This window comes from Streptomyces sp. NPDC101234, assembly GCF_044767525.1.
In the GTDB taxonomy this organism is placed as follows: Bacteria; Actinomycetota; Actinomycetes; order Streptomycetales; family Streptomycetaceae; genus Streptomyces; species Streptomyces sasae.
Genome location: NZ_JBIWOA010000036.1, coordinates 55,886 through 110,734, shown reverse-complemented (window position 1 = coordinate 110,734; position 54,849 = coordinate 55,886). Strand labels below are relative to the sequence as shown.

General features: G+C 69.8%; 50 protein-coding genes and 11 pseudogenes (2 of these 61 only partly in view). 27 read left to right on the top strand and 34 right to left on the bottom strand.

The window, feature by feature from the left end:
* The 3 genes from ACIRR9_RS44225 to ACIRR9_RS44215 form a co-directional block, all read left to right on the top strand.
* On the top strand, window positions 1-1,048 hold the 3' portion of the coding sequence (locus ACIRR9_RS44225; RefSeq protein ID WP_403764488.1) for a hypothetical protein. The gene continues 68 nt to the left of window position 1, outside the view; the window shows 1,048 of its 1,116 coding nt (coding positions 69-1,116); the start codon falls outside the window, past its left edge; it ends in the stop codon at window positions 1,046-1,048.
* A 64-nt stretch (window positions 1,049-1,112) separates the two neighbouring features.
* Entirely contained in the window at window positions 1,113-1,316 is a 204-nt protein-coding gene (locus tag ACIRR9_RS44220; protein WP_403764486.1) for a hypothetical protein, read from the top strand.
* A gap of 267 nt (window positions 1,317-1,583) precedes the next feature.
* The gene (locus ACIRR9_RS44215; RefSeq protein WP_403764484.1) at window positions 1,584-1,727 is read left to right on the top strand and encodes a transposase; all 144 of its coding nucleotides are present in this window, start codon (window positions 1,584-1,586) and stop codon (window positions 1,725-1,727) included.
* A gap of 214 nt (window positions 1,728-1,941) precedes the next feature.
* Here ACIRR9_RS44215 and ACIRR9_RS44210 read toward each other — a convergent pair.
* The 4 genes and pseudogenes from ACIRR9_RS44210 to ACIRR9_RS44195 all read right to left on the bottom strand — a co-directional run.
* Window positions 1,942-2,379 (bottom strand): annotated as a pseudogene (locus ACIRR9_RS44210) (hypothetical protein); the annotation flags it as partial.
* A 120-nt stretch (window positions 2,380-2,499) separates the two neighbouring features.
* Window positions 2,500-3,186 carry an epimerase gene (locus tag ACIRR9_RS44205; RefSeq protein WP_403764483.1) on the bottom strand — a complete coding sequence of 229 codons (687 nt, stop codon included), beginning with the start codon at window positions 3,184-3,186 and terminating at the stop codon, window positions 2,500-2,502.
* An 83-nt stretch (window positions 3,187-3,269) separates the two neighbouring features.
* A complete protein-coding gene (locus ACIRR9_RS44200) occupies window positions 3,270-4,010 on the bottom strand; it encodes a DUF998 domain-containing protein (RefSeq protein WP_403764481.1) in 741 nt (246 codons plus the stop codon).
* A 62-nt stretch (window positions 4,011-4,072) separates the two neighbouring features.
* Entirely contained in the window at window positions 4,073-4,984 is a 912-nt protein-coding gene (locus ACIRR9_RS44195; RefSeq protein ID WP_403764479.1) for an SDR family oxidoreductase, read from the bottom strand.
* Between the two features lie 98 nt (window positions 4,985-5,082).
* On the opposite strand from ACIRR9_RS44195, the gene ACIRR9_RS44190 reads away from it, so the two are divergent.
* Window positions 5,083-5,763 (top strand): TetR/AcrR family transcriptional regulator, encoded by a 681-nt coding sequence (locus ACIRR9_RS44190; protein WP_403764477.1) that lies wholly within the window; start codon window positions 5,083-5,085, stop codon window positions 5,761-5,763.
* A 186-nt stretch (window positions 5,764-5,949) separates the two neighbouring features.
* Here ACIRR9_RS44190 and ACIRR9_RS44185 read toward each other — a convergent pair whose 3' ends face one another.
* Complete coding sequence (locus ACIRR9_RS44185; protein WP_403764475.1) at window positions 5,950-6,546, bottom strand: cadmium resistance transporter; 597 nt, start codon at window positions 6,544-6,546, stop codon at window positions 5,950-5,952.
* Between the two features lie 23 nt (window positions 6,547-6,569).
* Window positions 6,570-7,013: pseudogene (locus ACIRR9_RS44180) on the bottom strand (transposase); the annotation flags it as partial.
* Between the two features lie 510 nt (window positions 7,014-7,523).
* On the opposite strand from ACIRR9_RS44180, the gene ACIRR9_RS44175 reads away from it, so the two are divergent.
* The gene (locus ACIRR9_RS44175; protein ID WP_403764474.1) at window positions 7,524-8,447 is read left to right on the top strand and encodes a HEAT repeat domain-containing protein; all 924 of its coding nucleotides are present in this window, start codon (window positions 7,524-7,526) and stop codon (window positions 8,445-8,447) included.
* Between the two features lie 37 nt (window positions 8,448-8,484).
* Here ACIRR9_RS44175 and ACIRR9_RS44170 read toward each other — a convergent pair whose 3' ends face one another.
* Window positions 8,485-8,880: a hypothetical protein gene (locus ACIRR9_RS44170; protein ID WP_403764472.1), complete on the bottom strand. Its 396-nt coding sequence runs from the start codon at window positions 8,878-8,880 to the stop codon at window positions 8,485-8,487.
* A 230-nt stretch (window positions 8,881-9,110) separates the two neighbouring features.
* On the opposite strand from ACIRR9_RS44170, the gene ACIRR9_RS44165 reads away from it, so the two are divergent.
* The 3 genes and pseudogenes from ACIRR9_RS44165 (at window position 9,111) to ACIRR9_RS44155 (ending at window position 11,456) form a co-directional block, all read left to right on the top strand.
* Window positions 9,111-9,368, top strand: coding sequence for a hypothetical protein (locus ACIRR9_RS44165; protein ID WP_403764470.1), 258 nt, complete (start codon window positions 9,111-9,113; stop codon window positions 9,366-9,368).
* A 287-nt stretch (window positions 9,369-9,655) separates the two neighbouring features.
* Window positions 9,656-10,408, top strand: coding sequence for a VOC family protein (locus ACIRR9_RS44160; protein WP_403764469.1), 753 nt, complete (start codon window positions 9,656-9,658; stop codon window positions 10,406-10,408).
* 184 nt (window positions 10,409-10,592) lie between these two features.
* Window positions 10,593-11,456: pseudogene (locus ACIRR9_RS44155) on the top strand (helix-turn-helix transcriptional regulator).
* Between the two features lie 200 nt (window positions 11,457-11,656).
* Here ACIRR9_RS44155 and ACIRR9_RS44150 read toward each other — a convergent pair.
* The 4 genes and pseudogenes from ACIRR9_RS44150 to ACIRR9_RS44135 form a co-directional block, all read right to left on the bottom strand.
* A pseudogene (locus tag ACIRR9_RS44150) lies at window positions 11,657-12,441 on the bottom strand (OB-fold nucleic acid binding domain-containing protein); the annotation flags it as partial.
* A gap of 31 nt (window positions 12,442-12,472) precedes the next feature.
* Window positions 12,473-13,408: an MBL fold metallo-hydrolase gene (locus ACIRR9_RS44145; RefSeq protein ID WP_403764467.1), complete on the bottom strand. Its 936-nt coding sequence runs from the start codon at window positions 13,406-13,408 to the stop codon at window positions 12,473-12,475.
* Window positions 13,405-14,388 (bottom strand): fumarylacetoacetate hydrolase family protein, encoded by a 984-nt coding sequence (locus tag ACIRR9_RS44140; protein WP_403764465.1) that lies wholly within the window; start codon window positions 14,386-14,388, stop codon window positions 13,405-13,407. Before ACIRR9_RS44140 ends, ACIRR9_RS44145 begins: the two co-directional genes overlap by 4 nt.
* Before the next feature lie 34 nt (window positions 14,389-14,422).
* Window positions 14,423-15,847 (bottom strand): amidohydrolase family protein, encoded by a 1,425-nt coding sequence (locus tag ACIRR9_RS44135; protein WP_403764463.1) that lies wholly within the window; start codon window positions 15,845-15,847, stop codon window positions 14,423-14,425.
* 184 nt (window positions 15,848-16,031) lie between these two features.
* On the opposite strand from ACIRR9_RS44135, the gene ACIRR9_RS44130 reads away from it, so the two are divergent.
* Window positions 16,032-16,940: a LysR family transcriptional regulator gene (locus tag ACIRR9_RS44130; RefSeq protein WP_403764462.1), complete on the top strand. Its 909-nt coding sequence runs from the start codon at window positions 16,032-16,034 to the stop codon at window positions 16,938-16,940.
* On the opposite strand, the gene ACIRR9_RS44125 is transcribed toward ACIRR9_RS44130, so the two are convergent.
* Window positions 16,925-17,071: a hypothetical protein gene (locus tag ACIRR9_RS44125; protein WP_403764460.1), complete on the bottom strand. Its 147-nt coding sequence runs from the start codon at window positions 17,069-17,071 to the stop codon at window positions 16,925-16,927. The genes ACIRR9_RS44130 and ACIRR9_RS44125 overlap by 16 nt on opposite strands.
* A 74-nt stretch (window positions 17,072-17,145) precedes the next feature.
* Between ACIRR9_RS44125 and ACIRR9_RS44120 the strand changes: the two are divergent.
* Window positions 17,146-17,367 (top strand): annotated as a pseudogene (locus ACIRR9_RS44120) (hypothetical protein); the annotation flags it as partial.
* A gap of 36 nt (window positions 17,368-17,403) precedes the next feature.
* Here ACIRR9_RS44120 and ACIRR9_RS44115 read toward each other — a convergent pair.
* The 4 genes from ACIRR9_RS44115 to ACIRR9_RS44100 form a co-directional block, all read right to left on the bottom strand.
* A complete protein-coding gene (locus tag ACIRR9_RS44115) occupies window positions 17,404-18,063 on the bottom strand; it encodes a LysE family translocator (RefSeq protein ID WP_403764458.1) in 660 nt (219 codons plus the stop codon).
* Window positions 18,060-18,575 (bottom strand): Lrp/AsnC family transcriptional regulator, encoded by a 516-nt coding sequence (locus tag ACIRR9_RS44110; protein WP_403764456.1) that lies wholly within the window; start codon window positions 18,573-18,575, stop codon window positions 18,060-18,062. Before ACIRR9_RS44110 ends, ACIRR9_RS44115 begins: the two co-directional genes overlap by 4 nt.
* Window positions 18,576-18,736: 161 nt before the next feature.
* Window positions 18,737-19,864, bottom strand: coding sequence for an aminotransferase (locus tag ACIRR9_RS44105; protein WP_403764454.1), 1,128 nt, complete (start codon window positions 19,862-19,864; stop codon window positions 18,737-18,739).
* Window positions 19,861-20,772 (bottom strand): ornithine cyclodeaminase family protein, encoded by a 912-nt coding sequence (locus ACIRR9_RS44100; RefSeq protein ID WP_403764453.1) that lies wholly within the window; start codon window positions 20,770-20,772, stop codon window positions 19,861-19,863. The genes ACIRR9_RS44105 and ACIRR9_RS44100 overlap by 4 nt, the downstream gene beginning before the upstream one ends.
* Window positions 20,773-20,834: 62 nt before the next feature.
* Between ACIRR9_RS44100 and ACIRR9_RS44095 the strand changes: the two genes are divergently transcribed.
* Window positions 20,835-21,416: a helix-turn-helix domain-containing protein gene (locus ACIRR9_RS44095; protein ID WP_403764451.1), complete on the top strand. Its 582-nt coding sequence runs from the start codon at window positions 20,835-20,837 to the stop codon at window positions 21,414-21,416.
* A 27-nt stretch (window positions 21,417-21,443) separates the two neighbouring features.
* On the opposite strand, the gene ACIRR9_RS44090 is transcribed toward ACIRR9_RS44095, so the two are convergent.
* Window positions 21,444-21,665 carry a hypothetical protein gene (locus ACIRR9_RS44090; protein WP_403764449.1) on the bottom strand — a complete coding sequence of 74 codons (222 nt, stop codon included), beginning with the start codon at window positions 21,663-21,665 and terminating at the stop codon, window positions 21,444-21,446.
* Between the two features lie 492 nt (window positions 21,666-22,157).
* On the opposite strand from ACIRR9_RS44090, the gene ACIRR9_RS44085 reads away from it, so the two are divergent.
* The 3 genes from ACIRR9_RS44085 (at window position 22,158) to ACIRR9_RS44075 (ending at window position 24,678) form a co-directional block, all read left to right on the top strand.
* Entirely contained in the window at window positions 22,158-23,825 is a 1,668-nt protein-coding gene (locus ACIRR9_RS44085) for an ISL3 family transposase (protein WP_403764447.1), read from the top strand.
* Window positions 23,826-23,948: 123 nt separating this feature from the next.
* A complete protein-coding gene (locus tag ACIRR9_RS44080) occupies window positions 23,949-24,197 on the top strand; it encodes a hypothetical protein (protein ID WP_403764445.1) in 249 nt (82 codons plus the stop codon).
* Window positions 24,163-24,678, top strand: a complete 516-nt coding sequence (locus ACIRR9_RS44075) for a hypothetical protein (RefSeq protein ID WP_403764443.1) — start codon at window positions 24,163-24,165, stop codon at window positions 24,676-24,678. The genes ACIRR9_RS44080 and ACIRR9_RS44075 overlap by 35 nt, the downstream gene beginning before the upstream one ends.
* A 155-nt stretch (window positions 24,679-24,833) precedes the next feature.
* Here ACIRR9_RS44075 and ACIRR9_RS44070 read toward each other — a convergent pair whose 3' ends face one another.
* The 5 genes from ACIRR9_RS44070 to ACIRR9_RS44050 are packed head-to-tail and all read right to left on the bottom strand — an operon-like array spanning window position 24,834 to window position 31,156.
* Complete coding sequence (locus tag ACIRR9_RS44070; RefSeq protein WP_403764441.1) at window positions 24,834-25,760, bottom strand: TIGR03619 family F420-dependent LLM class oxidoreductase; 927 nt, start codon at window positions 25,758-25,760, stop codon at window positions 24,834-24,836.
* A 37-nt stretch (window positions 25,761-25,797) separates the two neighbouring features.
* The gene (locus tag ACIRR9_RS44065; protein ID WP_403764439.1) at window positions 25,798-27,495 is read right to left on the bottom strand and encodes an amidohydrolase; all 1,698 of its coding nucleotides are present in this window, start codon (window positions 27,493-27,495) and stop codon (window positions 25,798-25,800) included.
* Window positions 27,496-27,530: 35 nt separating this feature from the next.
* On the bottom strand, window positions 27,531-28,511 hold the full coding sequence (locus ACIRR9_RS44060; RefSeq protein WP_403764437.1) for an ABC transporter permease: 981 nt from the start codon (window positions 28,509-28,511) through the stop codon (window positions 27,531-27,533).
* Window positions 28,508-30,106: a sugar ABC transporter ATP-binding protein gene (locus tag ACIRR9_RS44055; protein ID WP_403764435.1), complete on the bottom strand. Its 1,599-nt coding sequence runs from the start codon at window positions 30,104-30,106 to the stop codon at window positions 28,508-28,510. Before ACIRR9_RS44055 ends, ACIRR9_RS44060 begins: the two co-directional genes overlap by 4 nt.
* 9 nt (window positions 30,107-30,115) lie before the next feature.
* Window positions 30,116-31,156, bottom strand: a complete 1,041-nt coding sequence (locus tag ACIRR9_RS44050; RefSeq protein ID WP_403764433.1) for a sugar ABC transporter substrate-binding protein — start codon at window positions 31,154-31,156, stop codon at window positions 30,116-30,118.
* Window positions 31,157-31,440: 284 nt separating this feature from the next.
* Between ACIRR9_RS44050 and ACIRR9_RS44045 the strand changes: the two genes are divergently transcribed.
* Window positions 31,441-32,424 (top strand): response regulator transcription factor, encoded by a 984-nt coding sequence (locus ACIRR9_RS44045; protein ID WP_403764431.1) that lies wholly within the window; start codon window positions 31,441-31,443, stop codon window positions 32,422-32,424.
* Window positions 32,425-32,632: 208 nt separating this feature from the next.
* Here the strand turns inward: ACIRR9_RS44045 and ACIRR9_RS44040 are convergent.
* A pseudogene (locus ACIRR9_RS44040) lies at window positions 32,633-32,809 on the bottom strand (transcriptional regulator); the annotation flags it as partial.
* Between the two features lie 32 nt (window positions 32,810-32,841).
* Here ACIRR9_RS44040 and ACIRR9_RS44035 point away from each other — a divergent pair.
* Window positions 32,842-33,120, top strand: a pseudogene (locus ACIRR9_RS44035) (ISAs1 family transposase); the annotation flags it as partial.
* On the opposite strand, the gene ACIRR9_RS44030 reads toward ACIRR9_RS44035, so the two are convergent.
* Window positions 33,015-33,866 (bottom strand): NAD(P)-dependent oxidoreductase, encoded by an 852-nt coding sequence (locus tag ACIRR9_RS44030; RefSeq protein WP_403764499.1) that lies wholly within the window; start codon window positions 33,864-33,866, stop codon window positions 33,015-33,017. The pseudogene ACIRR9_RS44035 and the gene ACIRR9_RS44030 overlap by 106 nt on opposite strands.
* Before the next feature lie 366 nt (window positions 33,867-34,232).
* Here ACIRR9_RS44030 and ACIRR9_RS44025 point away from each other — a divergent pair, with 366 nt between their 5' ends.
* From ACIRR9_RS44025 to ACIRR9_RS44015, 3 genes and pseudogenes are all read left to right on the top strand, one after another.
* Window positions 34,233-34,997, top strand: a complete 765-nt coding sequence (locus tag ACIRR9_RS44025; RefSeq protein ID WP_403764429.1) for a class I SAM-dependent methyltransferase — start codon at window positions 34,233-34,235, stop codon at window positions 34,995-34,997.
* Window positions 34,998-35,838: 841 nt separating this feature from the next.
* Window positions 35,839-36,272, top strand: a pseudogene (locus ACIRR9_RS44020) (cupin domain-containing protein).
* A gap of 203 nt (window positions 36,273-36,475) precedes the next feature.
* Window positions 36,476-36,718, top strand: a complete 243-nt coding sequence (locus tag ACIRR9_RS44015; protein ID WP_403764427.1) for a hypothetical protein — start codon at window positions 36,476-36,478, stop codon at window positions 36,716-36,718.
* Between the two features lie 100 nt (window positions 36,719-36,818).
* Here ACIRR9_RS44015 and ACIRR9_RS44010 read toward each other — a convergent pair.
* The 5 genes and pseudogenes from ACIRR9_RS44010 to ACIRR9_RS43990 all read right to left on the bottom strand — a co-directional run.
* Window positions 36,819-37,124, bottom strand: a pseudogene (locus ACIRR9_RS44010) (hypothetical protein); the annotation flags it as partial.
* A 112-nt stretch (window positions 37,125-37,236) separates the two neighbouring features.
* Complete coding sequence (locus ACIRR9_RS44005; protein WP_403764426.1) at window positions 37,237-37,992, bottom strand: GNAT family N-acetyltransferase; 756 nt, start codon at window positions 37,990-37,992, stop codon at window positions 37,237-37,239.
* Between the two features lie 273 nt (window positions 37,993-38,265).
* Window positions 38,266-40,479, bottom strand: a complete 2,214-nt coding sequence (locus ACIRR9_RS44000) for an ABC transporter permease (protein ID WP_403764424.1) — start codon at window positions 40,477-40,479, stop codon at window positions 38,266-38,268.
* A gap of 502 nt (window positions 40,480-40,981) precedes the next feature.
* Window positions 40,982-41,350: pseudogene (locus ACIRR9_RS43995) on the bottom strand (transposase family protein); the annotation flags it as partial.
* Between the two features lie 278 nt (window positions 41,351-41,628).
* Window positions 41,629-44,406: an AAA family ATPase gene (locus ACIRR9_RS43990; RefSeq protein WP_403764422.1), complete on the bottom strand. Its 2,778-nt coding sequence runs from the start codon at window positions 44,404-44,406 to the stop codon at window positions 41,629-41,631.
* Between the two features lie 217 nt (window positions 44,407-44,623).
* On the opposite strand from ACIRR9_RS43990, the pseudogene ACIRR9_RS43985 reads away from it, so the two are divergent.
* From ACIRR9_RS43985 to ACIRR9_RS43965, 5 genes and pseudogenes are all read left to right on the top strand, one after another.
* Window positions 44,624-44,746, top strand: a pseudogene (locus ACIRR9_RS43985) (FAD-binding protein); the annotation flags it as partial.
* Between the two features lie 285 nt (window positions 44,747-45,031).
* Window positions 45,032-45,784, top strand: a complete 753-nt coding sequence (locus tag ACIRR9_RS43980; RefSeq protein ID WP_403764497.1) for an FAD-binding protein — start codon at window positions 45,032-45,034, stop codon at window positions 45,782-45,784.
* A gap of 156 nt (window positions 45,785-45,940) precedes the next feature.
* On the top strand, window positions 45,941-46,684 hold the full coding sequence (locus tag ACIRR9_RS43975) for an SDR family oxidoreductase (protein WP_403764420.1): 744 nt from the start codon (window positions 45,941-45,943) through the stop codon (window positions 46,682-46,684).
* Between the two features lie 132 nt (window positions 46,685-46,816).
* A complete protein-coding gene (locus ACIRR9_RS43970; RefSeq protein WP_403764418.1) occupies window positions 46,817-47,239 on the top strand; it encodes a carboxymuconolactone decarboxylase family protein in 423 nt (140 codons plus the stop codon).
* Window positions 47,240-47,537: 298 nt separating this feature from the next.
* Entirely contained in the window at window positions 47,538-49,070 is a 1,533-nt protein-coding gene (locus ACIRR9_RS43965) for an MFS transporter (RefSeq protein ID WP_403764416.1), read from the top strand.
* Window positions 49,071-49,184: 114 nt separating this feature from the next.
* On the opposite strand, the gene ACIRR9_RS43960 is transcribed toward ACIRR9_RS43965, so the two are convergent.
* Together ACIRR9_RS43960 and ACIRR9_RS43955 are read right to left on the bottom strand one after the other, a co-directional pair.
* A complete protein-coding gene (locus tag ACIRR9_RS43960; RefSeq protein WP_403764414.1) occupies window positions 49,185-49,814 on the bottom strand; it encodes a SpoIIE family protein phosphatase in 630 nt (209 codons plus the stop codon).
* Window positions 49,815-49,873: 59 nt separating this feature from the next.
* A complete protein-coding gene (locus ACIRR9_RS43955) occupies window positions 49,874-50,302 on the bottom strand; it encodes a hypothetical protein (protein WP_403764412.1) in 429 nt (142 codons plus the stop codon).
* 423 nt (window positions 50,303-50,725) lie between these two features.
* Between ACIRR9_RS43955 and ACIRR9_RS43950 the strand changes: the two genes are divergently transcribed.
* The gene (locus ACIRR9_RS43950; RefSeq protein ID WP_403764410.1) at window positions 50,726-50,983 is read left to right on the top strand and encodes a hypothetical protein; all 258 of its coding nucleotides are present in this window, start codon (window positions 50,726-50,728) and stop codon (window positions 50,981-50,983) included.
* A 140-nt stretch (window positions 50,984-51,123) separates the two neighbouring features.
* Window positions 51,124-51,357 carry a hypothetical protein gene (locus ACIRR9_RS43945; protein WP_403764409.1) on the top strand — a complete coding sequence of 78 codons (234 nt, stop codon included), beginning with the start codon at window positions 51,124-51,126 and terminating at the stop codon, window positions 51,355-51,357.
* A 16-nt stretch (window positions 51,358-51,373) separates the two neighbouring features.
* Here ACIRR9_RS43945 and ACIRR9_RS43940 read toward each other — a convergent pair whose 3' ends face one another.
* The 3 genes from ACIRR9_RS43940 to ACIRR9_RS43930 form a co-directional block, all read right to left on the bottom strand.
* Window positions 51,374-51,808: a VOC family protein gene (locus ACIRR9_RS43940; RefSeq protein ID WP_403764495.1), complete on the bottom strand. Its 435-nt coding sequence runs from the start codon at window positions 51,806-51,808 to the stop codon at window positions 51,374-51,376.
* Window positions 51,809-52,231: 423 nt separating this feature from the next.
* On the bottom strand, window positions 52,232-53,236 hold the full coding sequence (gene ilvC / locus ACIRR9_RS43935; RefSeq protein WP_403764407.1) for a ketol-acid reductoisomerase: 1,005 nt from the start codon (window positions 53,234-53,236) through the stop codon (window positions 52,232-52,234).
* A 176-nt stretch (window positions 53,237-53,412) separates the two neighbouring features.
* The gene (locus ACIRR9_RS43930) at window positions 53,413-53,832 is read right to left on the bottom strand and encodes a hypothetical protein (protein ID WP_403764405.1); all 420 of its coding nucleotides are present in this window, start codon (window positions 53,830-53,832) and stop codon (window positions 53,413-53,415) included.
* 237 nt (window positions 53,833-54,069) lie between these two features.
* Between ACIRR9_RS43930 and ACIRR9_RS43925 the strand changes: the two genes are divergently transcribed.
* Window positions 54,070-54,849: the 5' portion of a phenazine antibiotic biosynthesis protein gene (locus ACIRR9_RS43925; protein WP_403764403.1), read on the top strand. Its footprint extends 321 nt past the window's final position; the window shows 780 of its 1,101 coding nt (coding positions 1-780); it begins with the start codon at window positions 54,070-54,072; its stop codon lies beyond the right edge, outside the window.

The window sequence follows — 54,849 nt, the reverse complement described above, 5'->3', positions numbered from 1 at the left end:
CGTGCTGTCTGCCTGGGATGCGGGGCCCCGCCCGGTCTTCCCGGGCGGGATGGTCCGCACCCCGGACCCGCGCCACCCCGGTGCCGCGAACCCCGCCGAGCTGGCCGACGCGCACTCGCGCCTGGACCGGTTCGCCTCCGTCGTGGAGCGGGCCTACGTGGACGGCGGCGGGGCGAAGCGGTGGGGCATCAAGGGGATTCTGAAGATCTTCACGGCACCGGAGTTCTACTTCCGCCCCGCGCTCCCCGCGCAGTCCTACGCCTACAGCGAGCCGCAGGCGCAGGTGATCATGTCGGAGCTGGAGCGCATGTTCCGGCACCAGGTCTTCGCGGACTGGGTATTCGTCTGCGGCACCGTGGTCCACTTCAAACAGCTGTCGACCGGGCCCGTCTACTTCAACACCGCGGTGGTCGTCTTCGGCGGACCGGAGGGCAGGACCTTCCGGTTGGAGAAACAGGACGCGTCGGGGATCGACGGGGTGCCAACGGCCCTCACGCCCGGCCAGCACCGGGCGATGAAGCCACGGATCAACGGCTACGGCGATCGGCGGAATCACATCATCGAGGCCCATGGGATGGAACTGGGTCTGGAGATCTGCCTGGAGCACCACGGCACCTACCAGGTGCTGCGAAAAGTCATTCAGGACCGGAGCAAGTTCGAGCCGGGGAAGCCCCCCGGCGTGCCACTCCACATCCTGACCGCGGGCGGCATGCCGTCGAACAATGACTCGATAGGCGCCCTGACGAACGGTTACCTGCTGCGCGTGGACGGGGTCGCGGGGCCGCCCTCTTCCCTGCTGAAGGTGATCCGGTGGCGCAGCGGTCAGGTTGGGGGCGCGACGCCGTCGACCGAGGGGGCCACCGCGGAGACGCAAGCGGTCCAGCCCGGCCAGGGACTGTCGATAGCGATAGCGCCTGGGCTCCACGTGCCCGCACCGCCGGTGAAGACGGCTGCGGATCCGCTCCCGGCCCAGCCCTGGGGCGTGTCCGTGCCCGTGCAGCAGATCAACGTCTATCCGACGCGGGACATCGTCAGTGGACAGAACTAGGCTCCGGTCCGCCCTCGCCCCCTCGGGCGGGCGGACGACGGTGCGGCCCGGCACGCTGGGCCCGATGGTCGACACGATGCTGGACGCGGTCGGCGGTTTGCCGCTGGTGATCGAGGACGCGGAGGCGGCCCCCGGCGAAGCGCTGCGGATCACCGGACGGTGCACCCTGCTTGCGGGCAACCCCATGAAGTCCACCATCGACAAGGCCCTGGGAGACCTTGGCCTCCCCCACGCGCTTCTGAATCTTCAGCGCGCCCGGCCGCTGTAACTGGCTGTTCTCTATCCGTCCCTGTGGTCGGTGGGATTCGAACAAGAGCCTGGTTCGGGTGAGTTGGCCGGTACGGGTGCATGGAAGAAGGGCCTCTTGGTAGCTCGCGGATGTCGAGTCCAGCGAGAAGCAAGAGGCCCTGTTGTCGAAGTGTCGCGTGGTCGCGGTTGCCGAGTCCAGTCCGGCCACTCGTGGGTGTGACTGTCTCGCCCACGGGTTCGGGAACGCGGCCGACCGGCCGGCCGGCGGCCTCGGTACGACTCGGACATGAGTGATGCGGAGTGGGCCCTGGTGCGGGATCTGCTGCCGGTTCCGGGGTGGCTGGCGGGCCGGGGCGGGCGGCCGGAGGGTTACTGCCACCGGCAGATGATCGACGCGGTGCGGTATCTCGTTGACAACGGCATCAAGTAGCGGGCGATGCCCTGCGACTTCCCGCCGTGGCCTCGGGTGTATGCCTTCTTCGCCCGCTGGCGGGATGCGGGCCTGGTGGCCGACCGGCACGACCGGCTGCGTGGTGCCGTCCGTGAGGCGGAGGGCCGGGGAGAGGAGGCGAGTGCGGCGGTCGTGGACTCGCAGTCGGTGAAGGCGGACGCCACCGTTTCCTTCGCTTCACGGGGTTACAACACTTCTCCTCGACCAGCCAGCCCCGTTCCACCAGCCGTTTCAGCCGGGCCCTCGCGCCCTCGACGCGGGAGACGGACGCGCTGTCCCAGCCCAGCACCACCGCTGCCCTCCGGGCACCCAGCCCATCGCCTCCCGCCTCCAGGACGGCGGCCATCAACGCCTGGTAATCCACCGACAGGTCCTCGACACCGACCGCGTTCTCCCGGTGCGGCACCGCACGTCGCGGCCCGACCGGCTTCCTCCGCGACACTCCGACAGTCACCACCACGGGCGCTTCCTCCTCGGCCAACGCCTCCAGATACTGCTCCAGACCGATCACCCGGCGCCTGAGCACCTCTTCCGCATCCGCCAAGTCCGTCCGCACCCGCGCCAGTTCGGCTTCGAGCTCCTCCACCCGCACCACCGCGGCCTTCCGCCGCGCTTCCAGGACCGCCCGCATCGACGGCATCCGCCACCCCCACACCATCCCGACCGGCAACGAGTCGAGACTTCCGCGGCAGCTGCAACCCATGCCTGACCAGCGGAATCCACACATGAGGTTCGGAAAGAGAACGACCTCTTAGCCATGCTTCCCTGCCAGCGTCGCCACGGTGACGATGTCGCGGTTCTCCAGGGCATGGCGGGAGTAGCCGTGGCGGGCAAGGTGCAGTGCCACCTTGCCGAGCTGCGCGGTGCTGGTCATGAGGACGGGCGAGAGCCGTAGCAGGCGCAGCATCGGGGCGATCGGGGCGGCGAGAGCGTTGCCCCACCGATAGCCGGGCGTTTTGGACCGTCGGCCGTGGGAGGGCTGGACGAAGCCGGGACGCAGCGCGTACCCGTTGGGGAAGATGGCGATGACCGCGTTCTCGGTGCGGCCTTTGACCCGGGCCCAGTGGCTGCGTCCGTGTTCGGTGCTGTCGGTGCCGCCGCCGGAGACGTAGACGAACGTCAGGGCGGGGTTGAGGACGGCGAGGGTGTCCGCGGCGGCCTTCGTGTAGTCGTAGGTGATGCGTTCGTAGTCCTGCGGGCTCAGGCCGACGGAGGAGACACCGAGACCCCAGAAGCAGGCGTCCGCCCCGCTCAACTCCTCGGTGATCGCGGTGAAGTCGAAGAAGTCGCTGTGCAGGACCTGACGCAGCTTCGGGTGGCTCCGGCTCAACGGCGTCCGCGCGACGGCGACGACCTCGGTGACGTCCTCGGCCCGCAGGCTCTCCTGGAGGAAGCCGTCGCCGATAAGGCCGCTCCCGCCGAAGACCACTACCTTCATGCCGTGATGCTCCTTTCCTATCGGTATACCCGCTCCGTGCCCGTCCGGCCCGCGTGTTCCGGTCAGTGCTTCGGCGGGGACGATCACATTCGTTTGGCGGCGGGTGAGTCTGCGGATGAGGCGTCGGCACTGCGGTCAGCCCGACGGCGGATCGGGGTGAGCACGGCGATGCCGACGGTGAGTTCGGCGGCCATGATCGTGTAGACCGACATGCGTTCGGCGACTGCGCCACCCGTGATGACGCCGGAGGCGGCGACGATCGCCGCCCGGGCGAACATGATCACCACACTGGCCGTCCCGGCGGCGCCCAGGGCGACGAGAGCGGCACCGAGGCGCCGGTGTGCCTGGCGGCGCAGGCCGACGCCTGCGGCGATCGCGGTGAGGTTGCCTCCGAAGATCGCGAGCGCGGCGCCGGAGGTGTGCAGGGCGATGGTGCCGTCGGCGACCGCTTCGGGGGAGCCGGGAAAGGTGCCGACCAGCAGGAGGCCGACGCCGGTGACGATGCCGAGGATGCAGGCCCGGCGGCCGTATCCCTGTGGCAGGAGCGGGGCCAGGAGGGCCGCGGCGAGGACGAACAGGACACCGTGGGTGATGAAGGCGATGTTCATGACGGCGTGCTGCGGCAAGCAGACGGGGTGCCCGGCGAGGTCGCCGCAGCCGGGTACGCCAAGGTCGCTGATCGCGTTGAAGCCGTAGCGGTAGGCGGGGTGGCGCCAGGCTGCCGCGCTCACCCCTTCAGCGGTGACGTACAGGAGTGGGTTGAGTATGAGCAGGAGGTTGCCAGCGAGAGCTCTCGGGCGGTGCGCGCTGTTCTGAGCGAGCATGACGTCCTGTCGACCGGGTTGTTGGCTGACGGGGCGCGGCGGGCCGGCCGGGCCGGTGAGGTTCAGAGTTCGGCGGGCACGGAGACGCCGGTGAGCTTTTCGGCTTTGGCCCACAGCCGGGCCGCGACCTGCTGGTCGGCCGCTGTACGCGGCAGCTTCGCCAGGACGGGCGGGCCGACCATGGACCAGCGCGGACCGTAGTAGGCGGCCTGCTTCGCCGCCAGGCCGGTGGCGGCGCGCAGCAGCGGCTGCGCGCCGCCGGTGGCGTCCTGTGAGGGCACCAGGCGGCCGAGGATCTGCAGGAGCAGCGGCGGGCGGCCTCCCATGGTCGGACCGTTGGCGGCGATGTTGGTACGGGCGCTGCCCGGGTGCGCGCCGGTGGACAGCAGCGGCCACCCGTTCTGCACGGCCAGGTCGGCCAGATGCTGGCTCATCAGCAGGTCGGCGAGCTTGGACTGCGCGTACGCCGGGATGGGTTTGTAGTTGTCGGTCGCGTTCAGGTCGTGGAAGCGGATGGCGCCGCGGGCGGCCTGGCCACTGCTCATCGTCGCCACGCGCGGAGCGGGGGCCTTGAGCAGCAGGGGAAGCAGGCGGACGGTGAGGGCGAAGGGACCCAGGAAGTTGCTGCCGAACTGCAGTTCGAAGCCGTCCTTGGTCTCGTGGCGCACCGGGGGCATCATCACGCCGGCGTTGTTCAGCAGCAGGTCCAGCGGCCTGCCTTCGGCGATCAGGCCGTCGGCGAAGGCGCGGACGGAGTCCAGGTCGGCCAGGTCGAGGTTGCGTACCTCGGTCCGGGCGCCGGGGTGGGCGGCGAGGATGTCGCGCTGGGCCTGCTCGCCCTTGGCGACGGTGCGCACGGCGAGGATCACCGTGGCTCCCGCTACGGCGAGGGCGGTGGCGGCGGCCTTGCCGGTGCCGCTGTTCGCGCCGGTGACGACGGCGAGCTTTCCGCGCTGGTCAGGGACCTGGTACATGACGGACTCCATTACGTACTGCCGGTATCTTGTATCCACTGCACCGTAACGTACCGCCGGTCACTAAGCAAAGTACCGACGGTCTGTAACATGTGGTTATGGCTTTTCAGCGGGCACGTACCGACGAGCAGCGCGCCCAGCGGCGCCAGCAGATCCTTGAGGCCGCCGCCGGGATGCTGACCGAGATGCCCGTCGCGCAGCTGAGCCTGAACGAGCTGAGCCGACGCGTCGGACTGGCCAAGGCGAACGTGCTGCGCTACTTCGAGTCGCGCGAGGCCGTCCTGCTCGTCCTGCTGGACGTCGAGGTGAAGGACTGGATCGCCGCGCTCGAGCACACCGCGCCGCCCGGCGAGGGCACGCCGCGTGAGCGCGGGGACCGCCTCGCCGAACTCCTGGCCACCTCGATGGCCGAGCGGCCCGTGCTGTGCGACCTGCTCAGCGCACAGGCCGCGGTGCTGGAACACAACATCTCCACCGAGGTCGCCATCGGCCACAAGCTCGCCGCACGGCAGTCGGTCGAGGCACTGGTTCGGCTCGTGGCGCGACACCTTCCCGAGGTCGGCCTGGAGGGCTCGGTGGCCCTGGTGGAGACCACCTTGCTGATGGCGATGACGGCCTGGCCCTGCAGCTGCCCCTCGGAAGCCGTGCAGGCGGCCTACGCCTCCGACCCGGCGCTGGCCGGCATGCGCATCGACTTCATCGACCTGGTACGCCGCACCGCAGCGGTTACAGCCTCCGGCCTCCTCGCCCGCCAGGAGACGCCAACCACCGCAGCCTGAACCTGCCCGGCCGCTACGGCTTCACCGCCTCCACCCCGGCCGCCGGCACCCTGCGCCCGCTGTGCAACCCGGACCCGCCGGAACTGGACGAGGACGACGGCGGCGAGCCGGTCCGAGACGGGCGCCGTCGTGGACATGGACAGGGGGTGGCACACAGTTCGGACCACCCCTCTCCGCTGTCCTGGTCTACAGACCGAAGGCACCGCCCTCGATGAGGATGAGCAGGCCGATGCCGATGAGGACGACAGGCAGCAGGATGTGGCCCCAGCGGCTGAGGGCCTCGGCGATGACGGGCCTGGTGGCGAAGTGCCGGCCGGCCGCGATCCACAGGGCGAGCAGGATCAGGAAGACGGCCGCGTACACGCTCATGCCGCCCATCCCGGCGGTGGCGAACACGGGGACGTAGACACCGATGTTGTCGCCACCGTTCGCGAAGGTGACCGCGGCGACCTCCAACGGCTTCGGCCCTCCCTCGGCTTTCTCCCGCTCCTCCTCGGAGTCGTTCCGGTGCCGCCACGCCTGGACGGCGACCTTGATACCGAGGGCGAACGGCAGCAGGCCGAGGTAGGGGATCGCCTTCTCGGGCAGGAACGTCGCGCCGAACGCCGCGGCCACGGCGACCGCGAGGATGGCGGCGAAGCCGAGGTACTGGCCGGTGGCGATACGCCGGGTGGAGCCCCGGTGTCCGGCGCCGTGGGCGAAGAACAGGGCCAGGACCAGGATGTCGTCGATGTTGGTGACGGCGAACAGGCCCGCTGCCTGGCCGATGACGCCCGGGTTCATCGCCGCACCGCCCCAGGGTCGGAGTGCCCGCGGGCGCGAACGGCCCGGCGGATGCGGGCGTTGACGCTCTCGATCGCGTTGGTGCTGCAGATGACCTTGCGGATCTCGACGTCGAAGGAGCGGAAGGGCACGAACTCGGCCCAGGCGTCCGACCACAGCTTCACGATCGCCGGATACTTGCCTCCCCAGGACTCCTGGAACTCCAGGAACCGCTCCATCGCCGCGTCCTCGCTGGATGCGGTGCAGACGGGCTTGAGGGCCCCCGCGACCTTGTCCCAGTCCTGGCGGGCGGCATATCGAAAGCTGTTCCACAGGAGGTGAACCACACACGTCTGGACAATCGTGCGAGGCCAGACGGTCTCCACGGCCTCGGGAAGACCCTTCAGACCATCGCAGACCAGCATGAGCACGTCGTCCAGACCGCGGTTCTTCAGCTCGGTGAACACGTGCAGCCAGTACGCAGATCCTGCATATTCCTATGACTCTTACCAGCAAACGCCATGTATGCGGCGAATGCACAGGATTGACGGACCGTCGGCCCGCGAGACCGTACGCGCGACGGCCTCACCAGGGGCGACCGGTGCCACCATGCAATCTCCGGTACGCCGCCTGTCACCCGAAAATGAGTGACAGGCCCACACCATCCGGACCACGCCGATTCCGTGTCGGCTGAAACGGATGTCACCGATGAACGGTGGGAAGGCTGCTGCCGTTGCGACGTGTGCCTGTGTCATCGCAGTGAGTCCGTCTGAAGGTCGAGTGCTGCGCTGATGCGCTCGGTGTCGCCGGTGGCGAGCAGGTCGAGCATAGCGCCGCTGACAGAACCCTGAATCTCCCACCCAGTACTTGCCGATGGGGCAGATATGCTCACCGGAATCCCCACTTCCTGGTTCGATCTGCGACGGATGCCACCGAGCGTCTGCCGTGCCCCACCGACAATGCTCGGTGGGGTGTGAAGAAGTCATGAGGAGGACGGGGTGGAGAACCAGGAGCTGGCAGGCGAAGTCATCACGCTGCTTGACCAACTCGCGCTTGGCCTTGCAGATCCGCACGGTGATCTCGATGTCCTGGAAGACATAGAAGAGCAGCTCATCGCTGCACAACAGGCAGCCCTGGTTCCGCGCCTGAAAGCGTACCTGGATGCGGCCGCGGAATCGGGGAACTGGTATGCCCGGTCCGTGCTGGCCAATGTCCTGGCATCGACTGACGGCCGCAGCTCTCTCGCCGTCCTACTGCGCGCCCACTCCCGTGATCTGGGCGACGACCAGGACCGACTGGCGACGAGGCTCTACGTATTCGCACAAGAGGACCCGGCCGCCGCGCGCCGTGTCCTCTTGCCGTGGGCTGAAGACTCTGACCAGGAGCTGCGCCGGGCGGCTATCCGGCTACTCGGCTACGTACCAGAAGCCGCCGATCTCACCCTGTTGGCCAAGGAAGCTCAAGACCGGGACGAGCGGGTCCGGACTGCCGCTGTAGGCACACTCGGGAGTCACCACGCGAAGCCTGAGGCCGTCAGCCTTCTGGTGAGCCTGCTCTCCGACCCCTCCCCGCAAGTGCGGGTCTCCGTCCTGAGCTCTCTCGGATTCCTCCAGCAGTCGTCGGCTCTCCCGGCGATCTGCCGGCTCGCGGACGACAGCAGCTCCCGCGTCCGTGCCTGGGTTGCCATAGCCCTGGGACGCTTCCAAGCCGCGCAGTCCGGCAGTCCCGCCACCGCTGCCGCACTCGACCGACTCCAAGCCGACCCGGACCCCATGTCCGCGAAAGAGCGACAGCTGCCCGCCCGGGTACCGGACCTCGCAGCTGATCATCACACACCCAAGCAGTCATGTTGCCCACGGCCACCGACTGGGCACCGAAAAGCATCCCCGGCCATTTTCAAGGCTCTGTCCGCAGTTCCGTGATGATCGCGATCGTTGCGGCAGTCGAACGCCTCCGGAGTCAGCGCCTGATCCTGGGCCGGCCGCTCTCCAACGCAGTCCGTGCCGCCTCCATGAAAGCGTGGCGGTATTCGCGCTTGGCGGAACTCTGTTCAGACGGAACAGTGTTGCGCATGAGGGTGTGCAGCACCGTGGTGTAGTCATGGGCGGCCTGGGCTGTCTCATGAATACAGGCCAACTCGACGAACTTCTTCGCCAGCCACAGGTCGTGGAGCTTTTCGTCTGCAGGGTCTTCAGAAGTCTGGAGGCCAAGTTCTCGGCGATCTAGTATCAACTCGACGCGTTGCGCGGCAGCGAGGAATCCCAAGATGGCTTCTTTGCGCTCTGCGCGTTCTGCGTCTGTGCGTTGCCGTCGGTCACGTTGGACTTCGAGGCGTGTCGCCAGGTACTGCCCCACGAGTGCTCCCACCGTCCCGAGGAGAACGCCGATCAGGGCAAGAACTGTGCCTCCAGTAACTCCATCCACGTCCTACAGTCTGGTGGATCACCGCTGTGCCACGGGCGGGGTCCTGAAAGACCAGCCTCAACTTGAGCCTCGAGTCTTGGCTGGGTGAGGATGCGGGTCCGCAGGAGCTCGAATGAGGCCCGATCACAAATGGCCAGTTTGAGGGTTTTAATCCTATTTACGTGAGCTTCGACGACGCCGGAACTCCACGGCAGGGTGAGTCCGGCGGTGACGGCGTTGAGGTCCTGGCGGAGGAAGCTGGCGAAGTCCTTCATGGGCTTGGGTGCGTCCTGATCGGCCTGGCGGATCCATTCCAGCAGGAGGCATCCGCGCTGGGGCAAGCGATGATCGAAGCAATCAGCGGCCTGTTCGGCGTCCATCCCAGCACCGCATACGCCCAGGTTCCAATTCACCCAGAACGGCTGGACGGACTATCTTGAGGCCCTCCAGATCACTGAATAGGGTTGCCAGCAGGAACCGTGTAGCTGGTGACACGTTCGCTACTGACACCGGACTTCCTAGACTCTGTTTTCACTGGTCAAGCACATCTGGTGAGCCAAGGTGGCCCTCCGAGTACTAGTTACCAGGGGGCCTGGCAAGGCGGCCCACAGGCTCTCGACCCCTGATGGAATTGATACCAGCGAAAGGGTGCAAGGCGGAAAGCCGCACGAATCCCGGTCGCGGTATTTGAATCCGTCTTCCGCAGAATCATTGAGGAGTGTTCGCGATGTATCACGTTGCTGTCTACTTCGATGTCAAGCCCGGTCACGTCGACGAGTTCATCGCGGCCTCACACCTGGACGGGCGCGAATCCAACGCCAACGAGCCGGGCACGCTGCGGTTCGAGCTGATCGCCGACGAGAACATCCCGAACCGGTTCTACCTCAACGAGGGCTACGAAAGCCTCGAGGCGTTCAACACTCACGCCGCTGGCCCGTACTTCCAGCAGTTCTTCGAGACCATCGTCCCCCTCGTCGAGGGCGGCGAGCCGACCTGGCTGATCCGCGGAAACCGCGTCGAGGACCCGGCGCAGGCGCCGACCGTCGTCGGCGACAACGCACTGGCCTTCCGCTACGCCGACCACGTCGCGCTGCGGGTCAGCGACTACGACGAGTCGATCGCCTTCTACACCGAGAAGCTCGGCTTCGAGCTGGTCAAGGAGTGGACGCTCGGCGACGCGGCGCCCGGCATACGGTTCGCCTACGTCCGACTGGGCGAGTTCGAGATCGAGCTGATCGGAGACGGGCAGCCCAGCCCGGCCGCAGAGCAGAAGGACATCGGCGACCACCTCGGACGCAGCGGATACATCCACCTGTGCCTGCGCGTGGCCGACCTGGACAAGAGCGTCGAGGAACTGCGCAGCCGCGGGGTCACCATCTTCGCCGAACCGTTCGTGGTCGACCCGATCGGCCAGCGACTGGCGATGATCAAAGACAACAGCGGCAACGTCATCGAGCTGGCCCAAGCCGTCGCCGCCTGAGCCATCCGGCTCGTCCGTCTCGGACGCGGTCACGCCGTCCGAGACGGACGAGCCTCCCCGGCACACTTCCAGCACACCCGTCCACCGCCCCCGTCAGGGGGCCATTTCAAGCCCTGACCTGGCAGGTACTCCCAGGGCCACCCTGGAACCGCCGGACCGGTGTCGGCGGCGCCACACTGGGACCATGGACCGCAGCAAGGAGATCGCTGACTTCCTCCGCACCCGCCGCGCCGCGATCAGCCCGGACCAGGCCGGGCTTCCCTCCGACGGGCGCGTCCGCCGCGTCCCGGGCCTGCGCCGCGACGAAGTCGCACGCCTGGCGGGGGTCAGCACCGAGTACTACACCCGCCTGGAACAAGGACGCGCCGGCAACCCCTCCACCGAGGTCATCGAGGCCCTGGCCCGGACTCTCCAGCTCGACCCGTCCGAACGCGAGCACCTCACCGACCTGCTGCTGCCCGACCCGCACGCAGCACGCCGCACCCCCACCCGGCCCCAGCGGGTCCGGCCCGGTCTGCACCTGACGCTGGAGACGCTGAGCCACGTGCCGGCGTTCATCCTCGGAAGGCGCACCGACGTGCTGGCCGCCAACCACCTCGCCCGGGCCGTGCTCACCGACTTCGAAGCCCTGCCGGCCACCCGGCGCAACCTCGCCCGCTACTACCTCCTGGACCCGCAGGCCCGCGAACGCGTCGGCGACTGGGACAAGATCGCCTCAGAGACGGTGGCCATCCTGCGGCTGGAGGCCGGCCGCTACCCGGGCGACCGCCAGCTCGCCGACCTCGTCGGAGAACTCACCCTGCTCTGCCCCGAGTTCACGACCTGATGGAACGACCACACGGTCCTGCGCCGCACCCATGGCGCCAAGCACTACTTCCACCCGGTCGTCGGCGATCTCCACTTCTCCTACGAGTCGTTCCAGGTTCCCGGCGACACCGAGCAGACGCTGTGCGTCTACAACGTGGAACCCGGCTCCGGCACCGCCCAGGCACTCCAGCTCCTGAGCAACTGGACTGCACCCGAGATCACCGACCCGCCTACCCGCTGACGGCTCCGACCCGCCGGCCCCGGCCACCCGCGGCGGCCATCGCCGGAGCCAGGAGGCTGGTCAGCTCTGCGACGGCACGACGCCTCGATCGCGGACTTTCTGGCCATAGACGTCGCTGTCGTTTCTCGCCTCCACAGCCGCGCCCGAACCCCGTACGCCCACCCCGCGGGCAAGCGTTGGCGTGTCTCGTGAGACATGAATCAGCCTGGAGAACCGGGGCTGGTGTGGCCGAGTTTGATGAGGTCGGTGGCGCGGTGGCCGACGGGCTGTAGGTCAGCCCAGGGGTGGAGGGTCGCGCGGTTTCGTGGGTGATGGTGCGGTGTGGTTCGGTACGCGGTGCTGCGGGGACGTGAGCGTCGGCTCCGAGGAGGCGTTGGACGGCTTCGGGGCGGTGGTCGCGTCGGGTGGTGGCGAGGTGCTCGAGGTCCCAGGCCATCTGTCCGGTGACGGTGCTGCGTTGGCCGCGGCGTTGGATGTGGCCGCGGACGAGGAGCAGGCCGCTGTGGAAGACGGTGTGGGCGCAGGCGTCCTGGAAGTCTTCGAAGAAGGCCAGGTCGACCAGGCCGGTGCCGTCTTCGAGAGTGACGAAGATGATCCTTTTTCCGCTGGCTATGGGGGGTGTCTGGGTGGAGGCGCGGACGCCGGCGACCAGGACCTGCTGACCGGGGCGCAGGCGCGGGAGGTGGGCGGCATCGGTGGCGCCGAACTCGTGCAGCAGCTGATGGTGGTCCATGAGATGGCGGCTGATGTCGGCGCCGAGGATGTTCAGTTCGGCGTTGAGGGCTTCCCGGCTGGTCATCTCGGGCAGCCCGGACGGGGCAGCGGTGTGATCGTCGGAGAGGGCGATGGGGAGTTGTCCGTCACCGAGGGGGCGGCCGCGGTACTGGCGGTGCAGCTCGGTGATCTGTAGCAGCAGGTCGCGGCGGGTGAGGTTGCCGCGGAGGCTGTCGAGGACGCCGGCCTGGGCGAGGCTGTGCATGCGGGGGCTTCGTCTCTGACGCCCGTGCCCAGGCCGGTCAGACCTTGGAGGGCAGGGGTCCGTTGTTGTAGGCGACCGCGTCGGCGAAGGCTGCCTCCAGGTCCATGCGCTTGCCGGTGAGATCGGCGTAGGCGCGGTGGAGGTTGAGGGCGATGCGTTCCGCGTCGGGCAGGTGGGTGAAGGCGCCGAGGTCGCAGGCGCGGGCCGCCTGCAGCGGGGTACGGCCTTCGCGCAGACCGGCACGTGCCGTCTCCAGGACGAGCCGGTAGTAGGCGCGGTGCTGGTCGAGGACAGCGGGCAGGGCGGACGCGTCGATGACAGGGCCGTGGCCGGGCACCACGTGCTCCGGTTCGAAGGAGGCGATCCAGTCCAGCGAGCGCAGTGCGCCGTCCAGGGAGCCCATGAACACCAGCGGGGTGATGTGGTGGAAGAGCAAGTCGCCGGCGAACAGCACACGCTGGGTGGGGAGATGGGCGATCAGGTCGCCCGCGGTGTGTGCCGCGTGGCCCACGTGGCGCAGCTCGATGCGGTGGCTGTCGTCGTGCAGGATCAGCGCCGTGGTGGTCGTGAGGTCTGGGAGCCTGCGGGTGACGGTGCCCCAGTCGGGTACGGGCTGCCAGATGGGCGGGCAGCCGTCGATGACGTGATCGTTGAGGATGCCGTCACGGGTGGCCTCGTGGGAGACGATCACCGTGGAGGCGGGCAGCAGGCAGTTGCCGTGGGTGTGGTCGCCGTGCTGGTGGGTGTTGACGGCGTAGCGGATCGGCTTGCCGGGCGCGGTCTGTTCGATGGCGGCGAGCAGGGCGCGGGTGCGTTGTTCACTGGCGCAGGTGTCGACGAGGACGACGTGGTCGTCCCTGACGATGAACCCGGAGTTGTTGATCCACCAGGAGCCGTCGGGCTGCACCCAGGCGAACACACCCGGGACGAGGGGCTGAACGCTGCCGGGGGCGTTGGTGTGCGGTGTGGTCATCGGTATCCGGTCCGGGGTGCTCGGTGGTCGGGGTGGGAGGCGGCCCGCAGGTCGCCGGCGGGGCGGGCGGCCTGCTCGGTCACGCGGATGCTCTGGGTGCCGAGGTGTTCAACGGTGAGGGTGACGGTGTCGCCGGGGGCGAGCGGCGGGTGGGCGTCGAGCCCTTGGCGGCCCCAGAGTTCGGCGAGGCAGCCGCCGCCGCAGGTGCCTGACCCGAGGATGTCGCCGGTGCGGACCTCGGTGCCGCGTGAGACGTGCGCGATCATCTGGGCGTAGCTGAAGGCCATGTTGCTCCACCGGTCCTCGCCGACGACGCGGCCGTTGACTGCTGCGGTCATCCGCAGGTCGAAGGCGTTGCCCGCACGGTAGGGGGCGAGTTCGTCGGGGGTGACGAAGATTGGGCCGAGGGTGGTGGCGCTGTCCTTGCCCTTGGCCGGGCCCAGGCGTACGTGCATCTCGGTGAACTGCAGGTCGCGTGCGGACCAGTCGTTCATGAGGACGTATCCGGCGATGTGCGACTCGGCCTCGTCGACGCTCACGTCGCGTCCGCCGCGTCCGACGACGGCTGCGGCCTCCAGCTCGAAGTCGAAGCGGGTGCAGCCCGGCGGTATGCGTACGTCGTCGTGCGGGCCCTGGATCGCGTAGGGGTTGGTGAAGTAGAAGGCCGGAGCCTCGTACCACTGTGCGGGCGGGCGGTCGTCGTCCCCGCCGAGGCGGGCGACGCCCTCGACGTGCTGTTCGAAGGTCATGAAGTCCCGCACGGTCGGCGGTTCCGGGATCGGAGCGCGAAGCCGCAGCTGTCCGTACGGGAGCGGGACATGAGGCGTACGGATGGCCTGCTCGGCGGCGTCGCGCAGGTGCTGAGGGTCGTCGATCAGGTCGATCAGCCGCACGCCCGGTGGCAGCGGGTGGACGAGGTCGTCGGCATCGAGCACACCGACGCGGTCGCCGTCGGGAGCGGCGTAGGTGACGAAACGCACGAGGGGTTCTCCGGAGCGGGGGTCGGTGATGGTGCTAGGGGGCCTGGTGCAGTTCGGCCGAGGCCGCGATGATGGCGCCCCAGCCCTGCGGCGGCGTTCCCGGCAGGGGCCTGCCGGAGGCGGCGATGCGGCTAAGGACGCGCTCGGCGCAGGCGTTGGCCTGCGTGAGCAGACCGGGCAGGTCGGCGCCGGTGAGGTGGCCGTCGCGTTTGGCGAAGCGGCCGGCGACCAGGACGTGACGGACGTCGTCGGGGGTGGTCTGGAAGACGAGGGTCCCGGCCGGGTCCAGGTGTGGGTGCTGGGAGAGACCCGGGCCGCCGGTGACGATGACGTCGGCCTGCTTGCCGGGGGTGAGGCTGCCGATGCGGTCCGCCATCCCGACCGCGTCGGCCGCGTTGACGGTGGACCAGCGCAGCGCGTCGTGGGCGGTGATCGAGACGGTGGTGGGGTCACCGCCGCCGAGGTTGAGTGCCTCGGTGTCGGCCCAGCGCTGGAAGGCCAGTCCCATGCGGGTCTGGGTGAACAGGTCGCCGGTGTTGAGGGAGACGATGTCGCAGGACAGGGTCGGCTCGATGCCGTGACGACGGGCCGCTGCGAACGCGGGCCGTCCCATGCCCATGTTGAGTTCGGTCTCCACCGAGATCGACAGCTTGGCGCCGCGGTCGGCCATCAGCTGCCATTCGTGATCGGTGAGGGTGTTGCAGTGCACGTGGACCTGGTCCGGGCCGAGCAGCCCCGCGGCGGCGAGTTCGCCCACCCCGGTGGGCAGGGACCATACACAGCCGGTGTGCATGACGATCAGCGCGTCGCGCTCCCGAGCGGCCATGATCTCGGCGCGGGTGGTGTCGAAGGGCAGCGTGCCGTACTCGGTGAGCGCGGCCCCCAGGGTCACCAGCGCGTCGCGGCTGGAGAAGTGGGTGTCGGCGACGCGCGCGAAGTCCGAGACACGGGCCGCGTGGTCGGCGAAGTGCGGCGGCTTGGCGGGGTTGGACTCGAAGAAGCCGTAGCCGAAGACCGCGCGGATGCCGCTCTCGCGCAGGCCGGCGATCGCCGCGTCCGCGTGCTCCGGGGTGTTGTTGCAGTGCGAGAAGTCCAGGATCGTGGTGACGCCCGAGTTCAGCGCGTCCAGGGCGCCCAGCCGGTTGCCCAGGCGTACGTCGTCGGGCTCGAAGGCGGGCGAGACACCTAGCCGGACGCCGAAGAGGTAGTCGATCAGGGTCCAGTCGGCACACAGTGCCCGCAGGGGCGTCTGCCAGGTGTGGCGGTGGGTGTCGATCATGCCGGGCGCCACGACGTGCCCGGTCACGTCCACGATCTCTGCCTCGTCGACGGCCAGTTCCGGCGCGACCGCGACGATCACCCCGTCCTCGATCAGTACGTCGCCTCGCGTCAGGGTCCCCAGTCGCGGGTCCATGGTGAGAACGGTGCCGCCGCGCAGCAGAATGCGGTCCTGAGCCATGCCGATGACTCCCTTGTCATCCGAACGTCGTGTGAACCACGGGGGCCGTGCCTCCCGTGGCCTCACCTCACCAGAGAGCCCGGCGGGGATCATCAGCCAAAACGGCTCTGAACCGGTCGTGGCCGACGGGTTGACGCAGGCCGCCGCGATCACGTAGACGGAACGGGATGCATGGAGGTACGCGATGGACATCCGGGCCCTGCGCTATGCGGTGACCCTGGCCGAGGAACTGCACTTCGGCCGGGCGGCCCAGCGCCACTACATCAGCCCCCAGCCCTTCGGCCGCCACATCCAGCGCCTGGAGCACGACCTGGGTGCCAAGCTCTTCGACCGCACCAGCCGCCGCGTCACCCTCACCCCTGACGGAGAACGGCTCATCGCCCAGGCCCGCACCCTGCTGACCGCCCTGGACTCACTCACCGACCGGCACGCGGACGGCCCGTCCGACCCCCATCACCTCACGCTCGGTGTCCTGGGCTTCGGCCTGGCCGAACGCGGCACGGATCTCGTCCAGGCCGTGCACGATCTCGATCCCGGCATCGCGTTCTCCTACGCCGAACTCGACCTCGCCGACCAGTACGACGCGATCCGCGGCCACCAGGTCGACGTCGGCATCGTCCAGTATGTCGGCCCCGTCGACGGCCTCGTCTTCGAACAGGCGCTGACCATGCCACGGGTCGCCGTCGTCCCCGCCCGCTCCGCGCTCGCCGAAGCGGACCACCTGACCGAGGCCGACGTCGTCGGCAGCACCTGGCTGCCCACCGCCTTCCCCAACTCCGCCACCGCGGCCTGGTCAGGGCCCGCCGCCGACGGAGCACACCACCGCGACGCCCTGCGCAGCCCGGCCGCCATCCCCGCGGCCGTCGCGACAACCGGCAGACTCGCACTGCACGCGGATGCCGCCGGACGCTTCTACCCGCATCCCGGCGTCCGCTTCGTCCCGCTCGACGGGCCACCCGTACAGATCGCACTCGCCACCCGCGCCACCGACGACCGGCCCGCCGTCACCGCCGTCCGGCAGGCCGCCCGCTACCTGCGCGCACAACCCGACCGCTGCCTCACGCGCCAGGACCTGGATCAGCCGGTGGTGTAGCCGGTTTCGAGGAGCCGGTGCAGGGACAGCAGGTCGCCGGCCGCCACGGGGTGCTGTCGGCCCAGGCCGGGAACAGAGAAGCGACGGACAGACTCGGGCGCCCCGCCCGGCTGGGGCCCACCCCTGCGCATGACTGTGATCATGGCGATGAGCACTGATCCATCTCGCCGACGGCGACGGGTCGGACACGGCGGGTCCGATCCTCATGTCCTCGACCGCGAAGTTCGTTCTCATGCCGGCCGTGGCCTTCCTGCCGGCCCAGCCACTGGACCTCGGGGCGTCGGCGCTGCTGGTCGCCGTGCCCTTCCAGGCCCTGCCCATGGCATCGTCGTCGTACAGCATGACCCGACACCTCGGCGGGGACGCACCGATGATGGCCGACAGCACCGCGGCACAGACCCTCATGAGCATCGCCGCCGTACCGCTCGTCACGGCCTTCGTCCCCACGCGACCACCGGGACCCTCAGAGGGTGAACCGGGGCAGGTTGTGGTCCGGACAGATGGTTGGTGCGACAGCCCGGGCGGCGAGTGTGGCGGCGAGGGCGATGAACAGGACGGCGGACAGGCCGGTGACCACGCTCTGGCTGCGAATGCTCAGGCGGCGGCCGGAGCGTGCGACGGCGAGCGCGAAGACAGCTTCCAGCACGGAGGCGACGAGGAACCAGGTGACGGTGAACAGGGCCAGCCCGGTCCAGCCGGCCAGATGCCGGGCCTGCATCATCGTGGGCGTGCCGGTGGCGAGCCAGAAGGTCCAGGTGAGCGGGTTGGCCAGGTTGGCGGTGACCCCCTTCCAGAACGCCCATGATTCGTTCAGGGCGGGGACGGCGTGTCCGTGCCAGAGGCGGCGTGCGTCGCGAACGGCGACGGCGGCCAGGTAGAGGAAGAAGAGCGCTCCGATCAGGCCGACCCAGAAGGACGCCTGGGCGATGGCCGTGATGATCCAGGCGAAGGCCAGGGCCGGTATGAGCAGGATCAGGTCGGCTGTGGCGGAGCCGAGGATGATGCGGAAGGCGGCGGTGAATCCTTGGGTCGCGGCGGCCTGGAGGATGGTGGCGAAGATCGGGCCGACGGACAGGGCCGCGCCGGCGCCGAGCAGGACGCCGAGCCAGAGCACCTGGATCATGAGGGGTTTTCCTTGCTCGCGGGTGGTTGGGGGCTGATGAGGTGCGCGCTGGCGGTGGGTTCCTTGATGGTCTCCAGGGCGATGGACGTCACCGTTCGGGTGACGCCGGGGAGGGCCCGGATGCGTGCCAGCAGGCGGCGAAGGGACTGCGGTGAGGCGGTGCGGATCTTGAGGACGTAGCTGTCCTCGCCGTCGACGTCGTGGCATTCGAGGATCTGCGGCTCGTCGCGGACGAACGTCTCAAGGGGTTCCTGTTCGGTCTCGTCGGCGTAGGTGCCCACGCGCATGTACGCGACGAGGTCCTGTTGCAGGGCGCGAGGATCGATGAGCGTGGTGTAGCCGCGGATGATGCCCTCGCGCTCCATTCGCCTGATCCGGGACAGGACCGAGGGGCCGGTCAGCCCGACCGTCTTACCGATGGCGGCATGGGTCGCCCGCCCGTCCGCCTGAAGGATCTTGAGGATCCGGAGGTCGACGTCATCCAGCCCTGAAGGATCGTCTTCGTTTGACACTTTCCACCCCAGCTAACGAAATTTAGACAATGATGCTACGTATTCAACGATTCGTTGCCAATGTGGAGTCTCGGCAGTGTGGTCGAGTCCACCCCAGAGTCCCGCTCGATCAGGGCGCGCAGCTGGCGGTGACGGGGCGGGACAACCCTCTTGCCGGTGAGTCAGTCCTGGGCGAGGCGGTCGAGGAACTGGCCGGCAAGTTCCAGGCCTGTGCGGAGGGTCTCGGTGTCGTCGGCGAAGCCGATGCGGACGGTGTGCTCGATGTCGAAGGCGGCGCCGGGGGTGAACATGACGCCGGTCTCCTGAAGGAGGCGGGTGCAGAACTCGTAGGAACCGAGCGGGGCGCCGTAGCGCAGGAGCGCGGTGGTGCTGGAGGCCGGTTTGACGTAGGTGATGTCGTCGCGGCCGGTGACCCACTCGTCGAGGATGGCGAGGTTGGTGCGGGTGATCCGGTGGGAGCGGGCGAGGACGGCGTTCTTGTTCTCCAGGGCGACGCAGGCCAGGAGGTCGTCGACGCGTCCGACGCTGATGGTGGTGTAGTCCCGGTGGGTGGCCACGTCGGCGAGGAGGGGGGTGGGGCCCACGATCCAGCCCAGGCGCAGTCCGGCCAGGGAGTAGGGCTTGGACATGCTGCCGGTGGAGATGCCGCGCTCGTACAGATCGGCGATCGAGGCGGTGAAGCCGTCGCCGTCCTGGTCGACGCCGCGGTAGACCTCGTCGCACAGCACCCACGCCCCGGCCCGTTCGGCGATCTCGGCGATGCGGGCCAGTCCGGCTTCACCGATGAGGGCGCCGGTGGGGTTGTTGGGGTTGTTGACGGCGATGAGCTTGGTGTCGGCCGAGACCACGCGGTCGAGTTCGTCGAGGTCGGGCAGCCATCCGTGCTCCTCGCGCAGCGGCAGCCGGGTGACGCGGGCGCCGTAGCTGTCGGGGATGGAGTAGTGCTGCTGGTAGGTGGGGACGACGGCCACGATGTGGTCGGCGGGTTCGACGAGAGTGGCGTGCACGAGGGCGTTCGCGCCGATCGCGCCGTGGGTGATCAGGACGTTGTCCGGGCCCTGGCGGTCGTAGAGGCCGGCGACGAGGCCGCGCAGGCGGGGGCTGCCGGGGATGGGGCCGTAGGTGAGTGGGGTGGCGTCGAGTTCGGCGAGGATCTCCTCCCGCCGTCCGGACATCTCCAGCAGCTCGCCGACGGTCAGGGAGCGGACGCAGGTCTCGGCGAGGTTGTAGCGGCAGGTCTCCTCGTAGTCGTTCATCCACTGCTCGACGGCGAACGGGCGGATCTTCACCAGGGCTGTCCCTTCGTCATGACGTTGTCGTTGTGCAGGGCGGCCCAGGCGACGGCCGCGTCCTCGATGCCGAGCCCCACGGACCGGAAGTACACCGGCCGCTCGCCGCTCGGGCCCTGGGCGTGGCCCGCCACGAGGCCGGACAGGTCGCCGCGCACGGCGGCGGGGTCCCAGCCGTCGGCGGCGGCGCGGGTCAGGTCGGCGGCGACCTGCAGGGTGGTGAGCGCGTCGACGTAGACGTCGAGGGCCTTGACGGCGGCGGGCGGGATCTCGCGGGCGCCGGGGGCGTTGGTCGAGATCGAGGTGACGACCGTGCCGGCGGGCAGGGTGGCGGGGTCGACCACATCGTCGGCGGCCGAGGTGCACAGCATCACCATGTCCGCGCCCGTCAGCGCGTCCTCAAGGGTCGCCGCGGCCCGGACGCCGTCGCCGGCCTCGTCGATGCCCTTCGGGGAGAAGGCGCGGACGGTCATGCCGGGGCGCAGGCGGCGCAGGTAGCGGGCGTGCGCGCGGCCGACTCGCCCGTACCCGATGACGGCCGCGGTGCGGGCGCCGGGCGGCAGGAGCAGGTCGGCGGCGAGCACGGTGGTGGCCGCGGTGCGCTCGACGGTCAGCTCGGAGGCGTCCAGAAGCGCGAGCGGCTGCCCGGTGGACAGGCTCACGAGCATCGTCCACGCCGTGACCACGGCGGCACCGGCAGGGGCGGGCAGGTACGGGGAGACCTTGACCGAGTACACGTCGGCATGGGGCAGGACAGCCGGGTAGTGGATGACGTCACCGCCGCCGGGCAGGTCGACCGTGAACCGGCCCGGAGTCGGTGCCGTGCGGAGGGAAGGGGCCCCGAAGGCGTCGCGGAGAGCAGCGAGAACGGCCTGCTCGGAGACGCGGGGAGAGCTGATCACACGCATGGTGAGCAATATATTGCCCACTCGGTCGGGTGGCAACTTTTTTGCGCACTATAATTCTCACCATGAGTCGTGAGAGCGCCCCAGACGTAGACGGCCAGGCCACGCAAGAATTCGTCACCCGCATCGGCACACGCATCCGCGCGCTGCGCAAACAGCGAGGCTGGGGCGTCCAGCAGCTCGCCGACGCCGCCAAACTCAGCCGGCGCATGCTCACCGACATCGAACTCGGCCAGGCCAACCCCAGCCTCGCCACCGTCGACCGCGTCGCCCGCGCCCTCGACACCGACTTCGCCGCCCTCGCCCTGCCCGAGAACGACGCTCCCGGCACGCAAGCCGAAGGCACGCTCGTCTGGGAGGCCCCGGACGGCAGCACCGCCCTCCTGCTGGCCGCCACCGAGAACCCGCGCGCTGAACTATGGCGCTGGACCCTCACCCCCGGCGGCCGTTACGACGCCGAACCCGACCGGCCCGGAGCACAGGAGATCCACCACGTCCTCGCCGGCCGCCTCACCCTCGTACTGGAAACCGGACCGCAGGTGGTGGAGCCGGGACAGAGCGCCACCATCCCCAGCGACCAGCAGTACGCCTACATCAACGAGCACACCCAACCGACGGTCTTCATGCGGGTCGTCAGCGGCGCCTGACACTGTGAACCTGCATGCGGTTACAGCTCAACACGCAGAACTTGACAGGGAACAGACCCGGTCGGTGTACAGCTTGGTGGTCAGCTGCAGCCCGCAGCCTCCGAGCAGCAGTCCGCACCAGAAGGTGTCGTGCTCGTGACGGCGGCGGAAGGCGTCCAGCTCGATCGCCTCCAGCGGCAGCATCAGCGGCTCCTCCGAGTCCGCGCCGCCCAGGACCGCCGTCTGGATCTGCCGTCTCTCACCTCGCACGAAACCCCGCGTCCCAACTCATCGCGCCATCTCCAGTGCTGGCCTCACAGACGATCGACGTGCTTAGGAGAGCATCTGATCTGCGTTCAGGATGTTGTGGGCGTGTTATCCGTTTCAATTCGCCAGGTTGGCGTGGATTCTCCGGTGAGTTCGCGGCTCATTTTGTTAGCCATCGCCCAGTGGATCATTGCCCGTGAACCGATCAAGTACACCGCGAGAACCCATCTCGCCCACAACGGCTGTGCGCCCCACCGTTCCCGCAGCTCAAACCCCACTGTGTCACCCTAGACGAGCGTCCGAGCCTCGGCGGCAGAGATGGCAGCGACGGCGTGATCAACGGTCCCCAGCACGGTTCCTCACACCGGTTCGAGCGGGTCAGCAGCACCATTGATGGTCAGCGCCCCGGTGGGGAATCGTGACCACGGGGGTGGGGAATTACCGGCTCTGTCGAAGATCTTGTGACGGAGCCGCTCTGAACTGGGCATCAACTGGGTGTGCGGTTCAGGGGATTTGGGGCGGTTGCTGCCGCATTTAGCCGGTGTGGTTCTGGAGTCGGTGGAGCGGGCCGCTGGGGTGGTCACGTTTCGTACGTCGTGCCGGGCGCTGCCGGCGCGGTGTCCGGGGTGCGGTATGCCGTCCTGGCGGGTGCACGGCCGGTACACGCGGAAGCTGCGGGATGCGCCGGTCGGGCTGACACCGGTAGTGATCGAGTTCGTGGTGCGGCGGTTCAAGTGCAGTAACTCCCGCTGTGCCGCTGTGACCTTCGCCGAGCAGGTGGAGGGCCTGACCCGGCCGCACGCCCGATACACCCCGGTATTACGGCAGATGATGTCGTCGATCGCGCTCGTGCTGGCGGGGCGTCCCGGGGCCAGGCTGGCCGGGCTGCTGGGGATACCGGTGGCCAAAGACGTGCTCCTGGGCCTGCTCCATACCGTTCCGGATCCGCCGTCCGGCCTGGTCAGGGTACTGGGCGTTGATGATTTCGCCCTCCGCAAGGGCGACTCCTACGCGACCCTCCTGGTGGACCTGGAAGCCCGCCGCCCGCTGGACGTCTTGCCCGGCCGGGACGCCGAACCCCTGGCCTCCTGGCTCGCCGGTCACCCCGAGATCGAGGTGATCTGCCGCGACCGGGCCGGCGCCTACGCCGAAGGTGCCCGCACCGGGGCCCCGCAGGCCCTCCAGGTCGCTGACGGCTGGCATCTGTGGCGCAACCTCGCCGAAGCCGTGGAGAAGACCGTCGGCGCCCACCACTCCTGCATCCACGCCGCGCTCACCCCGACCCCCGACATCCAGGAGCCGACCCCGACGACCCTGATGACGGCGGAGTCGTTGGAGCCGGAGCCTGACTTCGTCCCACCCGATGGCACGCTCGACGTCCTGGGCCACCCCCGGCGGCTGGTGGCCCGCACCACCGAACGCTACGAGGCCGTCCAGCAGCGCCTCGCCGAGGGGAAGTCCCTGGCCGCGATCCGGCGCGAACTGCGGCTGGACCACTCCACCGTCCGCCGGTTCGCCCGCGCTCAAAGCCTGGAGGAACTGCTGGTCAAGGCCACCAACCGGGCCTCGAAACTCGACCCCCACAAGCCGTATCTCCATCAACGCTGGCGCGAGGGCTGCCACGACGTCCCGCGTCTCCACCGTGAGATCCGAGAACAGGGATTCATCGGCGACGTCCAGAGCATCCGCCGGCACTTCCGCCCGCTCAAGAAGCCGCACAGCCCGCTGCCGAAGTCACCATCCGCACCCCTGCCCCCGGTCAGGACCCTTCCCAAGCCGCGGCGCGTGGTCCGCTGGATCATGACCGCCCCCGACCGGCTCCCAGAGGCCGACGTTGCAGAGCTCAAGGAGATCCGCACCGGCTGTCCGCACCTGGACCTCACCGTCCGGCACGTCCGCGACTTCGCCGAGATGATGCGAGACCGGAACGCCGAGGCCCTCCCCGCCTGGATGGACCGGGTCAAGGCCGACGACCTGCCCGCCCTGCACTCGCTGGTCAACGGCTTCCATCGCGACCTCGACGCCGTCACCGCCGCCTTCGCCACTTCCTGGAGCTCGGGCCAGGTCGAAGGTCACGTCACGAGAGCCAAGCTCCTCAAGCGCATGGGCTTCGGCCGCGCGAATCTACCGCTTCTCCGCAAACGCATCCTTCACAGCCGATGACCGCGCAGTCGTCACAAGATCTTCGACAGAGCCGAATTACCTGACGCTGATCACGCAGATCGTGGGGAATTAATTACGCGAACGTCCACAACGCTGGCTCACGCTGCCGACAGTCGACTCGTCGTGGATGTAGACGACCCCGCCACTTGGCCCCGGCCGTTGGCGGATCTCATCTACACGATCGTCGACGAAGTCGAACTGGACGAGCCGGATCTGTACGTCGACCTGGAGTTGGAGGGCAGGGAAGCGCAGGTCCTCGACCTGCTCCGTGACCACCTTCTGCGGGCGCAGCACTGCACCAGGCTGCTCGACCACGAGGCCGACGCGATTCGTGCTCTTGGCCTGCGCCCCCCTGGACGTCGCTCTCGTTGACGACCGCCTGGACCAGGCTCAGGAACGGGGCTATCTGACCGGTGCTGAGCGGGAGGTACTGCGCTCCCAGAGCGTGGTCGGCCCGGAGAGGCGGAAAAGAGGCAACCGAGAGGGGCAGGTCTGCCTGACACTCTCCGCCGAGGCCACCTCCCTCGACATCATCGGGGCGTGGCGGCTGCTGTCCTTCTGGGGTGGCGAGGCGATCTACCGGCAGCACCGCGACGATCACGCCGGCGTGGCCCAGAGACTGCGTTCCCTGGGCCGGCCCGCATTGGTCACCGCCTACGTGGACCTCGCCAGTCCCGGCAGACACCTCGTCATCAAATCGGTGGTGCACACCTTCGTCGGCAAGGCCATCGGCTATGCCCCGGCCAACGCCGACGTCCTCTACCGCAACGCGATCCCGCCGCAACACATCGAATCCATCGCCTTCCCCGGCGATCGTGCCCACGACCGGCTTCCGGGACTCCCCACCACGTGATCGATCGCTCCGCTTGCCCCGGTGAGACGACACGGTTGGACGTCCAGCTCCCGTCCTCTGGGTCAGACGGGGGCAGCGTGACACAGCAGCTTCTACGCGGCGAAGCCGATGTTGGTGACGTACTCGTACTGGCCCACGGGATGCTGCACCGGCGCCTACACGCGCCGCATCACCTCGCGGCAGAACGTCCCGACGCCGTCCGGGTAGTCGATGAACTGGTTCGGCTTGATGCAGAACGTGGTGAAGCCCTGTTCCAGCTGTTGCGGTATCGAGGCAAGGGCGGCACCGAGGTCGGCCGGTGAGTGGTCATCGGGGAAGACCGGCTCGGTGCCGCCGATCATCTCCAGGTCGGTGACATCCCGCCCGGCCGCGGCCATCGCCTCTTTCAGTGTGTGCAGGTCTTCTTGGGTCGGGCGGCCGAGCGGGTGGAAACCGTGGCCGTGCTCGACGAGGCGGCGCAGGACGGGACCGTGCAGTTGCTGGCCGCCGAACCACAGTCGCGGGCCCTCGGGGCGGTATGCCTTCGGCTCGAAGTACACGTCACGGAACGGGTAGTACTCGCTGTCGTGGGAGATCGGCGACGGGCCCCACGCCTTGGCCCAGACGCGAAGGTGCTCGTCGAGGAGCCGCCCGCGCCGGCCGAAGGGCACGCCCAGCGCGTCGTACTCGTCCCTGCTCCAGCTGACCGTGGGCTGGACGACCAGCCGCCCCTCGCTGATCAGGTCGAGTGTCCCGAGTTCCCGGGCGAGCAGCAGCGGGTGCCGCAGCGGCGCGAGAACGGCTGCGGCCGCAAGGCGCAGCCGTGAGGTGACCGAGGCGATGGCTGCGAGCAGGAGGAGGGAGTGGGGCCAGGGGGTGTACGGGTCCTGGTTGCCGGGGAGCGCGTATTCACGGGGGTTGGTCATGACCCCGGCGGCGGCCGCGTCGGGGCCCAGAACGATGTGTTCGCTGATCATGACCGCGTCGAACCCGGCGTCTTCGGCCTCACGGGCCCAGCGCACGACCTTCGGCAGGTCGGCCCGGCCGCCGGTCAGTGTCCAGTTCTCGCTCAGGACGAGCAGCATGCGCGGAGGGGGTGCCATCTCGGGACTCCTTGGTGGCGGATCGGTGGTGGCGGGGTCAGCGTTCGTGAACCACCCGACCGTCGAAGACGGTGAGGTCCACCTGTACGTCGGTGCTGTCGTGCGGGTCGAGATCGAGCAGCGGGCGGTCCAGGACGCACAGGTCCGCCGCCTTGCCGGGCGCGATGGTGCCCTTCCAGTCGTCGGCGAAGTCCTGCCATGCCGGAGTAGTGGTGTAGGCGCGCAGGGCCTCGGCGAGCGTGACGCACTGCTCGGGGCCGCTCGGCCTGCCGCTGGCCTTGGATTCGCGCAGCAGCATCGCGGCGACGCCCTGGCGCCAGTCGGGCTCGGTGATCGGCGCGTCGGAGCTCGCGCACACGTGGACGCCGGCTTCGATCGCGGACCGCACGGGCCACTGGTAGGCGGAGCGCTCCGGGCCGACGACCTCGTCCATCAGGTCGGAGATGGTCCACTTGATGGACGGGTTCATGTTGACGCCGTAGCCGTGTGCGGCCAGCTTCGCCAGACTACCGGCGCCGATGAAGTCGCCGTGGATGACGTAGTGGCGGGCGTCGGGGCGAGGAGCGGCCGTGTTCGCGGCGACGAAGGCGTCGACGACCGTGTCGATGGCCCGGTCGCCGGTGACGTGGACGCCCAGCTGGAAACCGGCCTGGTGCGCGAGGGTGATCATTTCGCGCAGTTCCTCGACCTGGAGGGCGGGAGTGTCGCCGTGCACGCACAGGGAGCCGTGGCCGCCTTCTCGGTACGGTGTGCTCATCCAGGCCGTGCGGTTGGGCGGAACGCCGTCCGCGAAGATCTTCACGCCGATGGCGTTCAGCCGGCGCGGGTCCCCCGAGACCGGGCGGCGCAGTTCCTCCAGGCCCTTGCGGACGTCGTCGGCAGAGCCGCCCAGGGGGGCGGGCAGCAGCAGCACGCTGACCCGGGCGTGGAGTTCACCGGTGGCCTCAAGGTCGGCATAGGCGGTCCAGTTGTCGCCGCTCAGACCGCCGAAGAGGGAGTCGGCGCCGCCGGGGCCGAGGCCGGGTTCGGTGTAGCTGGTGATGCCGCGTGTGTGCAGTTCGCGGACCACACCCTGGATGGCCTGGCGGCGCTGGGCGATGGTCGGGGTGGGGAGCGAGGCCTGCACGAGCCGCTGGGCCGCCTCGCGCAGGATGCCTGTCGGTGTTCCGTCGGCGTCGCGGTCGATGACACCTCCGTGGCGGTGTGTGCTGTCCGCGTCGATGCCGCAGCGGCGCAGGGCCTCGCTGTTGGCCCACACCATGTGCGAGGAGAAGTCCGTCAGGCAGACAGGGTGGTAGGGAGCGGCCGTGTCCAGGTCATGGCGGTGCGGGAAGCGGCGCGGGTTGGCCAGGCACTCGGCGAGGTAGCCGGGGTCCCAGCCCAGGCCGACGATCCACTCGTCGGGGCGCACCGCGCGGGCTGCCCGCTGCACCGCGGCGGCGATGTCGGCGATCGAGCCGACGGCGGGGTGGCCGACGTCGATGGCGAAGGGCGGCTTCGTCATCCCGTACGCGGCGCCGTGCAGGTGGGAGTCGTTGAGACCGGGCAGGACGGTCCGGCCGCCGAGTTCGACGATCCGGGTGCCGGGACCGGCCAGGGCGCGCATGTCGGCGTCGCTGCCCGTGGCGACGATGTCCCGACCGCGTACGGCCACGCCTTCGGTGACCGTGAAGTCATGATCGACAGTGAGGACCTGACCGCCGGTCAGGACAAGGGTGGGGGCTGATCGGGGCACGGTGGCCTCTTCCGGTTAGAGGAAACGGGGACGGGTCAGCGCGCCGCGCGCGGTACGAGATAGGCCAGGGCCGCACCTGCCACCAGGGCGCTGCCCTGGGCCATCTGCTGCCAGAACGTGGGTACGTCCAGCAGCGTCAGGCCGTTCTGCAGGCAGCCCAGGAACAGCACGCCGAGCAGGACGCCGACGATCGAGCCGGAGCCACCGGTCAGTGCGACTCCGCCGACCAGGACGGCGGTCAGTACCGCCAGTTCGAATCCGACGCCCGAGGTCCCGGCGACCACACTGTCCAGCACCGATGCCTTGATCGCCCCGGCCAGGGCCGCCGCGACACCGGTGACCACGAACAGCGCGAAGGGTGTACGGCGGACATCGATGCCCGAAAGGTGGGCGGCCTCCCGGTTGACGCCGATGGCGAAGACATGCCGCCCGGCCGGAGTGAGCGCGAGGAACAGGGAACCCGCCACCAGAACGAGTGCGGCGATGACGACCGGCGCGGCCACACCCGCGATCCGGGCCCCGCCCAGCCAGGCGAAGCCGGTGCCGAAACCGCTCAGCGGCAGCGGGAAGAGCTGCTGGGCCAGCCCTCGTACGGCGGTCAGCATGCCGAGCGTGACGATGAAGGCCGACAGCCCGAAGTAACAGCACAGGACTCCGTTGACTGCGCCCACGGCCGCGCCTGCGACGAGCGCTCCCAGGACGGCGACGGCTGGAGACTGCTCCTGCCCGGCGAGCCACCCCGCGACCAGCCCGCCGAGGGCGAGGGTGGAGCCGACGGACAGGTCGAGGTAGCCGCTGATGACCAGCAGCGCCGACGGCACCGCCACGATGGCCAGGGTGGCGGCGTCGGTGGCGATGCCGCGCAGGTTCGCGGGGGCGAGGAAGCTGCCCGTGGACAGCTGGAAGGCCAGCACCATCACGGCGAGCACGGCGATCAGTGGTTGGCGCCGCAGGGCGGTCAGCCCGCCCGAGGTGAGGAGGCGGGGGCGGGTGAGGACGGAGTCGGCGGTGGTCATGCTGCTCCTTCGGCGGGCTCGGTGACGGCAAAGGCGTCGCTGCCGGTGCCGGAGGGCGAAGCGGCGGCCGCGTCGGCGTCGGTCCCGGCGCTCGGGCCGGCGTGGTGGACGGCAGACAGCAGGGCCTGTTCGGTGAGGTCTGTGCCGGAGAGTTCGCCCACGACGCGGCCGGCGGCGACGACCAGAGCGCGGTCGGCGAGAGCGACGACCTCTTCGGGGTCGCTGGAGGCGAACAGCACGGCGGTACCGCGGTCGGCAGCGAGGGACGACACCACCTGGTAGATCTCCTGGCGGGCGCCGACGTCGACGCCCTGGGTCGGTTCGTCCAGCAGGAGGACGTCCACGTTCCGGACGCCGTTGATCCACCGGCCAAGGACGAGTTTTTGCTGGTTGCCGCCGGAGAACGCCGCGGCGGGCAGCCGGGGTCGGGCAGGGCGCAGTGCAACCGTGTCGGCCAGCGCGGCGAACACGCGGCGTTCTGCGGCCAGTGCCCGTACCCCGGACCGGGCCAGGGATCGTACGGAAGGCAGCAGTGTGTTGTCCTGGGCGCCGAGCAATGGGAACAGCCCCTGGCGGCGCCGGTCGGCCGGAACGAGCGCAATGCCCGCGCCGAGCGCTTCGGCGGGCCGGGCCGGGGCCACGGCACGGTTACCGACCCGGATCGTTCCGCCGGCGGCCCGGCGACTGCCGTACAGGGTCTCCAGGATCCGCGTACGGCCGGAGCCGATCAGCCCGAACAGACCGACGCGTTCCCCCTCGCCGACCGTGAGGGTCACCGGCCCGAAGCCGGGGCCGTGCAGTGCGTCGACGGTGAGCCGGGGCGAACCGGGGGCCCGTACGGACGGGGGCTGCCGTTTGGGGCGCTCCTCGGCGGGCCGCCCGGCGATCGCTTCGACCAGCTCGCGCCGGGTCTGGCCCGCCATCGCCGAGTGGTGGGTGACCCGTCCGTCCCGCAGCACGGTCACCGCGTCCGCGAGCCGTTCGACCTCCGACAGCAGATGGGTGACGTACACGATGGCCAGCCCCTGCGCGCGCAGGTCCTCGACGCGCTCGGCCAGTGCGTCGCTTTCGGCGGCGGACAGGGCGGCGGTGGGCTCGTCCAGTACGAGGACGGACGCACTGCGGCTGAGCGCCTTCGCGATCTCCACCAGTTGCCGCTGTCCCATGGGCAGTTCTCCCACCCGGTCGCGCGGGGAGCAGGCGGCCGCGACCCGTTTGAGCAGCCCGGCGGCGACCTCCTCCTGGGCGCGCCGGTCGATACGGCCGTAGCGGGTCCACTCCTGGCCGAGGAAGATGTTCTCCGTCACGGTGAGCGCGCCGACCACGCTCAGCGTCTGAAAGATGATCGCCACGCCCGCGTCGATCGACGCGCGCGGGGTGAGCCGGGTGTAGGACGTCCCGCCTACCTCGATCGTGCCCGCGTCCGGTGCGAAGGCCCCGCCCAGACACTTGATGAGAGTGGACTTGCCCGCGCCGTTGTGCCCGAGCAGGGCGTGGACCTGGCCCATCGGCACGGTCAGGTCCACGCCGTCCAGGGCCCGCACCCCGCCGAAGGACTTGCTCAGCCGGCTGATGCGCAGGTTCACCGGTGTCATGGCGGGCCCCTAGCGGTTCTGGGCGAGCAGGTCGTCGATCGTCGCGGTGTCACCGCGGCCGACCAGGGAGATCGGCACCTGGACGCTGGGGTTCGCCTTGCCCGCGGCGACCGCGCGCGGCACTTCGACGACAGCGTTCGCGATGTCGTTCGGCGCCAGGGCGGCCGAGGCCCGGTAGAAGGTGCCCTGTTTGATGGCGAGCAGCGAGGGGGCGGCGCCGTCCTGCCCGCCGACGAAGGTCTGGGGGTCGTCGTTCTTGCGGCCCGCCTGCTGGAGCGCCTTGAATCCGCCGTACGCGGCGGCGTCCGTCACGCCGAGGAGGATGTTGAGGTCGGGGTGCTTGGCGAGGATCGCGTGGGCCTTGGCGAGCCCGGAGTCGGGGTCGATGGCCTGTTCCTGGGCCACCACGTCCACCCCGGGCGCGGCCTTGGTGAACGCGTCGATCATGCCCTTGGTGCGTTCGCGGCCCAGCTCGATGGTGCTGTCGGTGAGGAAGGCGATCTTGCCCTTCCCGTCGAGTGTTTCCTCGGCCCACTTGGCGGCGGCCTCGCCCAGCTGGGTGCCGCCTTTGCGGAAACTGAACTGGATGTCGGCGCTCTGGTGCTCCAGTGAGCCGCCGTACGTCACCCAGATCAGCCCGGCGTCCAGTGCCGACTTGGCGATCGGTTCGGCGGCCTCGAAGACCATCGGGAACGACACGATCGCGGGCACCTTGCGGGCGGTCCAGGTGTTGAGGTTGGTGGCCTGTGTGTCGGCGCTGGCCGCGTCGCTGGTCGTCAGCAGGGATATGCCGTGCTTCTTCGCCGCGGCGGTGGAGAGCTTGACCAGTGTCGTGTAGAGCGGGATCTGGGTGAACGGGTAGTCCAGGCCGATCTTCGCCAGGCGGATTCTTGTCGAGGCCGAGCCGGGAGACTTGGCCGAGGCGGACGTGCTCGGCGGCGCCGAGCAGCCGGCGGCGGCGAACGCGGTGGCCGCGATGGCGGCACCGGAGTAGGCGAGGAACTGTCTGCGCGAGGCCGAGGGAACGGGGACGGATCGGCGTGTGGTCATGGCGGGGCTCTCCGAGCGACGGGCCCGCTCACAACGGGCGTCCGGCAGTGCCCAACAGGAAAGCCCCGGGCGTCCCGCTCCACCATCCGTACAAATACCGACTCGGCGAAGCGCACGGATCCACGGCACCACGAACTGGTGAACGTCTTGCCCCGCACGGCCCGTGTCCCTATCGTGGACCCCCACGCATCATTAGGATCCAAACGACCTTCGTGGTCCCGAGCCGCTCTCCGGAGGCTCGTATACTCAGCCACCACCAGATCGCGGCGGCCACCCGGATCGGCATGCTCACCCGCGAGCGCGACACAGCAGCCGCCTGCGACCAGGCGCTGCGCGAACTCGCCCGTGCGCTGCCCCTCGACGCGGCGACGCTGCTCACCATCGACCCGCTGACCAAGACCCACGTCCAGGTCGCCGGCATCGGCTACACCGCTGAGATCTCCCATGCGCTGGCCGCCGAATTCGTCACGACACCGTGGTACCGCAACGTCGTAGAACAGGAACTGCCGCCGTCCATCTCCGAGGACACCGAGGACCCGGAGGAACTCGGCCCCCGTTTCCGCCAGGGCTGGTTCTACGCCGAGCGGGTCCGACCGGCCGGCTTCCGCGACGGAATCACCGGAGCGCTGCGGCACCACGACCGCCTCGTCGGCCTGGTCCATCTGAGCACACAGAGCGCCGACGCCTACGACGTGCAGGCGCGTCGGCTGCTGGCCTCCGTCATCCCGGCCCTCGCGGCACTCGCCGACCCGGTGACGCGCGCCGGTGACGCGCACCGCCTGCCTGAACGGGGCGCGGCAAGCCTCGTGACCGCCGACGGAACGATCGACCTGCCCGGCCGCGACCACGTCCGGGCACTGCAGGACACTGAATTCCACAGCCTGCTCCGCATCTTCGCCACCACTGGCGGCCACCGGCTGCGGCTGCTGTGGCCGGTCGACGGCACCTGGTATCGCGTCACCCTCCACCGACACCGTCCGGATGCGGGACTCACGGCGGACGCGGTACTGGTGCACGAGACACCCACCGAAATGCCGTACAGGCTCAGCGCCCGAGAGCTGGAAGTACTCACCCGGGCAGCGACCGGACAGACCAATCAGGCCATAGCGCAGGCGCTGTTTCTTTCTCCGCGGACCGTGCACAGCCACATCGAGCATCTGCTGCGCAAGACCGGCGCCGCCTCCCGCTCCGAAGCCACCGCCCTCGCGGTCCGTGACGGCCTGCTCCGCCCGGCCCCGGACAACCTCGCCTTCTTCGTCGAACGGTGAGCCGACGCAGCCACGGCAGCGTAAACACACACGACCGGCCAAAGCCAGAACCCGGTCGTCACGGTCACCTGGCTTCCACACGGCCCGGCGGGAGCGGTGTCTGAACTGCCCCGCCCGCACCACGATCGGATCGGTCTCTCCCCCACAGCCCGAGGACCGCATGACGACGGCGTCCACCCCGTAGAGGGCGGGCCCGGCAATGCGGCTCCTACGCGGCGAAGCCGATGTCGGTGACGTACTCGTACTGGCCCCACTGGGAGCCGAGGTCGGGCAGGACATCTGCGGTCCAGGCGTCGTCCAGGCTTTGGTGGTCACCGACCCCCCAGGACGCGACGATCTTGTCCCAGCGGCGCACGTTCAGCGTCCGAAACTCCACCACGCGCTGACCAGACAGCCGTCCACCTCCTCGCCGCCGTCCTGCACGAGGGCCAGGCCGTCATCTCCCAGCGGCAGATCGCCGCGAAAAGTAACGAAATCTCAGCCTTCGCTCCGCTGTTGGAACGGCTTGACCTGCGCGGATATGTCATCACCGCCGACGCGATGCACACCCAGACCAGCCATGCCGCACACGTCAGCGTCCGGGGCGGGCACTACATCCTGGTCGTCAAGGGCAACCAGACAACGCTCCGCCGACAGCTGAGACATCTGCCCTGGCGTGAGGTCCCACTGCAGCACCGCACCCGCGAACAGGGCCGCGGCCGACGCGAGATCCGCCGACTCAAGGTCTGCACCGTCCAGCCCGGTCTCCTCTTCCCACACGCCGTGCAGGCCATCCAGGTCAAGCGCCGCCGCACCAGCCGCCGACAAACAGGACCACCATCAAGACGGCCTACGCGGTCACCAGCCTCGCCCCCGATCAGACCACCCCGGAACGAATCGCCGAACTGATCCGTGGACACTGGCAGGTCGAGGCACTGCACCACGTGAGTGAACGCGCCCCGGGACACGTTGACTCGCAGGGCGCCGTCCTTGACGCGGGACAGCAGTGCGGCATCGAAGAGCCCGCGGGTCGCCGCGGTCAGCCGAGTGCACAGCACGATCACGTCGGCGTCCGCGACGAGCCGGGGCAGCAGCGACACGGAGCGCACCGGCCCTTGGGGCGTGTCCCTGTCCGCGCGCCCGACGCGGGTGACGGCGCAGCCGAAGGGCGTCAGGAGCTCCTCCAGGGCGGAGCCGACGGCACCGTGACCGACGATGAGCACGGACCGTGCGTGCAGGGTGGAGAAGGACCGCGGGTCCCAGTCCTCCCGATCCTGGGCACGGAGCGACTCCGGTATGCCACGCAGGCTGGCGAGGATCAGCGTCAGGGCCGGCTCGGCCGTGCCGGCAGCCGGCACCCCCTTCGCGTTGCACAAGGTCACCTCACGGGGCAGCCGGTCCAGTGCCGCCCGCAGTTCGTCGGTTCCTGCGCTGAGCGCCTGCACCGCCTGAAGCCGGGGCATCCGGGCCAGCGGCCGGGCGATGACGCCGATGTCCCTGGTCAGCGGGGGCACATAGAACTCGTCCTCCGCGGGGTCCGTGGGAAAGGCCGAACGGCCGTCCCAGCGGGCGTAGTCGAGTCCCGGGGGCAGATCGGCGAGGCGACCGAACTGTGCGGGCAGCCATATCTGGGGGATCGCCCGGTCATGACGACGTACTCCGCTCTCACGACGTTGTCCGGGGCTCCGGTCCGGTCCCGGAACGTCCCGAAAGGTCGCGGACGGAGTCGGACCATTGGCTGCGCAACGTGTGCTTCTGTGACAACGGTCCGCGCTGCGGTCGCCTGTCCTCGCTGTCACACACTCTGCCCATACGTTGTCATGTCGGGCATGCACACTATCCTCAGCGGACCGTCGGGCCTCCGACGGGACTCCGACGCCTACGCGGTCACCGCGGAGTTCTACGACATCCTGCAGGCCGACGCGGACGAAGCCCGGGTCCGCCAGCTCTACGCGCGCCAGATCGCCGGCGCCCGCACCGGCGTGCTGGACGTCGGGGCCGGTACCGGGCGGGTGACGATGCTGGCCCTCGCCGACTCCTGGGCCGACGTGCACGCCGTCGAACCGGCCCGGGCTATGCGCACGTCGCTGCTGACCCGGCTCGCCGCCCTGCCCTCCGAGCAGCGGGGCCGGGTCACCGTGCACCCGCGCCCCCTGGACGAGACCGCGCTGGACGCGGTCGCGGACGTGGCCGTCTGCCACAACGTGGTGGGCTGTCTGCCACCGGGCGTACGCGAGAAGTTGTGGCCCGCGCTCGGCAGGGCCCTCACCCCCGGCGGCTCGCTGTTCGTGCAGCTGCCGCCGGCCCGGCTCCCGGCCCGCACCGTCGTGCGCCTGCTGGCGGACAAGCGGGTCGGCGAGCACGTCTACGGCGGGCGCATGACGATGTCGGCCGCCGGCAACCGCATCCGGACCCGCGCCGACTACTGGGTCAGGGACGCCGAGGACGTGCTGCGGGAACACACCGAGACGTTCTGGATGTGGCCCGCGACGCGCGCCCGGCTGACCGGCGAACTGGCAGCGCACGGGTTCGCCCCGCTCCCGGGGTACGAGGAGTCGGAGCTGCTGGCCGTGACGCTGCGCGGCCGCCGGTGAGACGCCGCACCGCAAGAGCCCCTCGGGTGCCGCACTGCCGCAACCGGGCCCGTCGCCCGGTCATCCGCACGGTTCGCTGTGTGTGCCACACCAACTGGGACGGGATGCAACGTGTCGCGTGTGAAGACGTTCGTGATCGCGTCGGGGGCGGCATGGCCGTCGGCAAGGCCGCGGAGGAACTGTGCGCGCAGGGTCACGACGGGCCCCTCGGGCCCGCGCACACTCTTCCTGCCGCCCCGGGCGCGCAGGCCGACCGCCCCGGGCGCGCAGGCCGTGCCGGGCCTCGACCGCGGTTCGGCCCGCTCCGGTACCGAGCGCGCGGGTGGCCACATGTCCACCGACCGCAGCAGCGCCTCACCGATCCCGGCCGGTGGGCCGGGCGCGGCCAGCCGGTCCAGCGCGAGGCCGCCCACGACGTGGCTCAACCAGGTCCGCGGCGTCCGGATGCGCGCACGCTCACCGTCGGAGAGCCCGTACCACCGCCGGTACGCCTCGTCGGTAAGGCACTGGGCCGTCACCCGGCTGCCCGGCATCCACTGCGCGACCTCCAGCAAGTGCCTCCGCTCGTGGAGCAGTTCCGCAAGCGGCAGGGCACCGCCGATGTGCTCCATACCGACTCCCCATCCCGCACGGCAGCGTCGCACGGACCGTTACCCGCTGCACCCACCGCACCGGGAAGCGGGAGAGACGCTGACATCTTCGCAACGAAACACACCGTCGGACCGAACTTCGGCATCCCGACCCACTCAGCGGCAATGCAGTGTGACGGGTGAACGGGCTGCCCCTGAGGGCCGCTTGCCCCCGGGCCGCTGTTCACCCTCATGTTCCGAAGGGCAACATCATGCGTACTTCAGCACGCGCCGCGGTCGTCGGAGCCTGCCTCACAGGGCTCTCGCTCGCCTCGACGACCGCCCAGGCCACCCCCGGCGGCCCCGGCGTCAGCGGTCGGGTCCTGGCCCAGCGGACCGTCGGCGACACCGACTACGTCCTCCGCGAGATCACCATCCCGCCCGGCCAGGCGACCGGGTGGCAGTACCACGACGGCACCCTGTACGCCTCGTCAGGCAGGGAGCGCTGAGCCACTTCGACGCCTCCTGCGCCTCCGACGGCGTGTACAAGAAGGGCAGCTTCCTGAAGGAGCCGTCGGGCGCGGACCACGTGCACATCGGCGAGAACCGGGGAGCCACGGACTTCGTCCTGGAAGTCCTCTACGTCCTGCCGCACGGCACCCCCTTCTCCCAGGACGCGCCGCCCCCGGGCTGCGAACTGCCGTGACGTGGCGGCCGTACGGCGGCTGTCACAGCTCCCGCCACTACCCGGTCAATGCGGTACCGAAGGCTCGTGGCGGTCCGTGCCCGATTCCCGCGGCGACGAAGGAGGAGCATGGCAGGGACATTCATCAGTCGCGCCCGGGCGACCGCCGGTCCCCCGGAGCCCGTCCACCGGACTTCCGACGCGGGCCGAGGAGATACACGAGGATGACGCGAGACGCCGAACTCCGGACCGATCCCGCCGCCGTCACCGTCTCGCTCGCCGCGGAGGCCGCCGTCCTGGAGGGACGGCTCGGGGTGCTCCGGGAGGCGATCGACGAGGTGGACGCCCGGATCCACGCGGTGTCCGAGAAGATCAGACGGCTGCCCGCAGCCGGCGACCACGAGGCGCCGCCGGCGGACGAAGGGAGCGCCACGGGGTTCGCTCCGTCCCGGGCCCGCCGTCCCTGATGGCCCGGTCAACGGAGTGTTCTGCGTGGGACCGCCCACTCTGTTCTCGGCCGACGGGGCCGCTGCACATGATGTTCGCCGGCATCCCCCGGTGCCGCGCCGCGCCGTTGCGCTTGACCTCCTCCAGCGCGGTGAGCCGGCGCGGATGGATGGTTCCGGGGTTCTGTCCGACCAGGAAGATCACGTCGGCGTGGTGGAGGTCGTCGAGACTCACCGTGCCGTTGCCGGAGCCCAGCGTCTCGTTGAGGGCGAAGCTGCTGGACTCGTGGCACATGGTGCTGCAGGCAGGTTGTTGGCGCCGAAGGCGCGGCCGAAGAACTGCAGGACGAAGGCGCCGCTCGTTTGCCCGGCCGGAGGTGTAGCAGACGACCTCGTCGGGGGAAGCGAGCGCGCCAACCCAACCGGCCCTCCCGGCAGGCGAAGCCCCGGCGCGATCCGCCGGCCGGACAAACGAGCGGCGGCTTCGGCGTCCAGGCCGGAGGGGCAGCGCGTACTCCGCGTCCGGGCCGGGCTGCGGCTCAGGCGGGGAAGGCGAACAGCCGGTACTCGGATGTCGTCGTGAAGCCGAAACGTCGGTACAACGGTTCGCCCGCAGGGCTGGCCACCAGCGCGGCGCAGCGCATCCCGCGCTCCCGCCCCACCTGGAGCGCGGCGGCCGTCAGGGCCGCACCGACGCCCCGCCGGCGATGTGCTTCGGTCACGTGGACGAGGAAGATCCCGGCCACCCCGTGGGCGGTGATCACCACGGTCGTCCCGACCACTCGGCCGTCCAGCACGGCGGCCAGCCGGATGATGTCTGCGTTGTCCTCGCGCCGCGACTCGATGCGCACCAACTCGGCCTCCAGCCCGGGCTCGACACCCATCGACGCCCGGTACGTCCGCACCAACTCGGCCAGCCGTTCACCGTCCCGGACCGGCTCCACCCGCAAACCGGTGCGAGCGGTGTGCGGGACTGTGCCCGGGTCGGCCGGTTCATCGAGCGGAAGCACCATCACGGGGAGGGCCGTGAGCTCTCGTCCACCGCGGCACCGCAGGACGTCGGCGGTGTCCTCGGGGCTGTCGGGTCCGACCCACCACCACCAGGGAACGTTCGCGAACTCCTTGCGGACGGCCGTCACGTCCGCCCCGCCCGCGGACACCGATCGCACACGTACGACGCCGTTGAACTGCGGGGTGGCAAGCCCGCTGCGGAACTGGTCGACGGTGTTTCCCGCTCGGCTCTGTGTGTCCCATCCCATGAGGTACTGACGGAAGTTGGCGAACACCGATGCCATGGCGCCGAGTTCCCGCGAAGCCTCAGTGCTTCGTGTCCCGTTGTTCGACGTGCTGATCGGGCTTGCCGGATCCATCATTGCCACTGTCTTCCTCATCTCGTGGTTCTGCACATCACAGTGTGCGTTGTGTTTGCGGCCGGCGTTCTGCGGCCATGACTGTCCTCCGGAGCGAGGATCATCGCCGTCTTCTGGAGTCCGGGGGCGGCTGGCGTTCGGGCTCCTGAAGGCACCCTCCGGCCGGTCGCCTTACACGTGGCGCGGCCGGGGAGCGATTCACTCGTGACGTAGTCCCTGCGGTCGCGTCGAACGCCACAATGCCGGCAGCGTCAACAGGGTGACACCGAGGGAAACGGCCGCCCCCATGCCGGCTATGGCCAGCAGGGTGCTCCAGTTGTGCGTCACATGCCTTCCGGTGAGATCGAGCAGCGAGCTGCCGAGGGCCGTCCCGATCGACTCCGCCACGAGCAACCCAAGTCCGACGGGAAGTACGGACTGCAAGAGGACGGATGCGGCGAGCGTACGACGGGGCGTGCCGAACGCGACGAGTACGGACAGGACTCGTGCGCGCTCGCGGACCTGTTCGAGCGCACCGAGCAGCATGCTCGCTGCGATCAGTACCAGCACGGCGGCTACCCCGGCCAGCAGAGCCCGCCTGACTCCGTCGAGGGCAGGGTCGCCCTGGGAGTTTCCCGGAAAGTCGACGCTGAAGGCCGGGTCCAGCCGTGCTGCTGCGGTACGGATGTGATCCTGCACGTCTTTGAACCCGGTCGCATAGGTGAGGCTGACCGTGCTGACGGCGTGTGCGATGGCGGTGTGCCCGGCCGCCCGGGGAGTGGCCAGCAGGGTCCGATCAGAGGAAACCGCTGCCGGATAGGCGAGGGTCGCACGGACGGTTGCGGTGATGTGCGGCACTGTCCAGCGGGGACCGTACATGTCCATCCGCAGTTTCATGCCGGTCGCCCATGTGGTCATGTCGTGCATGGTGTCTGTGCCCGGAGGAGCGGTGAGAAAGGCGTCCCCGTCCGAACAGGAAGGCAACTGTGCCAGCAGGCGCAAATGAGCGCAGTCGGCGATGAGGACGGACTGAGGGAACCCATCGTTCAGGGGGCTCACCGACAACTCCTTGAACTCAATTGCCCGTTGGACGCCAGGAGTCGTGGCGAGCACCGGGGCGTACTGCGCCCCTCGCGCCCCGCCGTCGTCGAGGCGGGCGATAGCGACGCGTGTGGAGGCGGAGGGGCCGTGTACCCCTCGGGCGGTGCTGTCCGCCGGGTTCTGGGAGAGTCCGGTGAGGAGGGTCTGGAGCGCCACGGCCCCTGCCACGGCAACCGCGATCCCGTTGACCGAGCGGGTGGCGGCCTCGCCGTTCAACTGCAGGCCCCGCAGGGCTAGTTGCCAAGGCAGCGGGCCGAAGCCGCCGAGCAGTCGGGTGAGGCGTTCCACGGCCCAGGGCAGCACCGCGGTGACTCCGACGAGGAGCGAGAGCATGCCTATGAGCACCAGCACGACACCGGAGGTGCCGTTCATGTCGGCAGGGCTGCGCACGGAGATCCGCAGCAAAATCAGTCCGAGCAGGGGAAGTGCAATACGCCACCACAGGCGTCGCGAGGTGCTGCCGGACTTCCGGACGACTCCAAGGGGCTCTATGGCCACCTTGTGCATCGACAGTTGTGTGATGCCGAGGGAGAGCGTGAGTACGGCGACGACCACGAGCGCCGCCAGCAGGGGCTGTGGCGTGAGATCTTCAGTGAAGGCACCGAGCCCCTGGATGTCCACCATTCCTGCGAACTGACGTCCCGTCAAAAACAGGACCACACCTAGGGCGATGCCTGCCAGTGTGCTGAGCGCGACCTCGCCTGCTGCGATGGTGGCGGTCATCCCGCGGTTCGCACCGACCAGGCGCAGGGCGGCCAACCGCCGGTCCCGTCGCTCACCACCGAACCGTACGGCCGCGGCGATGAAGGCACCGACGGGGAGGAGCAGTACGACGATTCCCGTGATGCTGAGGAGGACGAGTTCGGGGGGAAGGGGCTTCTTCGCGTAGGCCTTACCGAAGTGGTCGAGCCGTCGCGTTTGCCCTGCATCGGTCGCCATGTGGTTCGCGACCAGATAGAAGACATGCTCGCCCGGGTCAAGCAGACCTGCATCGCCGATCTCACCCGCGATGGGATGGGCGAGGCGCTCGCGCAGCAGTCCGTTTCCCGGCGCGTTCAGCAGTTTGCGCAGCGCCGGAGACACGACCATCTCCCCGGGGCGTGGGTAGCGCTGGACTCCGGGCGGCAGCGGCGCCGCAGACCCCTCCGGCTGCACCATGCGCCCTCGGATCTTCTCGCCCCGGAACACGGTGTCGATGTCCCTGATAAGAACAGTGTGATCCGAGGGCATGATGGCGCGGTCGCTGAGGTTGACATCGATGCGGTGGTGGATTCGCTGATCCCGGTGGTGTCTAACGGTCGGCACCGAAGCGGCGAACAGCAACAGGGCCACACCCAGCCCCACTCCGACAGCTGTGAAAGACGTGCGGATCGCGCTGTCCCGCCCGCCGAAGAGTGCGAGTCGAGCGCCGAGAGCGAACGCGCGGAGACCTCCGAGGCGCCGACGTGCAGGTGGGCTCACAATGTTCCTCTCGTACGCACTGGGGGCAGGGTGCCGTCTCGCGGCGCAGGGATGGGCAGCGGCAGGGCGCGAGCGCCATCTGCGATGCCCAGGTCGACTATACGCAGTGCGTATAGTCGAGTACACGTTACCAACCCATCGTCGTGCAGCGTGTCACACTCTGACTGATGGGGCGGGCGACTCCTGTCCGACGACGTCTCATCGCGTCAGCAATTCCACTGCTCCGTAAGACTGCTGGCCTGCCCTGCGCTCAGCCACGGGTCCCGCACCACCAACTGCGCAAAGGAGTTCGGTGTCGTCAAGGTGAACACGTTGAGTTCAAGGGTGTCACCGACAACGCGTTCTGGGGCCAGTGATTCCTTTTCCAACCTCGGTTTGAGCCGGTGAGGTGGAGGGTGAGGACGGCTTGGACGAGGCTGGTGATGCGGGTGGTCGAGCACCGGAGCTTGCGCAGCAGCCACCAGGTCTTGGGTGTGGCGACGGCAGGTTCGACCAGGGCTCGGATCTTGGCCTGCGAGCGGTTCACGGCCTGCTGGCCCTCGGACAGGTCCTCCCACCGGCCTCGGTAGGGCACGCGGGCAGCGGGCCCAGCGCCCTGGTAGCCCTTTTCCGCCCAGCAGTCGATGTCTCCTGAGGTGAGGGCGTCGAGGATGCCGTGTTCGCGTGCCGCGCAGATGTCATGGACTGCTCCGGGCAGGACGGGTGAGGCCCGCAAGAGACGTCCGGCCGGGTCGGCGAGGATCACTCACTCCCCGTCTCGTGCACACGCGTGGACCGGGGCAGTTGTTCCTTGTACGCCGTCATGATCGGGACCGGATCGGCAGCTGGGACCAGCGGCCGCCCGTGCCGTCCTTCCCCCTCGCCCATCACGAGGCGGGGCGAGGCAGACCTCGTTCCTCGCCCGCGCGAGGCACTGACCGACCTGGTGCGGCTGGACCGGGTGCACCGGATCCAGGCACTGTATGCCGTCACCCACAGGTATGCGCTCCCCGCGGCTTCGTGACGACTGTCGGTTCTGACTCACCGTGCCCGTACGCTGTCGAGGACGTCCGGCAGGGCTCGGCGGGAGCTGATGCCGAGCTTCACGTAGACCTTCCGCAGGTGCCATTCCACGGTATGGGGGCTGATGAACAGCTCCGCGCCGATCCGCGCGTTCGTCATGCCGTCGGCGGCGAGGGCTGCGACCTGCGACTCCTGCGGGGTGAGAGCGTTCGCCGGTGCGGTCTCCCGCGCGGCCACCTGCTCGCCGGTGGCGATCAGCTCACGGCGGGCCCGTTCGGCGAACGCGTGAGCCGGCATCGCGTCGAACATGTCGTGGGCCGTGCGGAGATGCTCGCGGGCCTGCGCGCGGCGCTGTGCGCGCCGCAGCCACTCGCCGTACAGCAGGTGGGTGCGTGCCACCTCCACGACAACCCCGCCGCGGCCGAATTCCTCGATCGCCGTGCGGTACAGGCGGTCGGCCACCTCACCGTCGGCCAACAGCGCCTCACTGCGTGCGCTCGCACCCCGCGCCCATCCGGAGTCGGCGGCGCGGGTGAGTTCGGTAAGGCGGGCCAACGAGGCGCGGGCCTGGTCAAGTTCACCGCAACGCGTCGCGGCCTCCACATGTTCGACCAGCGACAGACCAGTGAAGTTGAACCCGTCGTGCTCGATACCGGTGCGCGCGGCCTCGATCGCCTCTTCGTAGCGGGCCAGTCCGTTGAAGAGCACGCCCTGGATGTAGCCCATGGCACCGAGCAGGGATACTTCGCCCCGCTGCACGGCGAGTTCTCTGGCTTCTTCGATGATGCCCGCGGCGACATCCGCCTCACCCCGCCACGCGGCCAGGACCAGCGTGGCGTATTTGTGCGGGGCGTGGCCGGTCGCGGTGGCGATCGCGTCGGCCTCGTCGATCATCCGGTCGGCCTCGGCGAAGTCGCCGTAGTGGATGTGCACCCCGCCCGCGTAGATCAGAGCCGGCGGCAGGCTGCCGAGTGCTCCGATGTCGCGGGCCAGACGTACCGCGCGAGTCGAGAGTGTGTCCCAGGCATGCAGGTCCCAGGCCCAGTGGATGGACGACTCAAGCGCGACCGGGGCCAGCAGCAGCCACCGTACGGTCGCCTCCCGCGTGCGGAGCTCTTCGTGCTCGAGCAGGTCGAGTGCCTCGCGCAGAACCGGGACGGCCGTCTCGCCGTCCGCGAGCAGGGCCGCCACACCGTCCAAGAGAGCGTCCGCGGCCTTGGAGCCCGAGGAGGGCGCCCCGGACGCGCGGGCCGCGATCGCCGCGGCGCGGGCGCCTGTCGGACCATGGACCCGGCCGGCGAAGATGGTCGCGCTGATCGCCTCCAGGTACGTCTCCCGCGCCAGGGGAGATCCGGCCGCGGTGAACTGTGCGGCCGCGTTCAGGAGCAGTGGTGCCGCCTCGTCGCTGCGGCTGCGGGCGAACAGGATTCTGGCCCGCAGACGTGCCAGGCGGGCCCGGTCCAGGACGCTGAGGGGATACAGGTCGGCCACCGCGGCCAGTTCCGTGGCCCGTTCGGGCGCGGCGGCCGAGAAGTGCGCCTCGGCCGCCGCAAGGGCCCGGCGCCCTCGTGGCCAGGGATCGGGCGTCACCTCCACCGCGCGTTCGAGCAGAACCGCCTCGGCCGCGATGCCCCCGCGCTGCCGGGCGCGGTCGGCGGCCTGCTCCAGTCCTGCGGCGACCTCCTCGTCCGGCCCGTCGGCCGCCTGCGCGGCGTGCCAGGCGCGCCGGTCGGGGTCCACGAGGGGGTCCGTGGCCTCGGCCAGGGCCCGGTGCACCGCACGTCGATCCTCCGGCTCGGCTCCGTGGTAGACCGCCGAACGGACCAGCGGGTGCCGGAACCGTACGGGCTCGCCGAACTCGATCAGGCCGGCTGCCTTGGCCGGTGCGGCGTCCGGAGTGATGCCGAGGGAAGCGGCCGCGCGGATCAATAGGCGTACGTCGCCGACCGGTTCCGCCGCAGCGATCAGCAGCAGGGTGCGGGTCGCGGCCGGCAGCGCACCGAGCCGCCCGGCGAAATCACGCTCGACGCGGCCGGCCACCGGCCCTTGGACGACCGGGGCACTCGACGCGTCGACGCCATAGGCCAGTTCGGCGGCGCTGCGGCCGCGGGAGAATTCCAGCAGCGCCAGCGGGTTGCCGTGTGTCTCGGCCACGAACCGGTCCCGGACCCGCTCCTCCAACCGTCCCCCCACAGCCCCCTCCAGGAGCTCCCCGGCCGAAGCGGCGTCAAGTCCCCTGAGCTGCAGCGCCGGCAGGCCCGCGAGCGCAGACTGCCCCTCGGGGTCGCGGACCGCGAACACCATGGCGACCGGCTCCGCAAGCAGTCGCCGGGCCACGAACTCAAGTGTCTGCCTCGACACTTGATCCAGCCATTGGGCGTCGTCGACCAGCACCAGCACCGGCCGGGTCTCCGAGGCGCGGGTGAGCAGGGTCAGCACGGCGAGGCCGACCAGGAAACGGTCGGGCGGATCGCCGACCGCCGTCCCGAACGCCACGCGCAGGGCGTCACGTTGTGGTTGCGGCAGTTCTTCGACACCGTCCAGGAACGGCGCGCACACCTGGTGCAGGCTCGCGTAGGGGAGCTCCATGTCGGCCTCAACACCGCGCGCCCAGGTCACCTGCACCCGGGACGCCTGCGCAGCCATGCACTCCAGCAGCACCGACTTGCCGATGCCCGCCTCGCCCCGGACGACCAAGACGCGGGAACCGCCGTCCCGAAGGCCGGCCAGCAGGTTGTCGAGCGCCGCGCACTCACGCTGCCGGCCGACCAGAGCGGGAGGCGGGCTGGCGATCATGCGACTCGGCTCCTCGGCGGGATCCGGGGGGAACAGAGCTCCCACAGCGGGGTTCGGAAGAATCCTTTTCACGATACCCGCGGCCCCTCCCCCGCGGTGCGGACAGGCGGTGTGACTACTTCCACGCCCGGAAACACGCTGAGGTTGTCACAAATGCGGGACCTGTCCGGTCGATCCCAACCAATGATCCTGTCCGTTCGCTGTCGCAGGAGGACCCATGTCTTCGCTCGGACACCAGCTCACTACGTCCGTCCTCGTGGTGGGAAGCGGTGCGTCGGGCCTCCGAGCGGCCATCGAAGTCGCCGAGGCAGGTGTCGCGGTCGTCGTGGTCACCCAACGGGCCCGCGAAGGCGCCCCGGCCAGCGCGGCGTGGGACCATGCCGAGTGGCCCCCGCCCCTGCCCGCCCTGGCGACACCGGGGAGCGGCACTCGGCTGACACGTCGCGGCAGAGCCGCTTACCGGCCGCCTCGCCCAGCGAGCGGATCGCCTCACGCGCCGCCGCGCAGCCCATCGAAAGCGTCGAACCCCGCGGCAGGCGCCCCGGCCGCACCGACAGCATGTCCACCACACGGCTCACTGGCCCGAACCGTCACCGGGCCCTGCGTGTGCGCGGGCGGCAATCTGGTGCAGTTCCACCCCTTCGGGCTGATCGAGCCGGACCACGCCGCCGGCATGCCGCTCAGCGACGGCGCACGTCACGCGGGCGGCGTGCTGCTCAACAACCTCGGCGAGCGGTTCATGACGCGCTACGACCCCGAGCGGATGGAGCTCTCGGCCCAGGAAACCGTCGCACGTGCGTCCTACACCGAGATCCAGGAAGGCCGCGGCTCCCGGTCCGGCGGCGTCTGGCTGGACCTGTCCCACCTCCCCGGTGACACGGTCTTGGCACGGCTGCCGCACTCACCCGCCGCGACCCGCGCCGCGGAAGCCGACGTGCTCCGCCTGATGGCCGCCGACGGCGACCACCACGCCCGCGCTCTGCAGCGCGCGGTACGGCGCCTGATCACGAACCACGCCGGCGTGGTCCGGGACAAGGCCGGACCCGTCGCGGGATTGACCGCACTCGACGAGATCGAGGCCCGGACGGCGGACACCGGCGTCCACATCGACATCGGCGGCTTCTCGGACCTGGCGCACGCCTACGACCTCAGATCCGCCGTACTCGCCGCCCGGGCGACCCTCCAGTGTGCTCGGGTGCGGCTCTGCCCCCAGGGCTGCCACCACCGGTCCGGCCGCCCCGGCGCCGCGCCCGCCCTGCAAGACGCCATGGTGTGGTCCGCGACGACCGGCGTGCGCCGCACATCCCTGTGGCCCGCCCCGACCGGAATCACCGTGCCGTGGCGCGACGCGTCCGACGATGCCGGACCCACCGTGTGAGGGCGATCGACAGCGGCGCGAAAACTTTGTGCACCGCCCTGTCACAGATGCCGGAGCCGCGTGGTCAGCAAGGTACGAGCCATCGCGGCCGGTGCCGTGGACGAGGTCGCCGCAGACCCACCGGGCACGGAGCGATATCAGTGAAAGGGAAAGTCCATGAAGGTCGTAGTGATCGGCGGAACCGGACTCATCGGTTCCAAGGTCGTCTCCAAGCTCAACGAACACGGTCATGAGGCGGTGGCAGCCTCCCCGAACACCGGAGTCAACGCGCTCACCGGCGAAGGCCTGGCCGACGTCCTGAAGGGCGCCTCCGTCGTCGTCGACGTCTCCAACTCCCCCTCCTTCGACGACGACGCGGTGATGGAGTTCTTCCGCGCCTCCACCACTAACCTGCTCGCCGCGGAGGCTGCCGCCGGCGTCACACACCACGTGGCTCTGTCCGTCGTGGGCACCGACCGCCTCCAGCAGTCCGGCTACTTCCAGGCCAAGCAGGTCCAGGAGGACATGATCCGGGACTCCGGAGTGCCGTACTCGATCGTCCACGCCACGCAGTTCTTCGAGTTCGCCAAGACCCTCGCGGACTCGGCGACCAGCGGTGACACGGTGTCCGTCGCCCCCATCAAGATCCAGCCCATCTTCTCGGGCGACGTGGCCGCGGCCGTCGGCCGCACGGCGGCCGGCACTCCGGTCAACGGAATCGTCGAGGTCGCCGGCCCCGACACCTTCACCCTGGAGGACTTCATCCGCAAGGGGCTCGCGGCTCACAACGACCCCCGCACGGTCGTGACGGACCCGAAGGGTCTCTACTGGGGCGCCGCCCTCAAGGAGTCCGACCTGCTGCCCGGCCCCGAGGCACAGCTCGGCGAGACGCACTTCGCCGACTGGAGCAGCAAGCAGTAACGGCGAGCACGGAGCCCACGGCCCCGAAATCGCAGCAACGTCACGACAGTTCATCTCCCATCACGCGACTCTCAGGATCCCTACAGGGACGCGCGCATCAACTACTTCGGCAACGCTCTCGCGGGCAAGGTCATGAAGCACCTCAACTCGGCCGGGGCCGCTGTGCACTCGGAGCTTCCAGTCGCCACCCAGGAACTGGTGAAGATCCGGGCCGGCCAGATCAATGGCTCCGGGTTCTGCACCGACATGCACACCAAGGACGCCGTAGCCGCGGGTGAGGACCAGCAGCGGCTGCACCTCGTCGCCGCCTGGCGCGAAGCCACCGTCTTCACCGACGCCGAGCGCGCGGCGCTGGAGGTCACCGAGCAGGGCACCCGCATCGCCGACGCGGCGGGCGGGGTGTCGGACGAGGCCTGGGCCAACGCCGCGAAGCACTACGACGAGGACCGGCTCGCCGCGCTGATCTCGTTGATCGCGGTCATCAACGCCTACAACCGCATCAACGTCATCAACCAGCAGCCCGCCGGCGGCTACCAGCCGGGCATGTTCGGCTGACCCGCCCGCTCCGGCCCGCCGGACGCCCACCGTCCGTCTCCCGCTCGCCCCGGCCCATCGAGCGGGAGACGGGCCCTCGGACACCCTGCGTCCACACGACGCCACGCCGCGAACCGCAGCACCCCGGGTCCCACGCGAAGGCCCACCTGCGAACCACCGCACCCCGGGCATACGCGACGCGCCACCCACCGCCCCCACCCAGCGCACCCGTGCGTGGACGAGAAGACCGACCCGCCGTACCCGCTGCCCGGCACGAACGCACCGGCCGCCTCCTGGCCCACTGTCCCAAGGAGACGACATGCACCCCTCCCCCACCCCGAGCGACCCGGCCTTCCTGCGCATCGCCAGCGCCCGTGGCCGATGGACCCTTCTGGCCACCGTCCTCGGCTCCAGCGTGGTGCTGCTCGGCTCGACCGTCACCAACGTCGCGCTGCCGCACATCGGCGACGACTTCGACGCCGACCTCGCCGCACTCCAGTGGACCGTGAACGCCTACATGCTGACCCTGGCGGGACTCATCCTGCTGGGCGGATCCCTGGGCGACCGCTTCGGCCGACGCCGGATCTTCGTCCTGGGCATCATCTGGTTCGCTGCGGCGTCCTTGCTGTGCGGACTGGCTCCCGACACGACCACGCTCATCGCCGCCCGCGCGCTCCAGGGCGTCGGCGGAGCGCTGCTCACCCCCGGCTCACTGGCGATCATCGAAGCCTCCTTCCACCCGGACGACCGGCCGCGCGCCATCGGTCTGTGGTCCGGGTTCGGCGGCATCGGGGCGGCACTCGGGCCGTTTCTCGGCGGATGGCTCGTCGACGGCCCCGGCTGGCGCTGGACCTTCCTGCTGACGATCCCCCCGGCGCTGCTGTGCGTGCCCCTGGCAATGCGCCACGTCCCGGAGTCCGTCGGCAGGCCTCAGCAGCCCACCGTCCCGGCCGGTACCCACACCCCGTCCCGGCGGGGCTTCGACCTCGCCGGTGCGGCGCTGGGCGCGCTGACGCTCGCTCTGGCCACCTACGCGCTGACCGAAGCCCGTTCCGGCGGGCCTGTCGCCCTTGCCGCGGCCGCGGGCAGTATCGCGGCCGGGGGTGCGTTCCTGCTGGTGGAGCGGCGCAGCAGCGACCCGATGATGCCCCTGTCGATCTTCTCGTCGCGGCCGTTCACGGCCATCAACCTGATCACCCTGTGCGTCTACGCCGGGCTGGGCGGGTTCTTCTTCCTGACCGCCCTGCAACTGCAGATCGTCGCCGGCTACTCGGCACTGGCGGCGGGCGCCGCCATGTTGCCGAGCACGGTGCTGATGCTGCTGTTCTCCGCCCGCTCCGGGACGCTCGCCCAACGCCTGGGACCGCGCATCCCGCTCACCGTCGGCCCTGTGGTGTGCGGGGCGGGCATGCTGATGACGGCGCGGGTGGGCACGCACGCCTCCTACTTCGCCGACGTTCTGCCCGCGCTGCTAGTGATGGGGACGGGCATGGTCATCATGGTCGCTCCGCTGAGCGTGACGCTGCTGGCCTCGGTCGAGGCCGCCGACGCGGGCCTGGCCAGCGGAATCAACAACGCGGCCGCACGCGCCGCCGGGCTGGTCTCCGTGGCCGCACTGCCGCTGCTGGTCGGCATGAGCCCGGACGCCTACCGCTCCCCCGACTCCTTCGACACGGCGTTCAAGCGGGCCATGCCCCTGTGCGCGGGCCTGCTGGCCATCGGCGCGGCGATGGCCTTCGCCCTGCTACGCGAAACGGCCGACACCTCTGGCGCACGGCACGGCCGGGCTCACGGCTGGCTGATGGAGCCGCCGCTGGTGTCGCGCTTCGCCCATCACCGGGCTCTCGACTAGGTCGAGCGCCGAGATCCCCCGGCCCGGGCGCATTTGCCAGCCGGTTCCCGCCCCTTCCCCGGCGGGGACCGGCTTCGTCCGTAGGCCGGGCCGGTCCTGCGGGTCGGCAGAACATCAAACCCCACCCCCTCCGTCGCCGGACAGATGAAGCACCGCCACATCGTCCCGTAGCCCACCGAACGGGGCGGCCGGCAGCGATACGCCGCCCACCGAGGCGTCGACGAACGTCTGCGCCTCCAGATGCACGAGCCGGCCGGCCTCAGCAGGCCCTCCTCCCCCGAGCCGTCCGCCGGCCGTACGATCTTCGTAGAGTCCGTCGGTGAACAGCATGATGCCGTCCCCGTCCGGCATTGCCATCTCGTTCTCGCGCCAGTCCCCTTGCCCGGGGAAGAGTCCCAGCGGGAGACCTGGCGGCGGTTCCACCCGACGGACCTCTCCCCTGTGCCGGTGCAGAAAGCCCGGACGGCCGTGGTGACCGTCCGCAGGGTGCGGCGGTGGGGCGACAGGACCAGGGACATTACGGTCGCGTAGGTCCTCCTCGGCTCGTTCCTCGGTCAGGGTGCGTTCGAGCAGCTGGAGTTGTTCCAGCTGGCTCTGCCCGCACAGCACGGCCGTGCGCCATGCCAGGCGCAGGTGGACACCGAGGGCGGCCGCGGCGGCACCGTGCCCGGACACATCGCCCATGACCACGTGGGCACTGCCGTCGTCGCCGCGCACCACATCGCAGAAGTCACCGCCCAGCAAAGTGTGCGCGCGACCCGGCGCGTAGTGGAAGGCGGTCGTGAAGCCGTCTGCCTGCAGCGTCAGGTCGGGCAGGCCCCGTTCAGCAGGGCGTTGTCCCGCGCGATCTCCTCGCCCGCCACGGTGCGCCCCGCGACGGCACGTTGCAGCGCCACCCAGATCTTCCGGCAGAACTCGTCGGGAGCGTTGCGGCAGTGATCCGCCCGGCCCTGCACCGAGCTGGCGACAGAGCGGAAGGCGTGGGACGCATACGTGCCCTCAGGAACGAGCACGGCCGCGTCGGGGGCGTGGCGGCGTACCCGGGTGACGACGTCGGCCAAGGTCCGTCCGGCCGGTGTGCTGCCCACCAGAACGCACAGCGGGCCGTGGGTGCCGGAAGTGCGGCATCCTTCCTCGACGCTCGTGTGCCAAATCAGCGCATCGGCCGGCCGGTCCGGACGCAGCCGCCGGACGTGGACCGCGTCCTGTTCGTCCTGGGACAGCAGAACCACGCGGAGGTCGCGGCAGAAGGAGAAGTCCCCACGGGGACGGGCCTCGCGAGCCCGATGTCCTCCACAGCGATCGACGGCCGGAACGTCCGGCCGCGGAATGGGGATGCTCATGCATGGTCTTTCGTGCGGCGAGAGGCGATGGCGGCTTTACGCACGAGTGTCGGCGGCTCGCAGTACGCGCACCCTTTTCTCCTGCCTGGCCCGATCTGTTCGCTCATGAGACAGGGCACACACGTATCTGTGACACCAAGATCTCCACCCACGAGCCGTGCCAAGGCAGTTGAGGGGGGGTAGCTGCAACATGCCGATTCGCTGTCACGAACCGGGGCGCTGTCCAGTCAATGAAGAAAGGGCGGAACTCCTCGCGGAGCCCCACCCGCTTTCGCCGCCGTCGCCGCCCGCAGAGAACGGAGATGAGACCTCATGTTCAGCACGCCCAGAGACTCCCGCACCTGGTTGGTCGGGCTGCCGTGCCGGTCGGACGACTCCCGGATCGTCTGGCTGTACTACGTGGTCGGCGAGGCGCCGGACAGCGCCGAAGCCCTGTGCGCCGCGGTGCGGCGGGCCAACAGCGCCTCCGAGCGGGACGCCCGCGGCCAGGTGCCCGTGGAACCCGACAGCGCCAAGGTGCGGCGAATACGACAGCACATCCTGGGTGACTTCGCCCTGGAAGCCTGCTGAACCCAGGACGTGTCAGCCGCGGCCCCGCCCCGGGCCACCCGCCCCACTGTGGGTACGACACCTCCGGCTGTCACAAGCGCGCCCCCTGTCCGGTCAGTACGGGGATTGGTGTCCGACACGATCCGAGGAGGACCGGGAAGATGTCCCAAGGCGTTGATGTTCAGGCGGACCCCGCCACCGTCGCGGCGTCGCTCACGGCCGAGGCGACGGCTCTCGAGGGGCGGCTGCGCCAGCTCCGTGAGGCCGTTCACGTCGTGAACACACGTATCGCGTCGATCGCCGAGTCCCTCCAGACCCTGCGCGGCACCGCGACGGCACACGGCGGAGGTGAGCGTCGCTCCGGATCCCCGGAGGACGCCCTCCCTCGCGGTTGAACACTGCACGAGCCTCTCAGTCCCGCGCCGGCACCTCCTGAAGCACCCATTCGTTGCCGTCCGGGTCGCTGAACTCGGCGTAGGAGTGATAGTCACGACGCTGCGGGTCGGGTCCCTCGACCCGCTTCTCATCGGTGCTGCGGTGGAACACACCGCTCGTGTCATGGAAGATTCCGCCGGTCACCACGCCTCTCGCGTCGAGTTCCCGGCAGACCTGCTCGATGTCGGAGACGACGAGGTGCAGGCCCCGCACCGAGCCTGGGGCGGCGGTGGTGACTCCGGTCCCGAACAGGATCGAGCACGCCGATCCCGGGGGCGTCATGTGCACCACGCGATAGGAGGCGTCGATGGCATGGTCGGCATCCAGTCGGAACCCGACGGCCTCGTAGAACGACTTCGCCCGGTCGACGTCCGAGACGGGCACTACCAGGACGGCCAGCTTGAGCTGCATGACGTCGGCGCTCTCGCCGGCGGGCAGCTTGCCCGCCTCGGCTGACGCGCCCTCGCCCACAGGGCGGGTGTCGGCCTGCGCGGCGTCCTCCACCTCCTCGATCTCCACCCGGTACCGGTAGATCCCGGCCCGCAGACCGTGGGCCACGACGGTCCAGCCCTCCACCACGCGCCACATCGCGTCGGTGCCGTGCAGGTACGTCCCGTCCGGCGCGGCGGCAGCCTGCAGTTCGGCATCCAGTGCCGGCTGCCGTTCGTGCGGCACGTGGAGTTCCAGGAGGAAGCGGCGCGGCGACCGCGTGCCGTGCGCGGCTTCCGCCGCGGGCAGTGGTACGGCGGCTATCTCGCGGAGCCCGCCGAGCAGGGTGACATGCAGTGTCGTCATGAGACCGTCACCGGTTCCCGTCCGTTCCGGCCCGCACGATCACGAGCGCTCCTCGTCGTTGACCCAACTCATCAGCCTGCGCAGCTCCTTGCCGGTGGTCTCCAGCAGCAGTTCGGAGTCCTGCCGCTTGTACTCGGCGTACTTCTTCAGACCGCCGTGGTACTCGGCCATCCAGTTCCCGGCGAACGAGCCGTCCTGGATCTCGGCGAGAACCTTCTTCATCTCGGCCTTGGTGGCGTCGGTGATGATTCGCGGGCCGGTGACGTAGTCGCCCCACTCGGCGGTCTCGGAGACCGACCAGCGCATCTTCTCCAGGCCGCCCTCGTACATGAGGTCGACGATCAGCTTCAGCTCGTGCAGGCACTCGAAGTAGGCGATCTCCGGCTGGTAGCCCGCCTCGGTCAGCGTCTCGAAGCCCGCCTTGACCAGGGCTGACACGCCACCGGCGAGCACGGCCTGCTCACCGAACAGGTCGGTCTCGGTCTCCTCGGTGAAGGTCGTCCTGATGACACCCGCACGGGTGCCGCCGATGCCCTTGGCGTACGACAGGGCCAGCGGGAAGGCGCTTCCTGTGGCGTCCTGCTCGACCGCCACCAGACACGGAACGCCGCGGCCCTCCTCATACTGGCGACGCACCAGGTGGCCCGGGCCCTTGGGGGCGACCATGCACACGTCCACGTTCGCCGGCGGCTTGATGAAGCCGAAGCGGATGTTGAAACCATGCCCGAAGAACAGCGCGTCGCCGTCCTTCAGGTTCGGGGCGATGTGCTGCTCGTAGATCTGGCCCTGGAGCGGGTCCGGGACGAGGATCATGATCACGTCGGCCTCGGCGGCGGCTTCCGTCACCGTCACCACACGCAGGCCCTGCTCCTCGGCCTTCGCCCAGGACTTGGAACCCTCGTGCAGCCCCACGCGCACGTCCACACCCGAGTCACGCAGCGACAGCGCGTGGGCATGACCCTGGCTGCCGTAGCCGATGACCGCGACCTTGCGGCCCTGGATGATGGACAGGTCGGCGTCGGTGTCATAGAACAGCTCGGCCATGTTGATCCCCTCGCTCGTAGCCGCCCGTATCCAACCGCGGGGAGAAACACCCGCCGGCCGAGCGACAGCCGAAACACTATCTCATTCAATGCTGTCACATGTATTGCACTGTGCGGGTTCAGTAAGTAGGCGACGCATCCTCGAAGGAGCGCCGGAGAACGCGCTGAAGTGCAACTTCAGGGGCCCACGGGCGTGCCGACGACCCCGAACACACGGTGTTTCCCCCCGCGTCGCGTTGGCGAGCAGGTGAGGGCGAGGCCAATGTCCCGCGTCCGGGCCCGGAGCGGGCGTCGTCGGGGTGGGAGCCGGGCGCCCAGCCCCCTGTTCTGCCAGGTGTCCTCCACCGGCAGCGCTGCCTCGGCGTCACCGTCGTCCGACAGCAGATGCCCTGTCGCGACGAGCCGCTCTCGCGAGTCCTGCACCGCCAGGTGCACCGAGTGGGGTCGGGACAGCAGCGGCCCCAGGCAGGTGTCGGGGTCGCCCATGGCCCGGTGGTAGCGGTGCCACCGGGCGGCGGCGGAGCACCGGCGGTGCAGAGCGGCCAGACGGGGCTCGTCGTCCTGGTCGACGCGTACGATCCGCAGTCCCTGCCGCATGTCCCTCTCCCTCGCCCTCGGCACACCGCCGGTCGGCTTCGGCCCAGTCATCAGACCGGGAGACACGGGCCGTTGTGACGTGTGCCGGTTCCGGGGGCGCTGCCGCCTCTCCGCGGGGCTGTCACATACGCCTGCATCCATCGGTCTTCTCTGCGAGAGCGGGTCGGGCCCGCGGGACCGCCCGGGACGCGCGGCTCTCACGCGTCCGCCCTCAGCGACTTCGAGAAAGGCGGTTCCATGCCGATCGGCTCATTCACCGTTCTGGACGCCGGCCCCTTCGACGGGGTGGACCCCGACGACTACGTCAGGGCGGCCATGCAGTGGCACTTCGCTCCCGAGACGGGGTCCCGGTACTGGCTGGAACGGGTCGACCGGCTCGGTTTCGACCCCCGCCACGACGTCAAGGGCGTGGCGGACCTGGCGCTCTTTCCCGATTTGACGGACGAGCTGCGCGATGTGCAGGTGTCCGATCTCGTCCCCCGCGGCTACGGTCCGCAGGCCCGACCGCTGCACGTGTTCGAGAGCGGCGGCACGACCGGGGCACCCAAGCGGGTCGTGCAGATGAACGACTGGGCGCGGCACGGCAGCGATCAGCTGGCCCGCCGGCTCCGGGACCACGCACTGCCCGTCGGCGCGCTGTGGCTGACCGTGGCGCCGACCGGCCCGCACCTCGTGGGTGACGTGCTGCAACGGGCCGCGGCAAGTCTCGGCAGCCCCGGGCTGGGGGTCGACATGGACCCCCGATGGGTGAAGAAGCTCGTCGCCGCGGGCCGTCGCGACGAGGTGGACGCCTACACCGACCATCTCGTGGACCAGTGCCGGCGCATCCTGCTCGGCCAGGACATCGGTGTCATAGCCGCCACCACCCCGATGCTGGAGCGCTTCGCCCGGGACAGCGACCTCATGGAGGTCATCAACGGCAAAGCCCGGGCGATCATCTGGGGCGGCACCCACATGGATCCCGACACCCGGGACCTGTTGCGGACCGAGGTTTTTCCCGACGTCCCACTGATCGGC

Bases quoted from the DNA above. Each gene is read 5' to 3' on its own strand.
- ACIRR9_RS44025 (WP_403764429.1), top strand. From the start codon at position 34,233: ATGCACACTATCCTCAGCGGACCGTCGGGCCTCCGACGGGACTCCGAC.
- ilvC (WP_403764407.1), bottom strand. From the start codon at position 53,236: ATGGCCGAGCTGTTCTATGACACCGACGCCGACCTGTCCATCATCCAG.
- ACIRR9_RS44190 (WP_403764477.1), top strand. From the start codon at position 5,083: ATGGCTTTTCAGCGGGCACGTACCGACGAGCAGCGCGCCCAGCGGCGC.
- ACIRR9_RS44060 (WP_403764437.1), bottom strand. From the start codon at position 28,511: ATGACCACCGCCGACTCCGTCCTCACCCGCCCCCGCCTCCTCACCTCG.
- ACIRR9_RS44100 (WP_403764453.1), bottom strand. From the start codon at position 20,772: ATGCGTGTGATCAGCTCTCCCCGCGTCTCCGAGCAGGCCGTTCTCGCT.
- ACIRR9_RS43965 (WP_403764416.1), top strand. From the start codon at position 47,538: ATGCACCCCTCCCCCACCCCGAGCGACCCGGCCTTCCTGCGCATCGCC.
- ACIRR9_RS43975 (WP_403764420.1), top strand. From the start codon at position 45,941: ATGAAGGTCGTAGTGATCGGCGGAACCGGACTCATCGGTTCCAAGGTC.
- ACIRR9_RS44145 (WP_403764467.1), bottom strand. From the start codon at position 13,408: ATGACCACACCGCACACCAACGCCCCCGGCAGCGTTCAGCCCCTCGTC.
- ACIRR9_RS44185 (WP_403764475.1), bottom strand. From the start codon at position 6,546: ATGAACCCGGGCGTCATCGGCCAGGCAGCGGGCCTGTTCGCCGTCACC.
- ACIRR9_RS43930 (WP_403764405.1), bottom strand. From the start codon at position 53,832: ATGCGGCAGGGACTGCGGATCGTACGCGTCGACCAGGACGACGAGCCC.
- ACIRR9_RS43945 (WP_403764409.1), top strand. From the start codon at position 51,124: ATGTCCCAAGGCGTTGATGTTCAGGCGGACCCCGCCACCGTCGCGGCG.
- ACIRR9_RS44125 (WP_403764460.1), bottom strand. From the start codon at position 17,071: ATGCGCAGGGGTGGGCCCCAGCCGGGCGGGGCGCCCGAGTCTGTCCGT.
- ACIRR9_RS44005 (WP_403764426.1), bottom strand. From the start codon at position 37,992: ATGGCATCGGTGTTCGCCAACTTCCGTCAGTACCTCATGGGATGGGAC.
- ACIRR9_RS43950 (WP_403764410.1), top strand. From the start codon at position 50,726: ATGTTCAGCACGCCCAGAGACTCCCGCACCTGGTTGGTCGGGCTGCCG.
- ACIRR9_RS44050 (WP_403764433.1), bottom strand. From the start codon at position 31,156: ATGACCACACGCCGATCCGTCCCCGTTCCCTCGGCCTCGCGCAGACAG.
- ACIRR9_RS44205 (WP_403764483.1), bottom strand. From the start codon at position 3,186: ATGAAGGTAGTGGTCTTCGGCGGGAGCGGCCTTATCGGCGACGGCTTC.
- ACIRR9_RS44195 (WP_403764479.1), bottom strand. From the start codon at position 4,984: ATGTACCAGGTCCCTGACCAGCGCGGAAAGCTCGCCGTCGTCACCGGC.
- ACIRR9_RS44135 (WP_403764463.1), bottom strand. From the start codon at position 15,847: ATGGCTCAGGACCGCATTCTGCTGCGCGGCGGCACCGTTCTCACCATG.
- ACIRR9_RS44160 (WP_403764469.1), top strand. From the start codon at position 9,656: ATGTATCACGTTGCTGTCTACTTCGATGTCAAGCCCGGTCACGTCGAC.
- ACIRR9_RS44045 (WP_403764431.1), top strand. From the start codon at position 31,441: ATGCTCACCCGCGAGCGCGACACAGCAGCCGCCTGCGACCAGGCGCTG.
- ACIRR9_RS44030 (WP_403764499.1), bottom strand. From the start codon at position 33,866: ATGCCCCGGCTTCAGGCGGTGCAGGCGCTCAGCGCAGGAACCGACGAA.
- ACIRR9_RS43970 (WP_403764418.1), top strand. From the start codon at position 46,817: ATGAAGCACCTCAACTCGGCCGGGGCCGCTGTGCACTCGGAGCTTCCA.
- ACIRR9_RS44200 (WP_403764481.1), bottom strand. From the start codon at position 4,010: ATGCTCGCTCAGAACAGCGCGCACCGCCCGAGAGCTCTCGCTGGCAAC.
- ACIRR9_RS44055 (WP_403764435.1), bottom strand. From the start codon at position 30,106: ATGACACCGGTGAACCTGCGCATCAGCCGGCTGAGCAAGTCCTTCGGC.
- ACIRR9_RS43940 (WP_403764495.1), bottom strand. From the start codon at position 51,808: ATGCAGCTCAAGCTGGCCGTCCTGGTAGTGCCCGTCTCGGACGTCGAC.
- ACIRR9_RS44115 (WP_403764458.1), bottom strand. From the start codon at position 18,063: ATGATCCAGGTGCTCTGGCTCGGCGTCCTGCTCGGCGCCGGCGCGGCC.
- ACIRR9_RS44220 (WP_403764486.1), top strand. From the start codon at position 1,113: ATGGTCGACACGATGCTGGACGCGGTCGGCGGTTTGCCGCTGGTGATC.
- ACIRR9_RS44095 (WP_403764451.1), top strand. From the start codon at position 20,835: ATGAGTCGTGAGAGCGCCCCAGACGTAGACGGCCAGGCCACGCAAGAA.
- ACIRR9_RS44215 (WP_403764484.1), top strand. From the start codon at position 1,584: ATGAGTGATGCGGAGTGGGCCCTGGTGCGGGATCTGCTGCCGGTTCCG.
- ACIRR9_RS44015 (WP_403764427.1), top strand. From the start codon at position 36,476: ATGACGCGAGACGCCGAACTCCGGACCGATCCCGCCGCCGTCACCGTC.
- ACIRR9_RS44070 (WP_403764441.1), bottom strand. From the start codon at position 25,760: ATGGCACCCCCTCCGCGCATGCTGCTCGTCCTGAGCGAGAACTGGACA.
- ACIRR9_RS44130 (WP_403764462.1), top strand. From the start codon at position 16,032: ATGGACATCCGGGCCCTGCGCTATGCGGTGACCCTGGCCGAGGAACTG.
- ACIRR9_RS43990 (WP_403764422.1), bottom strand. From the start codon at position 44,406: ATGATCGCCAGCCCGCCTCCCGCTCTGGTCGGCCGGCAGCGTGAGTGC.